This is a genomic window from Vibrio lamellibrachiae (assembly GCF_050337265.1).
GTDB classification, from domain to species: domain Bacteria; phylum Pseudomonadota; class Gammaproteobacteria; order Enterobacterales; family Vibrionaceae; genus Vibrio; species Vibrio kyushuensis.
Genome location: NZ_JAKJSU010000004.1, coordinates 922,741 through 980,411, shown reverse-complemented (window position 1 = coordinate 980,411; position 57,671 = coordinate 922,741). Strand labels below are relative to the sequence as shown.

The 57,671-nt window shown below is 42.6% G+C and carries 48 protein-coding genes, 1 tRNA gene and 1 riboswitch (2 of these 50 only partly in view); of the genes, 28 read left to right on the top strand and 21 right to left on the bottom strand.

The features are described from left to right. Both luxO and luxU read left to right on the top strand, forming a co-directional pair. Window positions 1-650, top strand: the 3' end of a protein-coding gene (gene luxO, locus L4C54_RS04615; protein ID WP_428801293.1) for a quorum-sensing sigma-54 dependent transcriptional regulator LuxO. 739 nt of this gene lie to the left of the window's left edge; only the last 650 of its 1,389 coding nucleotides appear in the window; its start codon lies beyond the left edge, outside the window; the stop codon is at window positions 648-650. A gap of 2 nt (window positions 651-652) precedes the next feature. Further along, window positions 653-994 carry a quorum-sensing phosphorelay protein LuxU gene (luxU, locus tag L4C54_RS04610; RefSeq protein ID WP_428801294.1) on the top strand — a complete coding sequence of 114 codons (342 nt, stop codon included), beginning with the start codon at window positions 653-655 and terminating at the stop codon, window positions 992-994. Between the two features lie 66 nt (window positions 995-1,060). Here luxU and L4C54_RS04605 read toward each other — a convergent pair whose 3' ends face one another. Beyond that, a complete protein-coding gene (locus tag L4C54_RS04605) occupies window positions 1,061-1,951 on the bottom strand; it encodes a YvcK family protein (RefSeq protein WP_428807254.1) in 891 nt (296 codons plus the stop codon). Between the two features lie 228 nt (window positions 1,952-2,179). Beyond that, window positions 2,180-2,324, top strand: a riboswitch (molybdenum cofactor riboswitch). On the opposite strand from L4C54_RS04605, the gene moaA reads away from it, so the two are divergent. The 12 genes from moaA to L4C54_RS04545 all read left to right on the top strand — a co-directional run bounded on the left by moaA (window position 2,313) and on the right by L4C54_RS04545 (window position 15,583). Then, window positions 2,313-3,302 (top strand): GTP 3',8-cyclase MoaA, encoded by a 990-nt coding sequence (gene moaA / locus L4C54_RS04600; RefSeq protein ID WP_428807253.1) that lies wholly within the window; start codon window positions 2,313-2,315, stop codon window positions 3,300-3,302. (Overlaps the previous riboswitch by 12 nt.) Window positions 3,303-3,399: 97 nt before the next feature. Continuing rightward, window positions 3,400-3,912: a molybdenum cofactor biosynthesis protein B gene (moaB, locus tag L4C54_RS04595; RefSeq protein WP_428801297.1), complete on the top strand. Its 513-nt coding sequence runs from the start codon at window positions 3,400-3,402 to the stop codon at window positions 3,910-3,912. An 11-nt stretch (window positions 3,913-3,923) separates the two neighbouring features. Next, entirely contained in the window at window positions 3,924-4,403 is a 480-nt protein-coding gene (gene moaC / locus L4C54_RS04590) for a cyclic pyranopterin monophosphate synthase MoaC (RefSeq protein ID WP_428801298.1), read from the top strand. Further along, complete coding sequence (moaD, locus tag L4C54_RS04585; RefSeq protein WP_428807252.1) at window positions 4,400-4,645, top strand: molybdopterin synthase sulfur carrier subunit; 246 nt, start codon at window positions 4,400-4,402, stop codon at window positions 4,643-4,645. The genes moaC and moaD overlap by 4 nt, the downstream gene beginning before the upstream one ends. A gap of 2 nt (window positions 4,646-4,647) precedes the next feature. Next, window positions 4,648-5,106 (top strand): molybdopterin synthase catalytic subunit MoaE, encoded by a 459-nt coding sequence (gene moaE, locus L4C54_RS04580; RefSeq protein ID WP_428807251.1) that lies wholly within the window; start codon window positions 4,648-4,650, stop codon window positions 5,104-5,106. 121 nt (window positions 5,107-5,227) lie between these two features. Beyond that, the gene (gene nrtS / locus L4C54_RS04575; RefSeq protein ID WP_428807250.1) at window positions 5,228-5,443 is read left to right on the top strand and encodes a nitrate/nitrite transporter NrtS; all 216 of its coding nucleotides are present in this window, start codon (window positions 5,228-5,230) and stop codon (window positions 5,441-5,443) included. 150 nt (window positions 5,444-5,593) lie between these two features. Continuing rightward, window positions 5,594-6,010, top strand: a complete 417-nt coding sequence (locus L4C54_RS04570; RefSeq protein WP_428801302.1) for a CBS domain-containing protein — start codon at window positions 5,594-5,596, stop codon at window positions 6,008-6,010. A gap of 95 nt (window positions 6,011-6,105) precedes the next feature. After that, the gene (locus tag L4C54_RS04565; RefSeq protein WP_428807249.1) at window positions 6,106-7,590 is read left to right on the top strand and encodes an MATE family efflux transporter; all 1,485 of its coding nucleotides are present in this window, start codon (window positions 6,106-6,108) and stop codon (window positions 7,588-7,590) included. 86 nt (window positions 7,591-7,676) lie between these two features. Then, window positions 7,677-10,016: a zinc/cadmium/mercury/lead-transporting ATPase gene (locus L4C54_RS04560; RefSeq protein WP_428807248.1), complete on the top strand. Its 2,340-nt coding sequence runs from the start codon at window positions 7,677-7,679 to the stop codon at window positions 10,014-10,016. Window positions 10,017-10,316: 300 nt separating this feature from the next. Next, on the top strand, window positions 10,317-11,075 hold the full coding sequence (gene udp / locus L4C54_RS04555) for a uridine phosphorylase (RefSeq protein WP_428801304.1): 759 nt from the start codon (window positions 10,317-10,319) through the stop codon (window positions 11,073-11,075). Between the two features lie 231 nt (window positions 11,076-11,306). Then, on the top strand, window positions 11,307-12,467 hold the full coding sequence (locus tag L4C54_RS04550) for an efflux RND transporter periplasmic adaptor subunit (RefSeq protein WP_428807247.1): 1,161 nt from the start codon (window positions 11,307-11,309) through the stop codon (window positions 12,465-12,467). Beyond that, window positions 12,464-15,583, top strand: a complete 3,120-nt coding sequence (locus L4C54_RS04545; protein ID WP_428807246.1) for an efflux RND transporter permease subunit — start codon at window positions 12,464-12,466, stop codon at window positions 15,581-15,583. Before L4C54_RS04550 ends, L4C54_RS04545 begins: the two co-directional genes overlap by 4 nt. 66 nt (window positions 15,584-15,649) lie before the next feature. Here the strand turns inward: L4C54_RS04545 and L4C54_RS04540 are convergent, their stop codons facing one another. Then, window positions 15,650-16,192, bottom strand: coding sequence for a hypothetical protein (locus L4C54_RS04540; protein WP_428801307.1), 543 nt, complete (start codon window positions 16,190-16,192; stop codon window positions 15,650-15,652). Window positions 16,193-16,400: 208 nt separating this feature from the next. Then, the gene (gene metG, locus L4C54_RS04535; protein WP_428801308.1) at window positions 16,401-18,476 is read right to left on the bottom strand and encodes a methionine--tRNA ligase; all 2,076 of its coding nucleotides are present in this window, start codon (window positions 18,474-18,476) and stop codon (window positions 16,401-16,403) included. A 157-nt stretch (window positions 18,477-18,633) separates the two neighbouring features. On the opposite strand from metG, the gene apbC reads away from it, so the two are divergent. From apbC to L4C54_RS04520, 3 genes are all read left to right on the top strand, one after another. Beyond that, a complete protein-coding gene (gene apbC / locus L4C54_RS04530; protein WP_428807245.1) occupies window positions 18,634-19,725 on the top strand; it encodes an iron-sulfur cluster carrier protein ApbC in 1,092 nt (363 codons plus the stop codon). Window positions 19,726-19,884: 159 nt separating this feature from the next. Continuing rightward, window positions 19,885-20,526: a uridine kinase gene (udk, locus tag L4C54_RS04525; protein WP_428801310.1), complete on the top strand. Its 642-nt coding sequence runs from the start codon at window positions 19,885-19,887 to the stop codon at window positions 20,524-20,526. A gap of 154 nt (window positions 20,527-20,680) precedes the next feature. Next, a complete protein-coding gene (locus tag L4C54_RS04520) occupies window positions 20,681-22,885 on the top strand; it encodes an AsmA family protein (RefSeq protein ID WP_428807244.1) in 2,205 nt (734 codons plus the stop codon). 82 nt (window positions 22,886-22,967) lie between these two features. Here the strand turns inward: L4C54_RS04520 and cobO are convergent, their stop codons facing one another. Further along, window positions 22,968-23,573, bottom strand: coding sequence for a cob(I)yrinic acid a,c-diamide adenosyltransferase (gene cobO / locus L4C54_RS04515; RefSeq protein ID WP_428807243.1), 606 nt, complete (start codon window positions 23,571-23,573; stop codon window positions 22,968-22,970). 94 nt (window positions 23,574-23,667) lie between these two features. Here cobO and L4C54_RS04510 point away from each other — a divergent pair, with 94 nt between their 5' ends. Then, window positions 23,668-24,123 carry a low molecular weight protein-tyrosine-phosphatase gene (locus L4C54_RS04510; protein WP_428807242.1) on the top strand — a complete coding sequence of 152 codons (456 nt, stop codon included), beginning with the start codon at window positions 23,668-23,670 and terminating at the stop codon, window positions 24,121-24,123. Window positions 24,124-24,152: 29 nt separating this feature from the next. On the opposite strand, the gene L4C54_RS04505 is transcribed toward L4C54_RS04510, so the two are convergent. From L4C54_RS04505 to sodB, 3 genes are all read right to left on the bottom strand, one after another. Further along, entirely contained in the window at window positions 24,153-24,836 is a 684-nt protein-coding gene (locus tag L4C54_RS04505) for an SDR family oxidoreductase (protein WP_428807241.1), read from the bottom strand. A gap of 191 nt (window positions 24,837-25,027) precedes the next feature. Next, complete coding sequence (locus L4C54_RS04500) at window positions 25,028-25,531, bottom strand: VC2046/SO_2500 family protein (RefSeq protein WP_428801315.1); 504 nt, start codon at window positions 25,529-25,531, stop codon at window positions 25,028-25,030. Between the two features lie 233 nt (window positions 25,532-25,764). Then, entirely contained in the window at window positions 25,765-26,349 is a 585-nt protein-coding gene (gene sodB, locus L4C54_RS04495; protein WP_428807240.1) for a superoxide dismutase [Fe], read from the bottom strand. A 255-nt stretch (window positions 26,350-26,604) separates the two neighbouring features. Between sodB and grxD the strand changes: the two genes are divergently transcribed. Next, window positions 26,605-26,940 carry a Grx4 family monothiol glutaredoxin gene (grxD, locus tag L4C54_RS04490; protein ID WP_428801317.1) on the top strand — a complete coding sequence of 112 codons (336 nt, stop codon included), beginning with the start codon at window positions 26,605-26,607 and terminating at the stop codon, window positions 26,938-26,940. Between the two features lie 84 nt (window positions 26,941-27,024). Continuing rightward, window positions 27,025-28,965: a DNA topoisomerase III gene (locus tag L4C54_RS04485; RefSeq protein ID WP_428807239.1), complete on the top strand. Its 1,941-nt coding sequence runs from the start codon at window positions 27,025-27,027 to the stop codon at window positions 28,963-28,965. Window positions 28,966-28,987: 22 nt separating this feature from the next. On the opposite strand, the gene L4C54_RS04480 is transcribed toward L4C54_RS04485, so the two are convergent. Both L4C54_RS04480 and L4C54_RS04475 read right to left on the bottom strand, forming a co-directional pair. Continuing rightward, the gene (locus tag L4C54_RS04480; protein WP_428807401.1) at window positions 28,988-29,674 is read right to left on the bottom strand and encodes an SDR family oxidoreductase; all 687 of its coding nucleotides are present in this window, start codon (window positions 29,672-29,674) and stop codon (window positions 28,988-28,990) included. A gap of 231 nt (window positions 29,675-29,905) precedes the next feature. Further along, window positions 29,906-30,949 (bottom strand): MBL fold metallo-hydrolase, encoded by a 1,044-nt coding sequence (locus tag L4C54_RS04475; RefSeq protein WP_428807238.1) that lies wholly within the window; start codon window positions 30,947-30,949, stop codon window positions 29,906-29,908. A 141-nt stretch (window positions 30,950-31,090) separates the two neighbouring features. Here L4C54_RS04475 and L4C54_RS04470 point away from each other — a divergent pair, with 141 nt between their 5' ends. Then, on the top strand, window positions 31,091-31,708 hold the full coding sequence (locus L4C54_RS04470; protein WP_428807237.1) for a TetR/AcrR family transcriptional regulator: 618 nt from the start codon (window positions 31,091-31,093) through the stop codon (window positions 31,706-31,708). Between the two features lie 88 nt (window positions 31,709-31,796). On the opposite strand, the gene L4C54_RS04465 is transcribed toward L4C54_RS04470, so the two are convergent. The 6 genes from L4C54_RS04465 to L4C54_RS04440 all read right to left on the bottom strand — a co-directional run bounded on the left by L4C54_RS04465 (window position 31,797) and on the right by L4C54_RS04440 (window position 39,875). Next, entirely contained in the window at window positions 31,797-34,157 is a 2,361-nt protein-coding gene (locus L4C54_RS04465) for a phosphotransferase (protein ID WP_428807236.1), read from the bottom strand. Then, complete coding sequence (locus L4C54_RS04460; RefSeq protein WP_428807235.1) at window positions 34,102-35,931, bottom strand: ABC transporter ATP-binding protein; 1,830 nt, start codon at window positions 35,929-35,931, stop codon at window positions 34,102-34,104. The genes L4C54_RS04465 and L4C54_RS04460 overlap by 56 nt, the downstream gene beginning before the upstream one ends. A gap of 4 nt (window positions 35,932-35,935) precedes the next feature. Beyond that, window positions 35,936-37,093 (bottom strand): glycosyltransferase family 4 protein, encoded by a 1,158-nt coding sequence (locus L4C54_RS04455; protein ID WP_428807234.1) that lies wholly within the window; start codon window positions 37,091-37,093, stop codon window positions 35,936-35,938. After that, window positions 37,090-38,310 carry a glycosyltransferase gene (locus L4C54_RS04450; RefSeq protein WP_428807233.1) on the bottom strand — a complete coding sequence of 407 codons (1,221 nt, stop codon included), beginning with the start codon at window positions 38,308-38,310 and terminating at the stop codon, window positions 37,090-37,092. Before L4C54_RS04450 ends, L4C54_RS04455 begins: the two co-directional genes overlap by 4 nt. 62 nt (window positions 38,311-38,372) lie before the next feature. Continuing rightward, window positions 38,373-39,548, bottom strand: coding sequence for a glycosyltransferase family protein (locus L4C54_RS04445; protein WP_428807232.1), 1,176 nt, complete (start codon window positions 39,546-39,548; stop codon window positions 38,373-38,375). 236 nt (window positions 39,549-39,784) lie between these two features. Next, window positions 39,785-39,875: transfer RNA gene (locus L4C54_RS04440), tRNA-Ser, on the bottom strand. A 445-nt stretch (window positions 39,876-40,320) separates the two neighbouring features. Here L4C54_RS04440 and L4C54_RS04435 point away from each other — a divergent pair. Then, on the top strand, window positions 40,321-41,097 hold the full coding sequence (locus L4C54_RS04435) for a ParA family protein (protein ID WP_428801322.1): 777 nt from the start codon (window positions 40,321-40,323) through the stop codon (window positions 41,095-41,097). Window positions 41,098-41,241: 144 nt separating this feature from the next. Here the strand turns inward: L4C54_RS04435 and L4C54_RS04430 are convergent, their stop codons facing one another. Then, window positions 41,242-43,035: a DUF3413 domain-containing protein gene (locus tag L4C54_RS04430; RefSeq protein ID WP_428807231.1), complete on the bottom strand. Its 1,794-nt coding sequence runs from the start codon at window positions 43,033-43,035 to the stop codon at window positions 41,242-41,244. A 24-nt stretch (window positions 43,036-43,059) separates the two neighbouring features. Continuing rightward, the gene (locus L4C54_RS04425; protein ID WP_248007220.1) at window positions 43,060-43,284 is read right to left on the bottom strand and encodes a YejL family protein; all 225 of its coding nucleotides are present in this window, start codon (window positions 43,282-43,284) and stop codon (window positions 43,060-43,062) included. An 85-nt stretch (window positions 43,285-43,369) separates the two neighbouring features. Between L4C54_RS04425 and yejK the strand changes: the two genes are divergently transcribed. The 4 genes from yejK to asd all read left to right on the top strand — a co-directional run bounded on the left by yejK (window position 43,370) and on the right by asd (window position 48,598). Continuing rightward, entirely contained in the window at window positions 43,370-44,368 is a 999-nt protein-coding gene (gene yejK, locus L4C54_RS04420) for a nucleoid-associated protein YejK (protein WP_428807230.1), read from the top strand. Window positions 44,369-44,471: 103 nt separating this feature from the next. After that, entirely contained in the window at window positions 44,472-45,947 is a 1,476-nt protein-coding gene (locus L4C54_RS04415; RefSeq protein WP_428807229.1) for an Hpt domain-containing protein, read from the top strand. Between the two features lie 100 nt (window positions 45,948-46,047). Next, window positions 46,048-47,232, top strand: a complete 1,185-nt coding sequence (locus tag L4C54_RS04410; RefSeq protein WP_428807228.1) for a chemotaxis protein — start codon at window positions 46,048-46,050, stop codon at window positions 47,230-47,232. Between the two features lie 247 nt (window positions 47,233-47,479). After that, complete coding sequence (asd, locus tag L4C54_RS04405; protein ID WP_428807400.1) at window positions 47,480-48,598, top strand: aspartate-semialdehyde dehydrogenase; 1,119 nt, start codon at window positions 47,480-47,482, stop codon at window positions 48,596-48,598. 76 nt (window positions 48,599-48,674) lie between these two features. On the opposite strand, the gene L4C54_RS04400 is transcribed toward asd, so the two are convergent. Further along, window positions 48,675-49,517 (bottom strand): ion transporter, encoded by an 843-nt coding sequence (locus L4C54_RS04400; RefSeq protein WP_428807227.1) that lies wholly within the window; start codon window positions 49,515-49,517, stop codon window positions 48,675-48,677. A gap of 85 nt (window positions 49,518-49,602) precedes the next feature. Then, entirely contained in the window at window positions 49,603-50,241 is a 639-nt protein-coding gene (locus tag L4C54_RS04395) for a YchE family NAAT transporter (protein WP_428807226.1), read from the bottom strand. A 638-nt stretch (window positions 50,242-50,879) separates the two neighbouring features. On the opposite strand from L4C54_RS04395, the gene adhE reads away from it, so the two are divergent. Both adhE and L4C54_RS04385 read left to right on the top strand, forming a co-directional pair. Next, the gene (adhE, locus tag L4C54_RS04390) at window positions 50,880-53,552 is read left to right on the top strand and encodes a bifunctional acetaldehyde-CoA/alcohol dehydrogenase (protein ID WP_428801329.1); all 2,673 of its coding nucleotides are present in this window, start codon (window positions 50,880-50,882) and stop codon (window positions 53,550-53,552) included. A gap of 204 nt (window positions 53,553-53,756) precedes the next feature. Continuing rightward, window positions 53,757-54,146 (top strand): glycine zipper family protein, encoded by a 390-nt coding sequence (locus L4C54_RS04385; RefSeq protein ID WP_428807225.1) that lies wholly within the window; start codon window positions 53,757-53,759, stop codon window positions 54,144-54,146. Window positions 54,147-54,301: 155 nt separating this feature from the next. Here L4C54_RS04385 and L4C54_RS04380 read toward each other — a convergent pair whose 3' ends face one another. Then, on the bottom strand, window positions 54,302-55,861 hold the full coding sequence (locus L4C54_RS04380) for a SulP family inorganic anion transporter (RefSeq protein WP_428801331.1): 1,560 nt from the start codon (window positions 55,859-55,861) through the stop codon (window positions 54,302-54,304). Window positions 55,862-56,131: 270 nt separating this feature from the next. Beyond that, window positions 56,132-57,671: the 3' portion of a ribonuclease E gene (rne, locus tag L4C54_RS04375; protein WP_428807224.1), read on the bottom strand. 1,466 nt of this gene lie beyond the right edge of the window; only the last 1,540 of its 3,006 coding nucleotides appear in the window; its start codon lies off the right edge, out of view; the stop codon is at window positions 56,132-56,134.

Below are 57,671 nucleotides of genomic sequence, written 5' to 3'. Positions count from 1 at the left end.
AACTGTGTGAAATGGATCTCGACTTACAAACAAAATTGTTACGCTTTATACAAACAGGCACGTTTCAGAAAGTCGGTTCATCGAAAATGAAAAGTGTCGATGTTCGTTTTGTATGTGCGACCAATCGAGACCCGTGGAAGGAAGTCCAAGAAGGTCGCTTTAGAGAGGATCTCTACTACCGTTTGTACGTTATTCCTTTGAATTTACCGCCACTTAGAGAGCGTGGTGAAGATGTGATTGAAATAGCCTATTCTTTATTGGGGTTCATGTCTAACGAAGAAGGTAAAGGGTTTGTACGTTTATCGCCAGAGGTCGTGGAGTGTTTCAATCGCTTTGAATGGCCCGGTAACGTAAGGCAATTACAGAATGTATTGCGAAATGTTGTGGTACTCAATAATGGTAAAGAGATCACTCTAAACATGTTACCACCACCGCTGAATTTACCGATCGATAACCAGATTCGCGTTCAGCCAAGCGTTAAAGAGCAAGTATCAGTGCATGAAATTTTCCCGCTATGGCTCACGGAAAAAACAGCGATTGAACAAGCTATTGAAGCGTGTGAAGGGAATATACCGCGGGCAGCCGGATATTTGGATGTCAGTCCATCAACGATTTATAGAAAATTGCAAGTATGGAACAGTGACAAGTAACGATGGATATATTAAACAGCCAAAAAATCGAGCGACTCTCGAATGAGATTGGACAAGAAAATGTGCCCGTATTATTGGATATATTTCTTGGTGAATTGAATCTGTATATGAAAACGCTTCTCGACGAAGAAGGGTTAGATAAGGCAGATTACCTAAGGGAAATAAGTCATGCGCTAAAAAGCAGTGCCGCAAGTTTCGGAGCCGATAAGCTATGCCAGTTTTCTATCGATTTAGATAGCAAAATAAAAGCAGGCATAGAACTCAACCCCGTTGTTGATGCTGCTCAGATGATTAAAATTCTCGATACCACCAGAGAGGCTTATCAGTCACTCGTAGCCAAATAGCGAGCATTAGTGCTAAATAACCACAAAAGGTGCGTTATTTAGCACTCGTTAGTTATGGTGAACGAACTAACGGTTAATCAGATCTTCCACCGCAGATTGAAGTTTGCTTCTATCATGTCGCCAATCTCGATTTGGCGAAGCAAGCTCGGTGGTCAAACAGTACCAATCCTTATCAATCTCCGGATGAGGCGTATCACCAAGTACAACGTCTATCTTCCTACCTTGGCAAGCTCTCTCACACCACTCTAACTTCTGTTTTAAACTCATTCGTCCTGCAGGGCCGAACTCTGGCGACAAGTTTTCGACGAAAACCAATTTAGCCTTGTTGTTTGCTGCAATGGCTTTTCCAATTTCAGGCAAGAGTAGTGGCGGCATAATGCTGGTCAAAAAGCTTCCTGGTCCTAAAACGATGCAGTCCGCGTCTTCAATAGCGAGAACACCTTCTTTAGTTGCGGGCACTTCAGGTGATAAATCTAATCGCATCAGGTTATCGGTCATCTCATCAACGTTTGTTTCGCCTGTGACCCATTTACCTTCCGTAGAGAGAGCCGCTAAATCGGAAGGGTGCTCAGACATCGGTACGATATTTACATCGACTTTGAGCATATTTCGAATTAGCTGAATCGCTTCAAATGGACGAACTGATAGATTATCAAGAGCCGTTAACATTAGATTACCAAGGTTGTGCCCATCTAACTCGCCAGCGCCTTTGAATCGATACTCAAACATCATTGAACTAATGGAAGGATCGGTAATGAGCTGATTGATACAATTTCGAGTATCTCCCCATGCTATTCCGCCTTGGCAATGGCGAATTCGACCTGTTGAACCACCATTATCTGTCGTGGTAACAATCCCCGTAGCATTAGAGCCAAAATCTTTAAGCGCAGCAAGCATTCGACCTAATCCGTGACCGCCACCAATGGCAACCACTTTTTTAGATGAGTATAAAGTCATGTCATTCTTCTTTCTGTAGGGGCGTTATTTCGCATATTTCGCCTTATTTGGGTCGATACTAAGTCAACTCCGCTATATCTCTATAAATTTAGTGTAATTATGAGGCTTTAAATACTCAAAAGTGGTTATTTTTGTTCGGGACGATAATTTTTTGACCGCGAGGGTAGAATCGTATTGAAATATTAAGTATTTTATAAAATAGCTACCAGTAGTGTGCTTTAGCTGCACTGGTTGCCATAACTCCGAGCTCATTTAGCTAAGTTCACCACGTCGGTAAGGATAAGCGGAATGAGCCAGTGACTAACAGTCACCAGGGTTGAATTAGAAATGATTCCGCCTCCCGTATTTGGAAAGGTGTTCCGTGGCGCAACAATTCGAAGATCAATTTAACCGCAAGTTTTATTACTTGCGGTTATCTGTTACAGATGTCTGTAACTTCAAATGTAATTACTGTTTACCTGATGGCTATAAGCCTTCGGGGCAGAAAAACTCATCTTTTTTAACCGTTCCCGAAGTGAAACGTGTCGTTTCTGCTTTCGCTGACTGCGGTACCTCAAAAGTGCGTATTACCGGCGGTGAGCCAAGCCTACGTAAAGACTTTATTGATATCATTGATGCCGTTTCTTCAACTTCTGGTATTGAAAAAGTGGCAACGACGACCAATGGCTACCGTATGGAAAAGCAGGTCGCAGACTGGCAGCAAGCTGGTCTTACCCATATCAATGTGAGCCTCGATAGTTTAGACCCTCGCATGTTTCATCAAATCACGGGCGAAAATAAATTTGCTCAAGTGATGGGTGGAATCGATCGGGCTTTTGAAGTGGGTTACTCACAGGTGAAAGTCAATGTCGTATTGATGAAAGACCTTAATGCTCACGAGCTGCCAAGTTTTCTTAATTGGATTAAAGACCGCCCGATTCAGCTCCGCTTTATCGAGCTGATGCAAACCGGTGAGATGGACGACCTTTTCAATAAGCACCATGTCTCTGGTGTCGCAATACGTAATCAGCTGATTGCCAACGGTTGGATTTTAAAAGTCCGCGCCGTTAATGATGGCCCTGCTCAGGTTTTTGTTCATCCTGATTATCAAGGTGAAATAGGGCTCATTATGCCTTACGAGAAAAGCTTCTGTGAGAGCTGTAACCGATTACGCGTCTCTGCGCGAGGCAAGCTACATATGTGCTTGTTCGGCGATCACGGCGTAGAGTTACGCGACTTACTAGAGAGCGATTTTCAACAAAATGCGCTCATGGCTCGCATCTCACAGCAGTTGCAAAATAAATCCCAGAGCCATTTCTTACATGATGGCAATTCAGGAATTACTCCTCATTTAGCATCGATTGGTGGCTAGTTGACTTTTAGTGGTCAACTAGAAGACGAGCGCCCTAGTGCGCTCGATATACACGCCTCACAGATGAATTATTAAAAACTTAAAAATAGGTGAACAAATGGGTCACGCAGAAAGCAAATTTCAAGCAGCAAATATCGCAGTTCTTACCGTTTCAGATACTCGTACCGAAGAGAACGACACGTCAGGCGGTTACTTAGCTGAACAGGCAAAAGAAGCTGGCCACAATGTTGTAGACAAACAAATCGTGATTGATGACATGTACAAAATCCGTGCGATTGTTTCACAGTGGATTGCTGATGAATCGGTTCAAGCAGTTGTCATTACTGGAGGTACTGGCTTTACCTCTCGTGATAGCACCCCTGAAGCATTAGTTCCATTGTTTGATAAGCAAGTTGAAGGTTTTGGTGAGCTGTTCCGCACAGTCTCTTATGAAGAGATTGGCACTTCGACGATTCAATCTCGTGCAATTGCAGGGTTTGCAAATCATACGGTGATTTTCGCTATGCCAGGTTCGACAGGTGCTTGCCGTACCGCGTGGACTAAGATCATCAAACAGCAATTGGATGCAAGCCATCGCCCATGTAACTTTATGCCGCATCTTTCGGTATAGAGGAGTCAACTATGAGCGAATTAACACATATTAATGCGTCGGGCGAAGCCAACATGGTTGATGTATCGGCTAAAGCAGAAACCGTTCGTGAAGCAAGAGCGGAGGCTTTTGTTTCTATGTCGGCAGAGACACTTAACTTGATCGTTTCAGGTCAGCACCATAAAGGTGACGTGTTTGCTACCGCGCGTATCGCTGGCATACAGGCGGCTAAAAAGACTTGGGATCTAATCCCACTATGTCACCCTCTGTTACTGACGAAAGTAGAAGTTCAGTTGGAAGCCTTAGAAGCTGAGAATAAAGTACGTATTGAATCTGTTTGTAAATTGGCCGGTAAGACTGGCGTTGAAATGGAAGCATTAACCGCTGCGTCGGTTGCTGCTCTGACTATTTACGACATGTGTAAAGCCGTACAAAAAGACATTGTTATAGAGCAAGTACGTCTGCTTGAGAAAAGTGGCGGTAAATCTGGTCACTTTAAGGTGGAGTCATGATTAAGGTTCTCTTTTTTGCTCAGACTCGCGAGTTGGTGGGTGTTGATAGTGTCGAATTGGACGCGACGTTTGATACAGTAGAACAAGTACGTGCTCACTTAGTACAGCAAGAAGGTAAGTGGGACATAGCACTCGAACAAGGCAAGCTATTGGCGGCAGTAAATCAAAGTATTGTTCCGCTTGATTCATCAATTGTTGATGGCGATGAAATTGCCTTCTTTCCTCCCGTTACTGGAGGTTAAAGATGGATAACCGAGTTAGCGTCCAATATGGAGATTTTTCTGTAGCGGATGAATATGACTATTTAGCTAAGGGCACCCAGTCCGGCGCTGTTGTTACGTTTATTGGTAAGGTTCGCGATATGAACTTGGGCGATAACGTAACCGGACTGTCGCTAGAGCATTACCCTGGCATGACTGAAAAAGCGCTGTCAGAGATCTGCGATCAGGCAGAGAGCCGATGGTCGTTATTAAACTTACGTGTGATTCATCGTGTGGGTGATCTCGATATTGGTGATCAGATTGTCTTTGTCGGTGTTTCTAGTGCACATAGAGGTGCAGCGTTTGAAGCGTGTGAGTTCATTATGGATTATCTGAAAACCAAAGCTCCGTTTTGGAAAAAAGAACGAACCACGGAAGAAACTCGCTGGGTGGAATCGAGAGACTCAGATGCTAAAGCTGCAGAGCGGTGGAATAACAAATAGCAGGCATGGAAAATGCTTAGATAAAGGTTAACTTCGGTTAACCTTTTTTGATCATGCAGCACAAGATGAGATCAATAGTTTTGCCATACTAGAGAAAGGTGAGCGAAGGGGAGTTTAAGGCGTGGTAAGCAGAAAAGTGATTAAACGTGCTGTGTTGATTGCGCTGATCGTAGGAACATTGCTAAATATCATTAACCAATACGACGCAATTTTTGGTGGCGTGGCCATTCAATGGCTAAAAGCGGTTCTAACTTACTGTGTTCCCTTCGGCGTTTCACTGGTAAGCAGTGTGATTACAATGAGAGATATCGCACAAGAACAGAAAAATAGTGGCTAAGTCATTTAGTTAGAAGTCAGGCCACATGGGGCTTAACCGATTAATAGGAAAAATCTATTGATAAAATTGGCCAAAACCATTTAGTAAAATCAAGAAATTAGACAACAATTACCTTATACGCAGTAAAAATTGTAGCTTAAGGAGTAAGTTATGGAATCACAAAGAGTAAAAGACTATATGACGCTTCAGGCGGTAACATTTAAGCCTGACATGTCATTAAGTGTGGCTTTACAGAAAGTAATGAAATGTACGCATCTTGGTGGTCCAGTTATAGATGATCAGGAGAAAGTGATCGGTTTTCTATCTGAGCAAGACTTACTCGATAAGCTGGTAAAAGTTAGCTATTTCTGCCAAGACACGCACCTAGTGAGTGATTGTATGCACCAAGAAGTGCTCTCGGTATCACCAGAAACAACCATTATAGAGATGGCCGACAAAATGAAAGTTGGTAAACCTAAGGTGTATCCGGTGATTGATAATGAAAAATTGGTCGGAATAATCAGTCGTCGTGATGTTCTGCGTGCAATCGGAAAGAGTATTGATGATTGCTTTAAGCATCCTGTGTGATAGTTTGTAGCTAATATATAAAAGTAACAAAATGTAAGGCGCATAATTTAATGCGCCTTTCTTTTTTACTAAAAGCAATGCTCTAGGAGAACACGATGTCAAACCAGACCGCTAAATTTGTCGAAGGCTCAACGATGAGGCATATCCTTGTCATGTCTGGTGCGGGGTCTGTTGGTTTGATGGCACTTTTTGTAGTCGATCTGCTTGATATGCTGTTTATCAGTATGCTCGGTCAAGTTGAATTGGCTGCAGCTGTTGGGTTTGCTGGTAGTTTAGTGTTCTTCTCAACATCAATATCGATTGGTACGTCCATTGCGATGGGGGCATTGGTCTCGAAGGCCATTGGTTCTAAGAAACGTGATTATGCGCGGCAGCTCAGTGCTAGCATTATGACGACAGCTTTCGTTATTAGCTCGATTGTCTGTGCGCTGATGTATGTTTATATCCCAGAGTTACTTGCGCTGATTGGCGCTCAGGGATTCGCAGCGGAAAGGGCTCAAGCTTATCTAGAGATATTGTTACCTAGTGGACCTGTAATTGCTCTAGCAATGGCTGCGGGCGCAGGGTTACGTTCGGCGGGTGATGCAAAGCGGTCTATGTGGGCAACCTTATCGGGCGGGTTAGTGAATGCGGTGTTAGATCCGTTATTTATCTTTGGCTTTGGTTGGAATGTCGAAGGTGCTGCCTTAGCATCGGTTATCGCTCGTTTCACCGTACTGTTCTTCTCTCTGTATCCACTGATCAAGGTTCATAAGTTGGTCGCAAGACCTTCGTTTGTCGTTTGGCAACGCAATTTGAAAGTCATTTTGGCCATTGCTGCACCTGCGATTATTACTAATATCGCAACACCAGTGGGTAACGCAATAGTGACTTCTTCAATCGCTCAGTTTGGTGAGAATTTTGTCGCAGGCTATGCGGTGATAGGACGCCTTATTCCCGTCTGTTTTGCGGTTATTTTTGCTCTTTCTGGCGCTGTGGGCCCTATTATCGGGCAGAACTTCGGTGCAGAGCGTTTTGATAGGGTAAAAGAGACACTGAACAACTCGCTAATTGTGACTACAACGTACACCTTAATTGTTTGTGCTGTTCTCTATTTTGCTCAAGATCTGATTGTTGCTATGTTTAGCCTTGAAGGTGATGCGGCGATCATTGTTGCTGCTTTTTGTACTTACGTGGCGATAAGCTTTGTGTTTAATGGGACCCTGTTCGTCGCCAATACCTCATTTAACAATTTAGGTAAGCCATTGTATTCAACTGCGCTTAACCTAGGTAAAGCAACCATTGGAACACTTCCTTTTGTCTACTTTGGTGCGCAGTGGTTTGGTGCGCTAGGTGTTCTGTATGGGCAAGCGGTAGGTACGATTGTATTTGGTGTCATCGCGATGTTTATGCTCAGGAAACACATTGCTGGAATGATGCAGGGGCAAGAGCCAGAAATAGATGATGATCCTTCATTTACCTGTGTTAACTCTCAACCTTTTTGTACACATGATGCTGTTTTAATTGATGACGCAATTATCGATGAAGAGTTAATGGCCGTCATTCACCCTGATATTAAAAAAACCAATAAAACGAAATAAACCGTTTGACCTTGGAGTAGGCTCAAAGGTTTATACTTTCTGTAAACATAGCTCATTCTTTGAACATGGATTACGGAGAGAACAATATGTGCACAAAACATGCGGGTTGCCGCTCAAATAAGGTAGCGCCAGTTGCAACAGCAAGCAGCTCTTGCGCTGCCCCTAAAATAAACTCAATTCAAATGGCAGGTGTTGCGACGTCAGAATCTGGTTGCTGTGCTTCAGACTCTTGTGACAGTGGCGCGAGCCCTAATGATGAGGAAGGTGAGTCCGGTGGGTCCACAGCTACTGCTTCACCTGTTAAAGAAACAGCACAAACGTTATTGAGCCAAAGCTGGAAAATCGAAGGAATGGATTGTCCAGCATGTGCAAGAAAAGTAGAAACAGCCGTTAATAAAATCGATGGCATTGTAGAATCTAAAGTTCTATTCGCGACGGAAAAATTGGTCACAAAGTTTAACGACCCATCTATCGTCAATAGCATTGAACAAGCCGTGATCAATGCAGGCTTTACCTTTACCTCTCCAAACAATACTGCAAAGCCTGAGGTCCAAATGGGTTGGCAGTCAGTCATTAAGCAAAACATCAAAATTATCGCCATTGCTTTAGCGATGGTGTTCGCCGCACTAATTAAGCCGACACTTCCTCAAGTAAGTGAATGGTTATTTGTTTTTACTTGTTTAGCTGGTTTGTACCCGATTGGGAAGAAAGCACTGTTGCTGGCTAAATCCGGAACCCCTTTTTCGATTGAAACACTGATGAGCGTTGCTGCTTTAGGCGCTTTGTATCTTGGCGAAACTGTTGAAGCGGCGATGGTATTACTCTTGTTTCTTATCGGGGAACGTTTAGAAGCTTTTGCTGCATCAAGAGCAAGAAGTGGTGTTCAAGCTTTGATGGCTTTGGTTCCAGAAACCGCAACGAAAATTGTTGATGGTAAACGTGTTGATGTCTCAGTAAGCGAGCTTAACCCTGGTGATGTCATTGAGGTTTCACCCGGTGCTAGGCTTCCTGCAGATGGTACGCTTCACGATGAAGCCGCTAGTTTTGATGAAAGTGCGCTAACGGGCGAATCTATCCCTGTCGAACGTTATAAAGGCGAAGCTATCATGGCGGGTGCCGTTGTTGCGGATCGAGTCGTTCGTTTCACTATTACCTCAAAACAAGGTGAAAATGCGATTGATCGAATTCTGCATTTGATTGAAGAAGCGGAATCACGCAAAGCTCCGTTAGAGCGTTTTTTAGATAAATTCAGCCGTTGGTACACACCGTTAATGATGGTTGTCGCGTTAGCCGTTATTACCATGCCTCCTTTGTTATTTTCACAGCCATGGGAAACATGGATCTATCGTGGTTTAGCCTTGCTGCTTATCGCGTGTCCATGTGCTTTAGTGATTTCAACACCTGCAGCTATAACCTCAGGTCTTGCTGCGGCAGCGCGTAGAGGTGCACTGATTAAAGGCGGAGCGGCATTAGAGCAACTTGGTAAAATACAAACCGTGGCATTCGATAAAACGGGCACCCTAACTAAGGGTAAGCCTGAAGTGACGAATGTTATTGCGTTTGATCAGTGGCAAGAGTCGTCACTACTCGAAGTTGTCGGTGCGATTGAAGTGGGTTCAAGCCACCCTCTGGCTGTATCCCTAGTGAAACGAGCTGAGAGTATGGGAATTTCACTGCCTGAGGCAACTGAGAAACAAGCCTTGATTGGCAGTGGTGTTCGCGGCGTTGTGAATGGTGAGCACTATCAAGTGAGTGCCCCAAGTAAGATTGACTTTGAATTAGATAATCAAACCGTAGCAACGATAGAGAAGCTAGAAGACGAAGGTAAAACGGTTGTCGTCGCCATTAAAGGCAATATGGAATGCATTGGCATCATTGCTTGGCAAGATACGCTTAGAGAAGACGCAAAACAGGCGGTGAAAGCACTTCAATCTCTTGGTATTAACTCAATTATGTTAACCGGTGATAACCCTCGCAGTGCGCAGGCGATCAGTGGGTTAATCGATATCGATTTCAAAGCTAGCTTACTTCCCCAAGATAAAGTGAGTTATGTTGAACAACTCTCTCAAAACGACAATGTCGCGATGGTTGGCGACGGCATCAATGATGCGCCTGCGATGAAAGCGGCCAGTATCGGTATAGCGATGGGTGGTGGTACAGACGTTGCGCTAGAAACCGCCGATGCCGCTATTACTCATAACCGATTGGTTGAATTGTCGGGCATGATTGAGCTTTCAAGAGCGACGCTCGCTAACATCAGACAAAACGTGTTTTTAGCACTTGGTTTAAAATCCGTATTTTTGGTCACTAGCTTATTGGGTATTACAGGGCTTTGGGTTGCGGTATTGGCGGATAGTGGAGCAACAGCATTAGTGACATTAAACGCGCTACGATTATTGAAGTTTAAATCGAAGTTTAGTGATTAGGTCATGATGGCACTTTCACAACTCTATCGATGAAAAATATAAACGATGTAATTTGATAGCCACTTCAAATCGAAGTGGCTATCAATTTTATGAAACCAATTGTTCAATCCTGAACTTAAAGTGTGATGCCAATCGTTTTTCTGTGAAATGAAATGTCACTTGTGGTTTTTGGTTGTGATTGTGATCACTCTTTGTTGTGGTGAGGTTAGATACAGTAACCCTGTGAACAATAAACCTACAGTTCGTCCAATTAACGTAACGAATAAACCATAGCTGAATAAGCTGCAAAAGGAGTGACTTATGTCTCAAGCTGTTTTCCACTTAGGTATTACTGAAGCTGATCTACAAGGCGCAACACTTGCGATTATCCCAGGTGATCCTGCACGTGTACAAAAAATTGCTGAAGAGATGGAGAATCCAGTTTTTCTAGCAAGCCATCGTGAATATACGCTTTATCGTGCTGAACTAGATGGAAAACCAGTTGTAGTTTGTTCAACCGGTATTGGTGGCCCATCAACGTCTATCGCTGTTGAAGAGCTTGCGCAGCTAGGTGTTCGTACTTTCCTACGTGTTGGTACCACTGGCGCAATTCAGCCGCATGTGAATGTGGGTGATATGATTGTTTCAACAGGCTCAGTTCGTTTAGACGGCGCAAGCTTACACTTTGCTCCAATGGAGTTCCCTGCGGTAGCTGATTTCGAAGTCGCAACAGCAATGAAAGCAGCCGTTGAAGAGTCAGGTGCAAATGTACACATGGGCGTAACTGCTTCAAGCGATACGTTCTACCCAGGTCAAGAGCGTTACGATACATTCTCTGGTCGCGTAGTTAAGCGCTTCCAAGGTTCGATGCAAGAGTGGCAAGACATGGGCGTGCTGAACTTTGAAATGGAATCAGCAACGCTACTAACCATGTGTGCAAGCTCTGGCTTGAAAGCTGGCTGTGTTGCGGGTGTAATTATCAACCGTACTCAAAAAGAGACACCAGATCACGCAACGTTGAAGACGACAGAAGCGCGTTCAATCAAAGTTGTAGTAGAAGCTGCACGTAAGATGCTGTAACGATTCTTATCATATAGAAATACAGTTAGCTTGCCTTTGGCAAGTTATTGATTCAAAAGCCACTGATTCTTATCAGTGGCTTTTTTTTATCTATGTATTCAAGACGAGACAATAGCAAAAGCGTATTATTGAGGAAGAGCAGGGTATCAGTCGTTATATACTGGAATAATACTGCGTGATTTTTTCATCACAATTCAAAACTAATTATTGCTTTCCCATTTAAGGATTTTCATGAATTTAGCACTCATAGCTAGAAGAGCTGCGCCGCTTATCATTCTAGGTCTGTTTTTCATTGCTTCTAAGATACTTATCGCGACTAAAGAAGAACCCGAGCAGATAGCTATTGAGCCAACAGTACTTCGTATCGAAGTATTAGAAGCCAATCCTGAAACCGTTACTTTTCACGTCGATTCTTATGGTTTTGTTGAACCGAAATACCAGTCCAAAATTGTGAGTGAAATTTCAGGCCGAATCGTCATGTTAGCGCCTGATTTGCTGGTGGGTGGTTTGGTTAAAAAAGGTCAAGTACTGGCTAATATCGATCCCTCTGATTATGAAGCCGATCTAGAGCAGGCTAAGGCATCACTTGCTCAGGCGAAAGCATTGCTAGAAGAAGAACTGGCTAGAGCAGAAGTTGCTAAGCGAGATTGGGCTCACGTTGGCGAGGGGAAAGCGCCAAAATTGGGTTTACGGGTTCCACAGGTCAAACGAGAAAAAGCGAATGTGAAGTTTGCTCAGGCCGCAGTTAAACGTGCGATACGGAATGTTCAAAGAACCGTTATTCGGGCCCCTTTTGACGGTTTAGTGAGTGAGCGTCATGCCAGTTTAGGTGAGTACTTAACTGTCGGTGCACCAATCGCCGACATTTATGATACTAAGCAAGCAGAGGTCTCACTGCCTATTTCCAATAACGACCTTGCTTACCTGCCAATCAATGATGACGTCTCTTTATCAGGCATGCTGCAAGTTAGATATGCAGGACAGAAGTTTGATTACCCAGCCGTGATAGCGAGAAGTGAGCGTGTTATTGACCGAAATTCTCGTATGTTCAATTTAATTGCCGAAATTGAAGACCCGTATTGTCTTGCTCAGCCTACATGTAATCAGCCGTCTTTGAAGTTTGGCAGCTATGTTACTGCGCAAGTAGTAGCAAATACGGTTGAAGATGTTGTCGTACTGCCGCGAAACCTTGTACGAAATGGTGAGGCCTATGTGGTTAATAGCGAAGAACAACTCGAACCTAGGAACGTTAATATCATTCGCCAAGATGAAGAGTTTGCCTACATTCAATCAAGCTTCACCGATGGTGAGAGAATATCAGTGACGCCGATTAGTCAGTACAAAGCCGATCAAACAGTCACTATTATTAATGCTCAGGAGAGTGAGCAATGAGTCAGCAACGTGGCATCATAGCGTGGTTTGCTCATAACCCAGTAGCAGCAAACCTCATCATGTGGTTATTGATTATTGGTGGCTTGTTTAGCGTATTTACTCTCAATAAAGAAGTGTTCCCAACGATTGAGACTAACTTTGTTCAAGTAACCGTTGCCTACCCCGGAGCTGCGCCTCAGGAGATTGAAGAGGGCATTAATATCAAAATCGAAGAGGCGATCAAAGATATTCGTGGTATCAAGCAGCTCTCTTCGGTGGCGGCAGACAGTGTAGGTACAGTGACCGTTGAGGTGGACTCAGGTTACAAGCCAAAAGATATTTTGGATGAAATTAAGCTAGAAGTTGACTCTATTTCGACCTTTCCCGATAGCATTGAAAATCCAAATATTTTCCAAATAAAGCCGAAGAACTTGGTGATGTTTGTCTCTATTTATGGTGATTTAACTGATCATGAGATGAAAGAGCTGGCTAAGCAGACTCGTGATGAGTTTACGTCGTTACCCGCAGTATCGAGCGCGGATCTCATTGGTGCGTTAGATTACGAAATTGCGATTGAAGTTCGCGAACAAAAGTTACGTGAATTCGGACTAACGTTCAATGAAGTTGCTCAAGCTGTTCAGCGTTCTTCATTTGATCTTCCTGGTGGTTCAATTCGCGCTGATGACGGTAATATTTTGCTTCGCACTAAGGCGCAAGCCTACCGAGAAAGCGATTTTACCAATATTGTTGTTGCTGCCAATGCAGACGGAAGTCGAATTTTGCTTTCACAAGTAGCCGATGTTCGAGATGGGTTTATTGATTGGGATAACTACGTTCGTTTTAATGGTTATCCTGCTGCCATTATTCAAGTGAATAGTGTGGACAGCCAAGATGCCGTTGAGATTTCTACACAGGTCAATGCATGGTTAGATGAGCATAAGAAAGCGCTACCCGATGGCGTGTTTATGGACAGTTGGTTAGATCTTACACACTACCTTGATGGCCGACTCGACATGATGATTTCGAACATCGTGTTTGGTGCGATCCTAGTGTTTGCAATATTAGCTCTATTTTTGAACGTAAAATTGGCCTTTTGGGTCATGATGGGCCTTCCCGTCTGTTTCCTAGGCGCATTCTTCTTAATGCCTCACCCGCCATTTGGCGTCACACTCAACATGGTCAGTTTGTTCGCCTTTATTTTGGTGTTGGGTATTGTGGTTGATGATGCGATCGTGACCGGTGAAAGTGCGGCGCAAGAAATTGAAAAAAATGGTCATAGCGTTGATAGCGTCGTAACAGGTGTACGAAAAGTAGCAACACCCGCCACGTTCGGTGTATTGACGACCATGGTGGCGTTTATTCCAATGTTGATGATCTCTGGGCCAATGAAAAGCCTGAGTGAGGCCGTTGCTTGGGTCGTGATTCTCTGCCTTGTTTTCTCACTGATTGAATCAAAGCTGATATTGCCAGCGCACTTGGCACACATGAAGCTAAATCCGAATAAGAAACCGAATCGATTTGTGAAAGCGAAACAAGCTTTTAATGGAGAAGTAAATCGCTTTGTTGTGGAGCGGTATAAACCATTCCTAGAGCTGTGTATTCAATATCGGTATCGAGTATTAGCGGTATTTTTCGGTGTGTTAATGCTCTCAGTCGCGCTAGTGATGAGCGGCAAGGTTCGCTGGGTGTTTTTCCCTGATATGCCGTCTGACTATATCCATGTCACATTAGAGATGGAGCCCGCTTTTTCGGAAGCACGCACTATAGAAACGGCGCAGCTGATTGAGAAATCGCTTCATCAAATGGATGAAAAAGTGACGGAAGAGTTTGGGCATTCTGTTGTCGACCACTATCTTGTAGTGAAAGCCTCACTCACCAACATTGAGTTTTTTGTTGAGCTATCTAAAGCGGAAGATCGCCAGATCGATGGCGTTCAGATTGCGGATAAATGGCGAGCAGAACTACCAACGTTAGTCGGAGTCAACAAGCTCTCGTTTGACGCGGGAGGGGGCGCTCAAACCAATACTGTGACATTTGAGCTAGCATCGGATGATTTAGACGCGCTAACGTCTGCTTCTGAAGAGTTAAAAGAAAAGCTCGCGTTATATAATGGTCTTTATGATGTATCTGACAACTTCTCGTCAGGTTCTAGTGAGATTCGCCTACAGATCAAACCTGAAGCGGAAGCCTTAGGGTTAAGCTTACTCGATCTCGCTTCTCAGGTTCGTCATGGCTTCTTTGGTTATGAAGCACAACGATTGCTGAGAGACAAAGAAGAAGTGAAGGTGATGGTGCGCTACCCACGTGAAGAGCGGCGCAGTATTGGTCACTTAGAAAACATGTTAATCCGCACGCCTTCCGGTGAGAGTGTACCGTTTTCAACGGTTGCCGAGGTGGAGCTGGACGATTCATATTCGTCGATTAACCGTAAAGATAATCGCCGTGCATTGACGATCGTTGCTAATGTGAATACTAATGTCGCAGAGCCTAAGAAAGTTGTCGATGATGTGCTATCAAACTTTGTTCCAGAGCTTACTGAAAAATATGATGGTTTGTCAGTCAAGCTGGGCGGTGCAAGCTTGGATGAGCAAGAGTCGATGGTCGCTTTAGCTCAAGGAGCGTTGTTTGTTTTACTGGCCGTTTATACTCTGCTCGCTATTCCGTTGAAATCCTATACTCAACCGATGATCATTATGTCGGTCATACCGTTTGGCATGATTGGTGCGCTATTTGGGCATCTATTCTTAGGGCTGTCGATGAGTATGTTGAGTATGACGGGGATTATCGCTTTAGGCGGTGTCGTCGTGAACGATTCATTGGTTTTAGTCGACTATGTTAACCGAGCCCGTTCAGAGGGTAGGAGTATCGCACAGGCTGCGATTGACTCGGGCTGCTTCCGCTTTAGAGCGGTTATTTTAACCTCTTTAACCACGTTCTTTGGTTTGGTACCGATGATGCTTGAAACCAGCCTTCAAGCTCAGGTTATGGTTCCTATGGCGGTGTCACTGGCGTTCGGTATTCTGTTCTCTACCTTCGTAACCTTATTGTTAGTACCAATTCTGTATTTAGTATTGAACGATATTAAGAGTGGAAGCCGTAAGTTTTACCAATGGTGGTGGCAGCCAGAGAGTCAGTAATCATAACTTTATCGAGACCGATTACGGATAAATAAAAAGCAGGCTAATTAGCCTGCTTTTTACGTTTTAGAATGTATATCGAAGTCCGATGTTTCCAGAAAGGCCACCGCTATCAAAGGTTTCATAGTCGTATGAATCAATTCCAACTAAGCCATATAGGCTCAGGTTATCGACACTTTCGAATGTACGTGATAATCCGAAATGTAGCCCGTAGTAAGTCGCAGTATGTTTACTGTCTGTTTTCGTCTCTGTTGACGGAGAAAACTCAGTCTCGATGAAAGTATTGTCGCTATTACCAACACCAATCGCAGCATTTAAGAACATATCAAAACCATCAAAACTACCGAGGATGTACGAATAGTCAATCGTTGCAAATTCAGCTTCTGTTTCATGTCGCTCTGTAGCATTTCCTGAATTGTCTAAATAGGTTTTGTCGCTCTTTCCTTCGCTTGCCATATAGCCCAGAGAGATTGAATGCTTATCGACTGAGTATCCGATTGAAACCTTGTTGGCTTTATCTGAACCTACGCCAATTTGTGCGTTTACAAAGGGCTTAGCCGTTACTGCTGTGCTTAATAAAGCGGTTGTTGCCAATACTAGGAATCTCATTACACACTCAATTTATCATCATGATTGCCGTAGCCTATAGAACGTATAGCGTTATTACAATATACCAATACGTAACTTTACGAACCCTTTACAGTTCGCTTTTTTAGAGACAAAAAAATCCCCGTTATTTGATGCCAAATTTAGATAGCAATAACGGGGAGTTCTATTTCCTGCTTTTAGCTTCATCATTAGAAGCTAGAAGTGGATATTACATAACGCGCATACCAGGCTGTGCACCTTCGTGTGGCTCAAGGATCCACAGGTCACTGCCACCAGGGCCAGCGGCTAGGATCATGCCTTCAGACATACCAAACTTCATCTTACGAGGCTTAAGGTTCGCGACCATAACGGTAAGCTTACCTTCTAGTTCTTCAGGCTTGTACGCAGATTTAATACCTGAGAATACCTGACGTGTTTCACCACCGATATCCAATTGGAATTTCAGCAGTTTGTTGGCTTTTGGCACTTCTTCACAAGAGATAATACGAGCAATACGCATGTCCACTTTCGCAAAGGCATCAAACTCAATTTCTTCTGCAATTGGGTCTTTGTCTAGCTCAGTCTGACTTGCTTTATTCTTGTCAGCTTCTGCTTTCTCTTTTGCTGCCATTTCAACAGCGGCATCTTCTTTCGAAGCTTCGACCATAGCTTCTACTTTCTTAGGGTCGATGCGGTTAAACAGCGCCTTGAACTTAGTGATTTCATGGTCAACAAGTGGAGATGCAACACCTTCCCACGTTAGCTCTTCGTTAAGGAAAGCTTCAGTACGGGCAGCAAGCTCAGGCATAACTGGCTTAAGGTAAGTCATTAGTACACGGAACAGGTTAATGCCCACAGAACAGATGTCTTGCAGCTCTTGATCTTGGCCTTCTTGTTTCGCCACAACCCACGGTGCTTTTTCATCAACGTATTGGTTAGCTTTGTCAGCCAGTGCTGTGATTTCACGAATTGCACGGCTAAATTCACGCGCTTCAAACATCTCAGCGATACGGTCAGCGGCTTGTGCAAATTCGTTGTACAGTTCAGGTTCAGCGAAGTTAGCCGACAGCTTGCCTTCAAAACGTTTAGAAATGAAACCTGCGTTACGAGAAGCAAGGTTAACAATCTTGTTTACTACGTCAGCGTTTACACGCTGTGTGAAGTCTTCAAGGTTCAGATCAAGATCGTCAATGCGGTTGTTCAGTTTCGCTGCGTAGTAGTAACGCAAGCATTCTGGGTCTAGGTGGTTTAGGTAAGTACCCGCTTTAATGAATGTCCCTTTAGACTTAGACATTTTCGCGCCGTTCACCGTTACGTAGCCGTGTACGAATACATTGTTTGGTTTACGGAAACCTGAACCTTCTAGCATTGCAGGCCAGAATAGGCTGTGGAAATAAACGATGTCTTTACCAATGAAGTGGTAAAGCTCAGTAGAGCTGTCTTTTTTCCAGTACTCGTCGAAATCAAGATCGTCACGTTTGTCACACAGGTTTTTGAATGAACCCATGTAACCGATTGGTGCGTCTAGCCAAACGTAGAAGAACTTGTCTTTCTCGCCTGGGATTTCAAAACCGAAGTAAGGCGCATCACGTGAGATATCCCACTGTTGAAGACCTGATTCAAACCACTCCTGCATTTTGTTTGCAGTTTCGTTTTGTAGCGATCCAGAGCGAGTCCACTCTTTTAACATGCTTTCAAACTGAGGAAGATCAAAGAAGAAGTGCTCAGAATCTTTCATTACTGGCGTTGCGCCTGATACTGCTGACTTAGGGTCAATCAGTTCAGTTGGGCTGTATGTTTCGCCACAGTTATCGCAGTTGTCACCGTATTGATCGTCAGACTTACACTTAGGGCAAGTACCTTTTACGAAACGGTCTGGTAAGAACATCTCTTTTTCTGGGTCAAACAGCTGAGAGATAGTACGGCTAGAAATGAAGCCGTTCTTTTTAAGCTCTAGGTAGATGTGAGAAGCCAGTTCACGGTTCTCTTCAGAGTGCGTGCTGTGGTAGTTATCAAAGCTGATATCAAAACCGGCGAAGTCTTTTTGGTGCTCTTCGCTAACTGCCGCAATCATCTCTTCAGGAGTAATACCCATCTGTTGTGCTTTAAGCATAATTGGCGTGCCATGAGCATCGTCTGCACAGATGAAGTTTACAGTGTTGCCACGTAGACGCTGATAACGAACCCAAATGTCCGCTTGGATATGCTCAAGCATATGACCAAGGTGAATTGAACCGTTAGCGTACGGAAGGGCACAAGTTACCAGCATTTTTCTTGAAGGAAGGTTTCTTGAGTCAGTCGCCATAGTTAATTATTCGCTTTAATTGATAGGTATAAAAATGATGGCTAATACTACCGCATGACGCGATTAACTCCAAGGCATGGCAGAGTCTATTCCCTCAGTTTTTTTGGGGTTCAGTCAAGACTCTGCGAGTGTTAGGATTGCTAAAAAAGGAGAAGTTATGCGTCAGTTTCATTCTAAACAAGAGTTTTGCCAGTGGCTCAATGAATTTGAACACCAGAATCTAATCGAAGGTTGGGCTAATCAAACTGGCCTAGTGACTGTATTGCCGAGTGGCATTTTTCAGATCTCTATTCCATTTGCAGCCAATGAACTGATTGATTTACTTAGGCATTGGATTGAATCAGCACAGAAGAAACAGCTCGTCGCGCCCTTTGAGTTTTCAGTTTCAGCGGTGATCAAAACACTTAAAACCCAAGTATCACAGCCCATTAAAGGGGTGAAAAACGTCATCGCGGTGACATCGGCAAAAGGTGGGGTTGGTAAATCCACCACATCGGTGAACTTGGCTCTGGCGATTGCTAAGTCGGGCGCGAAAGTCGGACTGCTTGATGCCGACGTTTATGGCCCTTCAGTACCTATGATGATGGGAAAAGAGGATGCGCAGCCGCAAGTTCGTGATAATAAGTGGATGCAACCCATAGAGGCGCACGGCATTCATACCCATTCAATCGGCTATCTTGTTGATAAAAATGAAGCGGCTATTTGGCGTGGTCCAATGGCGTCGAAAGCATTAGCGCAATTAGTGAATGAGACGGAGTGGCCAGATCTCGATTATTTGGTCATAGATATGCCACCGGGAACGGGCGATATTCAATTAACGCTTTCACAACAAATTCCGGTCACTGGCGCAGTCATCGTGACCACCCCACAAGATCTTGCCTTAGCCGATGCACGTAAAGGTGCCGCGATGTTTAAAAAAGTGGATGTTCCCGTTGTCGGCTTAGTTGAAAACATGAGTTATCACATCTGCAGCCATTGCGGTGAGAAAGAACATATCTTCGGAGCTGGTGGTGCACAAAGTTTGTCTGCGGAATATGGATTGTCGTTATTGGCACAAATCCCATTGCATATAAAAGTACGTGAAGATATCGACCGTGGCCTACCAACGGTGGCATCCAGTGATATTCCAGATGCTGAATGTGAACATACCCAGCGTTACTTAGCATTGGCTGAACGTGTGTGTAGTTGCTTATTTTGGCAAGGAGAACCTAAACCTGACGCGATCAGTTTTCAGCTAATTGGTGAATAACAGCAAGCGGTATATACCAGGTAATCGATTGCATGGCGGTTTGTTATTCTATTTATTTAAAAGCTGACATTAAACTCAGTAGACGACTAGAATCTAATGAATGAACTGCCTATAATCGGGCCGTTTATCTGTTCCTCCAAATCATCACTGGGTATAATAATGTCTGAGAATAATCAATGTGTCATCATCGGAATTGCTGGCGCATCTGCTTCTGGTAAAAGTTTAATCGCAAGTACGGTCTATAAAGAACTGTGTGCCAAAGTAGGATATGACCAAATTGGTGTCATCACGGAAGACTGTTATTACAACGATCAAACCCACCTCAGCATGGAAGAACGTGTAAAAACCAATTATGACCACCCTAAAGCTCTCGATCACGATCTATTGTGTCAACACCTAGAGCAGCTGATAAAAGGCGAAGCGGTAGAAGTACCTGAATATAGTTATTCAGAGCATACTCGCATGGAAAACTCCACCACACTAACGCCAAAGAAAGTCATCATTTTAGAAGGTATCTTGTTGCTGACTGATCCTCGTTTACGCGATTTAATGCATGCAACTGTCTTTATGGATACACCATTGGATATCTGTTTACTTCGTCGTGTTAAACGTGATGTTGAGGAACGTGGACGTACAATGGAGTCGGTATTGACTCAATACCAAGAGACGGTTCGCCCTATGTTCATGCAGTTTATTGAACCTTCAAAACAGTACGCGGACATTATTGTTCCACGCGGTGGTAAAAACCGTATTGCGATTGATGTGTTAAAAGCGCATATTGCTAAATTACTAAAATCTTAAGGTTACTAGAGCCTAAGATTGACCAAATTCTCACGTTTAGATAGCGAATGAGTCTTTATTTTTATTAAGAGAAGTGGCACTTTAAGTGCCACTTTCTTTTTTCCAATTCCTAGACAATGATTGAAAGGAATTACTTCCAGCAAGGAAAAAGCTAATGAAAAAACTGTTTTTGTTCATTGCCATCCCACTATTCGCAATTATCGTTGCGATTGCAGCCCTCGTATTTTTCGTTAATCCTAATCAATTTAAACCGCTGATTGTTGAACAAGCAAAACAGAATACAGGGTTAGATTTAGTTATTGAGGGTGATATTAGCTGGCAGTTCTTTCCTTCTATTGGTTTTGAATTAGGAAAAACAGCACTAAAGAATCCACAAGGTTTTAGCCAACCAAATCTGTTTAAAGTGGAGTCAATCGGCATTGATGTGTCTGTTATGCCACTATTTAGTCAGCAGCTAGAAATTGGTAATGTCACGTTAGACGGTGCTGAATTTTATCTAGAAACGCTAAAATCTGGCGTTCGTAATATTGACGCGCTAACCCAAGCTCAAAATGAAGCGACCAAGCCAGAACAAACGAGTACCACGTCATCTCAGGATACTCAATCTAGTGCTTCTGCCTCATCGGAGACTACGGCTAGTCAAGCTGAAATTTCTCAAGACGCAACACAGTCGCAATGGACAATTAACCTAGCGGGTGTGACGGTTTCAAATGCAGTGCTTGATATCCAAGATCATCAAGCGGGATCATTTACTAAGTTGTACGATGTATCGCTTGGCTTAACTCAGTTTGAATTTGATAACTGGACGACAGCAACCTTTGCCGCTAAAGGTCAAAGTAACCAACAGAAATTTGCAGCAAAAGGTCAAGCCGAGTTTAAATTGGCGTCTGACTTTGCCCATTACGCGTTGAAGAATATAGACCTAGACGCAAGCTTTAGTGACCCTGCGAATACTATAGATTCTGCCAAAATTGGTTTAGATACCTTTGAGTTCGACAAGGTAAATAACCTGACCTATATCATTGCTGGTAATGCGGCAGGATTGGATCTTGATATGAAAGGGGCAGGTCAGTTAAGTGTCGATAGTGCAATCTCTAAGGTATTGCTGAATAAGCTAACACTTGATGCAACATTCAAAGGGGACTCTCTTCCTCAAAGCCCAATGAAAGTGGATATGGCATCCGACTTAAGCTTTGACCTAACCACAAACCATCTTCAGTTTATTCTTGAAAAGCTGACGGCGAATGCAATTGAATTAGATGGCGAAGCGAATGTGACATTGTTGGATATTCCTAAAGTTCGCTTTAATCTCCATAGCCCAAATATCGATTTAGATGAATTCTTAGGTTTAGGCCAAGAGAAAACACAAGCTAAAGGTGCTACAAGCCCAGAGTCACCAGAAGCTGGCGAGTCAAAATCAGCCAAGACATCATCAGCTAAGCCTACTTCCAATGAAAGTAGCGCTGAAGTTGAACCCGATCTTTCAGCATTAAAAACGTTAGATGTAAAAGGCTCGATAGTGATCGATAAGTTCAAAGCAAACAACGCTAAGATGCAGGACGTTACTACTCAATTTTCAGTAAATCGTGGCATAGCAGAACTGACATCATTTAGTTCGAAGCTTTACGACGGTTCTATTACGGCGACGGCAAAATTAGATGCACGTAAGAGCCCGGCAAGTTATACCGCTAAGAAGCGAATTAAGGGCGTACAAGTTTTACCACTGCTAAAAGATGTTGCTCAAAATGAAATGCTAGAAGGCACGGGTAACATCAATGTTGATGTGAAAGGCAAGAGCTTAACGCCAGCAGGCATTAAGAAAAACTTGGTCGGTACAGTTGATATCAACTTTGAAGATGGGGCGGTGAATGGTATTAACATTGCTCAGGTGATTCGTGATAATTACGCTCGCTTTACTGGTGGACAAATTGATGATCATGATGAGCCGCAGAAAACTGATTTTAGTGCAATGAAAGCGACGCTGAAACTGAATAAAGGTGTGGTAACAACAAATAACCTTACCGCTCAATCTCCTTTACTCAGAGTGAGAGGAGAGGGGCAGGCTAATTATATAAATGAAACTGTTGATATGACGATCAGTACATCGGTTGTTGGTTCTTTAAAAGGTCAAGGTGGAAAGAACATTGATGAGCTAAAAGATGTGACTATTCCTATCCGTATTCATGGTACTTGGGCTCAGCCTCAATTCTCACTTATCTTTGATGATGTATTGAAACAGAAAGCAGAAAAAGAGATTGATCGCGGCTTGAACAAGCTGGAAGAGAAATACGGCGACAAGCTTGGTGATGAGAAGACCAAAGACGCGATAAGAGGTGCGTTGAAAGGGTTATTTAATTAAACCGCTTTTAAAAATATAAAGGGTCGCTTAGTGCGGCCCTTTTGTTTTATTACTTTCAATTCTTCATTAAGAAGGTGCTAGGTTACCAGTCGACGCCCTTAAGCGCTTTGACGCCCGATTCAAAAGCGTGCTTCACGTTCTTAACTTCGGAAACGGTATCCGCCATTTCAATTAAGCTACGATGAGCCCCACGGCCAGTGATGATCACCGATTGCATTTTTGGACGGTTATTCAGCGCTTCGACGACTTCATCTAGCTCAATATACCCGTAGCTCACCATGTAGGTCAGTTCGTCAAAAAGAATAACGTCGATAGCATCGTCTTGAAGCATGCGTTTGCACTCTTGCCACACTTTTTGAGCTGCGATGATATCTGACGTTTTATTTTGGGTTTCCCAAGTAAACCCTGTCGCCATGACTTGAAACTCAACGCCCAGCTTTTCGAGAAGATTTTTTTCCCCGTTATCCCAAGTACCTTTGATAAATTGTGCGACTGAGCAGTTTAACCCATGACCCACAGCGCGAGCGACAGTACCAAAACCAGACGTTGATTTGCCCTTGCCATTTCCTGTGATGATAAGCAGTAAACCTTTCTCTTCCTGAGCTGCGGCGATTCTTTCATCGACTTTTTCTTTTACTTTTTGCTGGCGGGCTTTGTGACGTGATTCTTTATTGTCGTCAAGTGACATGGTAAATCCTTTTTATTGAAGCAATTTTAGATATCATAACTGAAGTTAGCAGTCGTAATAAACTCTAATCAGGTAAATAACTTAAGGATAAGTAATGAAAAAAATCCTCATAATTTGCATGGGAAACATTTGTCGCTCGCCAACAGGTGAAGCAGTATTAAGAACCAAAGCAGAAGAGAAGGGAGTGGCTGTAGAAATAGACTCTGCTGGAACAATTGGCTATCACCAGGGAAATGCGCCTGACTCACGTGCTATGGAAGCAGGGGAGCGAAGAGGTTACAGCTTTAAAGGTATTCAATCTAGAAAAGTCATTAGCAGTGATTTTGAAAAATTTGATCTGATTTTAGCGGCTGATAAGGCGAATCTGGCTGATCTTTATGATGTTTGCCCTGATAGGTATCAGCATAAATTAGCGCTGTTTTTAAGTTATTCAGAATCTGATTACAATGAGATCCCAGATCCCTATTACGGTGGGGATAAAGGTTTTGAACTGGTGTTGGATTTGATTGAAGAGGCAGCTGAACAAATTTTGAAGCAGCTGCATAGTTAGTTAGCTTTAGAACGATTGTTATGTAGCAATTAAGACGCCTCTGCCGACATTATACGGCCACTAAAGTAATCGTTGGCAACAATATACTCTGTATTTCTAATCAGCTCGTCTCGTACTTGTGGCCAATGATAATCATGCGTTTTAGAAGAATGGCTAAGAGCAGGTACAACACCACCGACACGAATATTAAAAGGCGTTAGCTCTTTAGCCCAACTTTGGGTAAAACCAGTCACGATAGATGATGCATTTTCAAAGCCTTCTAGGTCGTGTCCATCATCCACAGAAATCACGTTTACGATCACGCCCTTCTTCTTCTCAAGGCACATTCGCTCTGCACTGGCTTGACCAAAGCCAAACAGTGTTGATGCCAGAGTGCTTATTTTATGAGAAAACTGTTCTGCCGACTGGTTGCCGATTAATCCCGGTAAAGGGGCGTTCGGCCAGTTATTGACAAGAACATCTGGTGATCGTTGAAATTTATCATCAACGAAATCAAATAGCTGATGAATAGAGTCTAATGAATAGTCTTCAACCTTATAAAAGTACACATCATCTGAGATTGCTTTGCAGCGATTATAGGTATCATTGAGTAGTTGAATGTTTTGATCGCACAAAACAAGCTTCGCGCCCAGTGACGCAAAGTGGGTTGCCAGTGTTCCCCCTAACAACGAACCGGCAGATGTAATTAATATGACAGCACTTTTAATATCCATTGATGACAATACCCCTTGTCTATTTTTATTGGTGGGATTTTTTTGTCCACATAGCATGGTTCATTAACTGTGGTTTAGGTGTGAATAACATCAAATAAGCTGTGGATGAAGCACATTAATTACGAAAGTTAGTCTGATGTCACATAAACCCATTCATTTGTCGAATGGGTCTTAATAGTGAGATTGATAGATTAAGCTTGCGCGCGTATTTCAAAGCTGCGCTGGGCAACAACAAGCTGATTATAGAGATCCACAGGTAATAGATTTTTGGGTTTATTTTCAGAGAGTTGCCGTCGAAGATGACCAGAAAGGTTGTGATATACCTCTTCTGGTAGATCATGAGTATCTTCCGGTAGGTAAGTCAACGTTTCAGGTATTAGGTAGTGATTTAACTTAGCACTTGCCATCCCACCTTTATGGAACGCATTCGCTTGGCTCGCCGAAATGTCATAGGAACTCTGATCGGAACGAAGTTGCTGTGGAGGTTGTAACTCAAACCGTTTACGCAGAGTTTGATCGGTGATTTCTGGCTCTTCTATCTTTTCAACGGGCGTATTATCACGAACATCGTCCGAGAACATCGAAAGAATGAGCGAAAAATCAGCGCGTCTACCAGCATGGACGGCATGATTGATCCCCGTGCCAAATTGTAGCTCGTTGATAATACCGGCTTTGTCTAACGTATGTACTTGCATAACACTCCCCGTTGAATTCACTTTTAACGGCAAGTACTTGGATAACTTTAGGTTTATCTGCTAAGTAGCGAGGATTATTTTAGATGGTAAAGACATTGTGAAAGTGTGAGTGGAGCTTGAACAAAAAAAGCCTGCATTTCTTTATATAAAGTAAGTGCAGGCTTTCAATATGACTAAATTGAGCGGGGGACTTATATACTTAAGAATTAACCGTAGCTAAGAACCCGTTCGAATTACTTCGCTAGGTTTTGTGCTACAAAATCCCAGTTTACTAGATTCCAGAACGCACCCATGTAATCAGGACGAACGTTACGGAAATCAATGTAGTAAGCGTGTTCCCAAAGGTCAACAGTTAGAAGTGGTGTTACGCCTTCTTCTGTTAGAGGAGTCTCTGCGTTAGACGTGTTTACGATAGCTAGTGAACCGTCTGCATTTTTAACAAGCCAAGTCCAAGAAGAACCGAAGTTGTTGATTGCAGAATCAGTGAATTTAGCTTTGAATTCTTCGAAAGAACCGAATGCAGCGTTGATCGCGTCAGCTACAGCACCTGTTGGTTCGCCGCCTGCTTTAGGAGCAAGACAGTGCCAGTAGAATGTGTGGTTCCAGATTTGTGCAGCGTTGTTGAATACGCCACCAGTAGAAGTCTTAACGATCTCTTCTAGTGTTTTACCTTCGAACTCAGTACCAGGGATAAGACCGTTTAGCTTAACAACGTAAGTGTTGTGGTGCTTACCGTGGTGAAAATCTAAAGTCTCAGCTGAGATATGTGGTTCTAGTGCGTCTTTTGCGTAAGGTAGTGCTGGTAGTTCAAATGACATTGCTTAATTCTCCAGTTAGTTGAGAGTGCTCACTCTCTTTATTGCTTCCAATATTATTTTATTTTTGTCTGCCAAGGCGACTTGCGATCTAGTTTAGCAAGTTTTTACTTTATTAAAAGGTTTGCGATTGGTTTTCTTACAAATTTAGTGCGAATTGAGAACAATTTAATAACCTTACAATATCAAAGCTTTTTATTCTTTGGCAATGGTCTTAGAATGACGGACTAAACGCAGGACATCGATACAGAGGAAGCAATGGAAACTATCGACAAAATCAAACAGCAAATCGCAGAAAACACAATCCTTCTATATATGAAAGGATCTCCAAAGCTACCTAGCTGTGGCTTCTCTTCTCAAGCATCACAAGCGCTAATGTCTTGTGGCGAGAAGTTTGCTTACGTAGATATTCTACAAAACCCAGATATCCGTGCCGAGCTTCCAGCTTACGCACAGTGGCCAACTTTCCCACAATTGTGGATTGAAGGTGAGCTAATTGGCGGTTGTGACATCATTCTAGAGATGTTCCAAAAAGGCGAACTACAGCCTTTAGTTAAAGAAGCGATGGCGAACGTACAAGACGACGCTGAGTAATACTGTATAAATACACAATATTGCTTGTAATATGAGGGCCACATTTTAAAATGTGGCCCTCATTGTTTTTAAAGTGATTATTTTATGTCTCGTCTATTTATTGCAGAAAAACCCAGTTTAGGTCGAGCAATTGCCGCGGCCTTATCAAGTCCTCAAAAAAAGGATCAAGGTTTTGTTCGTTGCGGTAACGGCGACATAGTCACGTGGTGTATTGGTCACCTTTTAGAACAAGTTGAACCGGATGCTTATGATGATCGTTATAAAAAATGGAACCTTGCTGACTTACCAATAGTGCCAGACCAATGGCAACTTCGACCGAGAAAAACATCCAGTAAGCAACTCACTGTCATTCGAAAGCTATTAAAAGAGGCGACCTCAATTGTTCATGCTGGTGACCCAGATAGAGAAGGGCAATTGCTAGTAGATGAGGTTCTTGATTATTGCAAAGTAGGAAAGCGGAAGAAAGAAGCTGCGCAGCGATTGCTTATTAGTGACTTGAACCTTCCCGCGGTGAAAAGAGCCATCTCTAGTATGCGCAGTAACCGAGACTTTATTCCTTTATCCATTTCTGCTTTAGCACGCTCTCGAGCTGATTGGCTTTATGGCATGAATATGACGCGGGCGTATACTTTACTTGGGCAAAAAGCAGGCTATCAAGGCGTGTTATCGGTAGGGCGTGTACAAACGCCTGTATTGGGCCTGGTTGTTCGTCGTGATGAAGAGATCGAAAACTTCGTATCAAAAGATTATTTCACCCTAGATGCATTGATCCCCTATCAGGATGCAACGAAACCCTTTGATATTGTGGCGAAATGGAAACCAAGTGAAGCGTGTGAACCTTGGCAGGATGAAGAAGGTCGAATTCTAAATCGAAAACTGGTTGAGAATGTCGCGCAGCGTATTGCTAATCAGCCTGCGACAGTCACTAAGTCAGAGCAGAAGAAAACTAAGCAATTCTCACCACTACCTTACTCTTTATCTTCGCTTCAAATTGATGCGGCTAAACGCTTTGGTATGAGCGCGCAACAAGTGCTTGATACCTGTCAGTCTCTTTATGAGAAACATAAGCTAATTACCTATCCGCGATCAGATAGTCGTTACTTACCTGTTGAACATTACGGACAAGCAGCGGTAGTTACCCAAGCGATAGCCAGCAATGCAAAAGAGCTAAGTGATGCAGTAAATAACGCTAATTTGTCGATTAAATCCAAAGCGTGGAATGATAAAAAAGTGGACGCGCACCATGCGATTATCCCGACGCCTAAAAAAGCATCTATTAATTCATTGTCTGCGTATGAAATGAAAATTTACCTGCAGATTGCTCGCCAGTATTTGATGCAATTTTATCCTGAAGCCGTTTACGCAGAGTCCAAGCTAGAGTTTGATATTGCGGGCGGTGTGTTCATCGCGAAAGGCAAGCAACTGATTGAGGCCGGATGGAAAGTCTTGATGGGAAAAAGTGACAATGATGATTCTTCGATTGATACCGTTCCTGCGATTCCTAAAGGCACTGAATTAATTTGCCGAGAAGGCGTGATTCACGATAGAAAAACAGAGCCACCGAAACACTTCACCGAAGCAACTTTACTGCAGGCGATGACAGGAATTGCACGCTTTGTTGAAGATAAAAGCCTAAAGGGAATACTCAAGGAAACAGATGGGCTTGGAACGGAAGCAACACGAGCAGGCATTCTTGATACCTTATTTAAAAGGCAGCTATTGGTAAGACAAGGAAAAAGCATCATGGGAAGTGGAGCGGGGCGAGGGCTCATTCATGCTCTGCCAAAAGAGTCTACATTCCCTGATATGACGGCGCATTGGGAGCATCAGCTGCAAGGTATGGCTGAGAAGAACCAAGCATATTCACCATTTATGCAGGCTTTGGAACAGCGCGTCACGTCTATTATGTCTGAGGTAAAAGTGAATGCTGTTCCCGAGTCGTTGCGTTCTCTACCTAAAGTTGAGCGCCCAGCCTTTAAACGTAAAAAGCGCAGTTATTCTAAGAAGCCAAAGACGAGTTCGTAATGACACTTGCGTATAAGTAGCGCTACCAAGGAATACTACTGCCATCGAAGTTAATGAAATGCCCACTTTGTGCATCTGTAAGTGACTCGATGACCTGAGTTAAGCCAGACACTGAAGTTTCAGTATCGATGAGAGCATTTGGTCCGCCCATTTCAGTTTTTACCCATCCAGGGTGAAGGGCGGCAACTTTGAACCCTTGGGAGCTTAGGTCATTACTTAAGCTTTTTACTACTGAATTTAGTGCGGCTTTGGAAGATCGATATATATACCCTCCACCAGACATGTTTTCTGTCATGCTCCCGACTTTTGAAGATATGCAGGCGATCTTCTTTAATTCTCCTTCGAGTAAATTGGTGTAGAAAGACTCAACAAGCTTTAATGGAGCAATGGTGTTGATTTCCAACACTTTACGCCATTCATCTTCATCGACCTGACCAAACGTACTCCCCTTAGGACCATAGTAGCCCGCATTGTTAATTAAGAGGTCGAGTGGAGGAAGTGATCCCGCTAGCTGACTAATTTTAGGGTAATCAGTGATATCGAATTGATGGCATTTCAAAAGAGGCTGATGAGCTTCAAGTTCGAGAAGATCTTGAGACTGTTCAGTCGAGCGGTAGCTAGTATGTACATACCACCCTTCAGTGAGATAATACTTCACTAAACTAAGGCCTATTCCTCGATTTCCGCCGGTAATAAATACAGATTTCACAGTCATGTTTAAGCCTTATTATCTTAAGTTATCATTACATCTATAACGAACCAGTAACTGGTAATTATCATGAGAGAGAATAAAGTGACGGCGGTAATAGCGCCAGAGATAACACCCAAAAAGAGAAATAATTGTTTAGACATAAAAGTAAGCAACAAGCATATAAATGATAATCATTATCATTTATATGCTTAATTAAATCAACTGAATGCTTGGGAATCCGTGGGCGGATTAATTCGAGACAATAAACGGCTTCCACCATGGTGTTGTCTCATTCGCTAGTTTACTAGTCTTGCTCTCACTAGTGACATCGACAAGCCTCACCTCTTGGCCGAATATAGGGGTTAAGATCGGAACATTGTTTGTCTCCCCTAGCGCGACGATTCGCTCAAATGGTTCGTACCAATCATGTAAAGAGAGATCGAATGTACCATTGTGAACTGGAAGTAAATATCGCCCTTGAAGGTCTATATGTGCTTGCATAGTCTCTTCTGGCATCATATGAATCTCTTTCCATAACTTGTTGTAAGCACCAGTCTCCATCATGGTGACATCGAAAGGACCATACTTGTCACCAATCTCTTTAAAGCCACTGAAATAGCCACTATCACCGCTGAAGAAAAGATTCTTGTCGCTGCTCTGTATCACCCAACTTGCCCACAATGTCTCATTTTTATCGAACAGCCCACGACCAGAAAAGTGCTGTGAAGGTGTAGCTACGATATTGATGCCTTCCACTTTGGTTTCTTGCCACCAATCTAACTCGATGACTTGTTCACTTGGTACCCCCCAATTAATAAGGCGCTGACCGACTTTAAGTGGTGTGATAAAAACTTTCACCTTCTCTTTAAGGTCTTTGATGGCGGATTTATCAAGATGATCATAATGGTCGTGACTAATGATCACTACATCAATAGGTGGTAGGTCAGCAATAGATATAGGGCTTTCATGGAATCGTTTAGGCCCGGCCCATTGAACAGGAGATGCTCGGTCACTGAAGACCGGATCAGTCATAATGAGCGTCTCATTCAGCCTTATAAGCAGTGTTGAGTGACCAAGTCGATAGATGGCATCATGACTTAGGGTAAGTTGTTTTGCTGTCACTGGCATTAATGGAACATCCTGTAACGGTGTTGCGGCTTGTCTTTCTGACTTGAAATATGCTTTCATTATATCCCAAAGATTACTGGCATCGGTTTGATAACGAACCTCAGAATTCACAAACTTATCGTTGTGTTGTTCAGACGTCATTGTCGCTGCTACTGCTACCGTCATAATTATTCCCCCGATCACCATTAACTTATTCATTATTACAGACTCAAAAGTAAACTACACGGTGTAGTTTATGTGAAAATTTTGAAAAGTAAACTACTCAGTGTAAAATAACCGAATATGAAAAATGGATTGATGTGAACCATGACCGAATTGAAAAAAACACGAAGTGAGTTAAAACGCGACGCTATATTACAGGCTGCAACAGAAGCGTTTAAATCTGAAGGCGTTCAAGCAACCAGCATGGATAAGCTTGCTCAGCTTGCGCAAGTATCCAAAAGAACGGTGTATAACCACTTTAAAACCAAAGAAATTTTAGTCATGGAGCTTATTTCCCAGCTATGGAAAGCAGCGCTGGTGGATATTGTATTTGAGTATCGTTCAGACCGTCCTTTGCATGAGCAGTTATCAACGTTGTTGACGAAGGAACTTAGCCTGCTTTCATCGCCAGAATACATCGATTTATCACGCGTAGCCTTTGGTCATTTCTTTTATGATTCAGAAACGCTTCAACAAGAAGTCGCCAAGTTTTCGGCTCAAGAAACGGCCATTCATCGCTGGCTAAAGGAAGCTGTGGATGATGGGCGCTTGAAAGAAATGGATATTGATTTTGCTAACTCACAACTACACAGCTTAATTAAGGGCAGTGGATTTTGGCCTCAACTGATGCAGATGAAACCGATGCTAAATTCCGAAGATATGACCTTTATTGCCGAGCAATCAGCGGGCATGTTTCTTAGTCATTATACGCTTAAAAAGTAGTGACTCATCAATCGTATCACTGCGGATTTATCGGACATTCTTGATAAAGTTTATAGCCGAGATTTGTTTGGCAATGATTAGGGCGTGATTACACTTTACTGTCGAGTGAGTATTTAACTAATAGTTCTGATGAGAGAGTAAAGCATTGTGAAATAATCGCAGGTGTAAATGGATTACGATCGGTAATTCTTTGGCTGATAAAAATATGTCGCGCCCACGAGAGCAGCGAATAAATCTCAATCTCCATATTTAGATTCCTATTGGACAATTGCTGATAGTGAGCTGAGAGGGCGTCGAGTTTGATATTGGCGTAATTTAAGTCATCAAAGTCGCGTAAACACTGCTCTTGAATATGCGCAATAAAATTACCAATATCTAGGGCAGGGTCGCCTAAGCAGCATAAGTCCAAATCGAGTAAATACAGTGAATCACCATTGATAATGAGTTGATCTTGATAGAAATCTCGGTGGATGATGCATTGCTGGTTCTGTGGCAGTAATGTTGATAGAGAGCGACAACGAAGCAAAATGATATCGATATCTGTTCGCCACTTTGAGTTATTATTCCCTACATTATTTAAGTAATCTTCAAGGGCTAACATCTCATCATCGATGGTATGAGTACGAGTCACTTTAACTCTACTCGTATGTAGCTTATGTAAGCACTCCGCAATTTTATGGGCCAAACCCTCACCCGTGTCATCACATAGGGTAGAAAATATGGTTTCCCCGTCGACTTTACGTTGAAACCAGATATTAGATGAACGCAATTGGCCCATGGGTCGAGGTACTTGTATTCGGTCATGGCTCAATTCATTAAAGTTATCGTTGTACAGTTCAGCATTGATCTTCCAAGCATGTTTATCGAAGCTTTTAGTTCTGACCTTACCTAATATGGTTAGGTGGTGGCTTTTGTCTCCATCGTCTACATAAAAATTGTATTCTAGTAAGCTACGTTTTTCTGGTTTGTGACGAAGCAAGCGTATTGACTCAAGCCGTGTAATTTTCCCTCTGTTTTGCTTTGTTTGAAATAATTCAATTAGGGGCGTTTGCATATACTGCGTATCTTTCAATTTTTCGAGACACACTGGTCTATTGTTTTGCGTTTGATGTGCCGATAGTAATGTTAGATAGCGTTGAAAGTGTTCTTCGCACAAAGTAATTATGGCCTCTATGATTTGAGGCCATTGTTTATGTGCGTTACGAAATGGGTGATGTGCTAATTGTAATAGTCCTATCGCAGTAAATAACTCCACTTCTGTTTGTGAGTAGTTACTCACTTGCTGATAGCCTTTCAATAGTTCATCACTGTATGTGGTAGCCAGGTGGTCTGGAAGTAAACCTGACAAATTGTCTCGTTCTAAATGAGCAATGAACAAGCCTAGGTCGTAAGCTGGAAACCATAAACACATGTCATCAAAATCAATTAGCTGGATGCCTTGGTCTGTTATCAATACTTGCTTAGAGTAAAAGTCGCCATGAATACGCCTTTGTTTAGAATTCAAGGACTGAACCGCTTCAATAAGCGCTGGTACTAATGACGTGATGCGAGTATTTAATGCAGGCAGTAGCTGATTAATGCCCACTCCGAGTTGAAAAAGAGTATCGGTAAACGCGTGCTGATTATGAGCTACTAAATCCTTTTTTTTCGATAGGTGAAATCGAGCCAAATAACGTCCCGTCGCTGAAATATATTCTGGATCAAAATCGGATAATTGATATTTCTCAGTGAGGCTCGAGCCTTCTATCCATCGATAACCCATCATGTGATGTTTACTACTGCGCCCTGTAATAGTAAGTAAGCGTTTTGAATCCATCTTTAATTGACACATCTTATTTGCATGGTGATAGCGAGTGGCGGTGTAGGCTTTGATTAGTGAATGCTCACCTGATGGCAGAGTTAATTTGGCAACAAAACGTCTTTCTGGTTTGTATTGTAGGGTCGTTATCTGAGTATTATTACAATCTAATGATTCCTTAAGCACACGTGGAAGTAACTCCTCTCTAGAGGTATCGTTGATGAGTCGAGGCAGTATTTTCAGTTTTTCGTCGTATGGGAAACCATAAAAAACCAACTTATATTCCAGTACGACATAGCGGTTAATATTTGTGCCTTGAGTATGACTTGCTTGGTCTTCCTGAAGTTTACTGAGGTTTAATAATTTAATGTCGTCTTTATGGGTGAAGGCTTTTACGTATAGTTCATGGGTTTCATCCGTGCCTATCACTTGATACTTTACTAAGCAGTTCGTTGAGGTCTTATAGCGAATATATTGCTTACTTGCTGAAACGGCTTTCAACCTAGGAAAATGCTGCTTGATGAGCGGTAGCATTAATTGCTCATTTAGAATTATCTCAAGAGCGACAATGTCAGGGTCTCTGGCGATTAAGGATTTATCTTCTGTCAGCATGGACACTATCAACATTGCTTGAAGAGAATTGGCGTGCATAGTGTGTGTCTTGGGCCATTAACTCGTTATTACTCCCTTGTTCGATGATTACACCTTGCATAAGAACTATGGCTTGGTCACATTTCGCAGCCAGTTCTTTATGGTGGGTAATGAGTATGGTTGTACTTGTCTGTGCTAATTTTAGTAGAGCCTGACTTACGGACCTCTCGGTCTCAGGGTCAAGCCCAGTCGTTGGTTCATCTAAGATTAATATTGGTGCGTTTTTCAAAGCCGCTCTAGCAATCGCAATGCGTTGTCTCTGTCCTGCTGATAATGTGACACCTCGCTCGCCCACATCTGTTTCGTATCCATCTGGTAATGAAATGATAAAGTCATGTATGTTCGCCAGTTGAGCGGCACGTATTACACGTTCTTTTTCGATATCATCTTGTCCTATGGTTATGTTATTGAAAATAGTTGTTGCGAATAGCGCTGTGTCTTGCATTACGACCGAGATCTGGCTGCGGACACTTTCAAAGGTGTAGTGACGAATATCATTACCATCTATCAATACTCTTCCTTTTTGTGGGTCATACAGCCGCATAAGAAGGGCAATCAATGTTGATTTACCACTTCCAGAAGGACCAACGATCGCGATTTTCTGACCTGCCGGGATTTGAAGATCAATCTCTCTTAAGTTGGTGGTTTCATTGTTTAAGTAAGAGAAGCTTAGCTGTTCAAACTCTATATCACCTGAGAATGCTGGAGAGGGTTTTGCGTTCGGTGCATTTTTTATATCAAGTGGGTGCTCAAGAACCTTAATGACTCTTTCTGCAGCAGCGGATGCTTTTGCGAGTCGGGCAGTATATTTTGTAAAGTCTCGGATGGGCCGAAACACCCGTCTCAAGTAATAAATGAACACGAGCAGTTCACCGGGGCTGAGTACATCGTTAATCACCTGAAGTGACCCAAACCAAAGTACTAAGGCGGTTGATATTGCCAGAAGAATTTCAACACTTCTCTGTAAACCCGCAGCGAGTCTTTTCCCCTGAACACCTTCTTTAAGGCTTTTCTTATTCGCATCACTAAAAATAGACGAGAATCGCCCCTCCAAGGCGAGCGCTTGTACCGATTTGATAGCATTGATGGATTCAGAAGCGGCAGCGGCCATGACGCCTTCTCTTTGACGGTTCTTTCTAGCAACGTTATGGATTCGCTTACTCTTTTTTAAAGTAACGAGCCACAAAATAGGAAGAGTACTCAATGAAATAAGAGCCAATTGCCAGTTCAGCCATAGCATGACGCCAATGATAGCGATAAAAATAAAGCTGTTCCCAATCAGTGGAACTACCGCTGTGATTGCAACCTCTTTCATAATCCCCATATCACTGATGATTCTAACCACGAGATCGCCACTTCGTTGCTTCTGATGGTATACCGTAGAGAGTCCTTGAAGGTGATTGAACAGCTGTTCTCTCAGGCTAATGATGACGTGGTTTCCAGCTAGGGCCATTAGCACGGTGGTAAAATAGGTCATTAACGCGCGCAGTATTGTAATGATGACTAACGCACATGCTAGTGCCGCGAAGTAGGTTGATAGTTCAAAAGATGCCAATATGTGTAGACCCGTTTTAGGATCAAACTCGGGTGAAACTATTCGGTCGATGATGTATTTCATCGGCCAAGGTTCAAGTAACCTCAGCAAAGTTTGGGCAAATAGCCCAGCAAAGGCACCTATGATTAGCCACTTTTTCTGTCTGATGTATGGGCGAACATATTTTAGAAAGTGGATAAGGTTCGGCATGGACTTTATGAGTCCTTTTGGTCGAGCCATCACATTACCCTTTGACTAAGCCTGACCAGTCAAGAACACGTTCAACTCGGCTTTGCCAACTATGATGTTTCATTGCGCTTAGACGACCTGACTGGCCATAGACGTGCGCAATGGACGGGTTCTCGACTAGATAAGTTAAGGCTTCAGTTAACTGACTTAATTCTTGGGCGGAATAGAGCAGCCCATGGTGGTGGTCATCGACTAAATCTGATATTTGTCCTACGTTACTTGCCACTACAGGTAATCCAGCAGCCATGTATTCATAAATTTTAAGTGGAGAAAAATAGAAATGAATATCTCCAGGGTAAGGGGCAACGCCGACATCCATTTTTTGGTAGTAATGGGCAATATTGCTAGGCTCGACAGCTCCAGTTAGCTTAACTACATCTACCAAATTGAGAGCTCTAATTTGCGATTCAAGCTCCTTTCTCATAGGACCATCCCCGACGATTAATAGCCGGGTCTCGGGGTGACTTTGATGGAGTAGAGCAAAGGACTCCAGTAGTTTTTCTACGCCATGCCAAGGCTTTAACGTACCCACGAAACCGATAGTGAAGTGAGAATGCTCATCTTCTGAGCCGCAATGAACATTTGAAAATCGTTGAAGGTTAACCCCATTGGGCAGCACATGTACTTTTCCATCGGCTTCAGGAAATGAATTGACGTACTCAGCTACTTCAATCGATACAGTGATGATTAAACTCGCAGCAGCAAAGCATTTTCGTGTGATGGTTATTGCGCTCTCTTCATCAATGAGTCCGCGATATTTTTTTTGCTCTTCAATTAATGGTGCATTTACTTCAAGTATAGAAGGGATATTATTTTCGTAGCCAAAGGTCATCCCCGCATGACTCCATAACGAGTAGCGTTCGTAAATAAAATCCAGTCCCCCTAAGCTTTTCAGCTCTTGCATCACTTTATTATTATCTTGAATGTCAGATTGTTCGCGTCGCTGCCTATCGCTCACCTTTGCGTGTTTTAGATGATGAGTATCAACGAGCTTAAGGTCTTTTGGGCACTCGCCACCTAAAGCGGCGGCAATTAAATCGATGTGGATACTTTTATCTTCAAAGGCTTTAGTTATCTCTTGAACGTGTAAAGAGCAACCTTTGGTACCAAAGACAGGGACGCCTCTGTCGGAACACACGTATGCGGCTCTCATAGCGTGTCCTCCGTAATTCTTGATGCGTCTAGTGCATGATTTTTAAAACAGTGGCGTATTTTTTCTGTATTCCTATCTATATCAAATTCCTGCTCAATGAGTTCACGTGCGTTGTTAGCAAGAGACACTCTAAGCTCTGGTTTGCGAAGTAATGTTTCTAAAGCATTGGCTAACGACACTGCATCATTTTGTTTAGCCATTAACCCTGTTTTACCATCAACGATGACTTCTGGGATGCCAGTGACATTTGTCGAAACACAGGGAGTCCCAAGAGCCATTGATTCCAACAATACGGTAGGTAGCCCATCGCGGTTACCATCGGCGCCGACAACGCAGGGCGCGGCAAATACAGCGGAGTTATACAGGCGTTGTTTAACTTCAACTTGCGGAAGTGAACCGTGCATTGTTATCCGGTCACTAATATTGAGCGCCTCTATCTGGCTGGCCAAGCTCGATTTCAACTCACCTTCACCGATGATTTCACATTGAAATTGAACGTCTCTGTTTTTTAATATCAAACAAGCATCAATTAGATTGTTAAAGCCCTTTTTTTCAACGAGGCGACCGATAGCACAAATGGTCGTTGGGCGCTGTGTGGGAGACTCGAATGGGAATTCATCTAAATCGATACCGTTGTATATTTTTTTAATTTTAGACGCTGATATTTGTAAATCATCCGTCAAATATTGAACGTTAAATTTACTAACAGTGATAGCAAACTCAGCTTGTTGGAACTTTTCTTTCAGTACTTCAAAGTCATTGTCTTGATGGAAGATATCTTTAGCGTGTGCAGTGAAGGTAAAGGGTACGGAAGTGATCACCGATGCGATTTGAGCAACCGTTGTTGAAGTTGTAGCAAAGTGAGCGTGCAAGTGGGTGATGCGTTTCTTGTTTATGTATATTGCTAGCTCAAGTGCTTGTGAGACTTCTCGGGCACTCGCTTTAGGAAAAAGACCCAATGCTGACCACATAGAAGGAAATTGACGAGCCACTTTTTTTTGTAGCTTCCAGAAGTTGCTTGCTCGCTCCGCTTTGGCATGAAGGTAGGTCACCGGAGCTTTGACTTTCGAGATGATATCCTGAAAATGTGTATCTTGCGGAGGCAGTAGCGCATAGATATGAATGTTAAGTCCTGCTTTTTCATGAGCAAGGATTTCATTAACAATGAAGGTTTCTGAATAACGTGGATAGCGCTTAACTATATAGGCGACGCGCATGGCTTCTACTCCTTGGTATCAATCAATACAATTCTCTAAGCCAGTTAACGTTTTGTTTTTATTTAGTGTGTCATTAATTTTTGTTCTAACTTTGCCATTCCGTTTACTTCGATATTGGTCGTATGCAAAGTAGGAGTGTCTGAAAACAGTTTAGTTGAGACCTTTGCCATTAGCGTTTTCGCTTCTAATTCAGCTGGGTGGATATAGTCGAATGCTTCTAATTGACTTAAACATTCAGCGCGTATTAACTGTTCTTTAACCGGTTTTACTCGAGGAATAATTATCGCTGGCTTTTTAAGCGATAATATTTCGCAAATTGTGTTGTAACCACCCATGGCAATAACCAGATCTGCTGCTGATAAGTGACTAATAAAGTTGTGGGTAAATTCAGTGAGTGTCACCGATTCAAATCCACGAGCTAGGTGTCGTAACTCAGTAGAGTCTTGCTCACTCATTTCTGGCCCATAAAAAACAATGCTATGAATGAGGTGATTGAAAGAGGAATATGTTTTCAAACCTTCTAGATAGGTGGCGAGTATTTGTTTGCCATCATTTCCTCCGCCAGCTGCCACAACGATAATTTGTTTATTCTCTGGGATATTTAGTTGAGCGCGAATGGTCTGATGGTGAGTATCATCGTTGGATTTTTCTAAGTAGCCACAAAAGGAGGTTTTTTTTGTTACCGATTCAGGGAAATGATACTGCTTTGTCAGGTCAAAGATAGCTCTTTCACCGACCACGACGACTTCGTTGTAATCTTTTTCAATGCGCTGGAAGTATTGATTTTTGCTCCAGATTTGATGTGTTTGATCTGGGGAATCTAGAATGTCTCTTAATAGCAATACTAAACGTGGTTTGCGCTCTAGTGCGCGAGTTAGAGTTAATGTTTCTTTTAGTTCACCATTTAAACCTTCCGGCTTTTTATCAACCAAAATTAGTTCTGGGCGAAACCCGTCAACCGTATGTTTAATAAGCTTGCTTCGTAGTTGCAATATGGCATCGTTTTTCATGCAAGTGAGTTTCGCGTTATAGGCTCCACTTTGAGAGCGTTGAAGACATGGCAATTTGATGTAATCAATCTGTGGATGGGTTCGAAAAGCATGAAGCATTGGTGAGCCTGTCACGAGCAAAATAAAAAGATCGCGGTGTTTATTGACTAAGTAGTTGGCGATAGCAACCATGCGACGGATATTGCCTAACCCATAGCTATCATGAGAATAAAACAAGAATCTTTTCATAATCCTCTCAATGTCATCATGGCAAACGAAAACACAGAGCAGCGCTCTGACGATTAAACATTTATTTGGAGTTATGGTGACGAGTCAACGTTAAGCTTCAAACTTTATGAAGTATAGTCGTGGTTCAAGGCAATGAAGTGTTTATTGATTAAATTATAAATAAACAAAGGTGCTGAGGATGGAGAGCATCAGAAACGAAAAAGCCCACTAATTTCTTAGCGGGCTTTTTCTTAATTTGGCGGAGAGATAGGGATTTGAACCCTAGAAGGGCTACAAACCCTTGCCGGTTTTCAAGACCGGTGCTTTCGACCACTCAGCCATCTCTCCGTTGTTGGAATGCATACTATAGCGAGAGATTGATGTTGTAAAGGGCTAACTAATTCGTTTGCCTTAAATTTATACAGAATAAAGGAATTATTTTTTGGTAGGGTGTTTAGTGAGCAAAATTCGGAAGTATAATAATAGGAATTGATAACTAAACTATTTGGATAATAAGCATAAATTGAATATCTTTAATCGCAAACTAAATAAAATTGGCTTTTGTGCATATTTGGCACAGAGATCTGCTTATCTAGATAGTTAAATATGATTACGAGTAATGCGATATTAGTATACAGAAAGTAAAACTATTGGTTATTTAGATGGTGAATTAAGTTGCTTATCTATATGTGTTAATTATGCAGAACTGATAGTTTGGGCAGATAATCAGCTTGAATATATAGCGATATGGGCTTCTGTTTTTGGTTGTGTATGAATGTAAGGTTAACTCTCAATGAATAGTTTGAACGAAGCTAGAGGTCAAATTAAGCCGTATAATAACCGGCTAGGTTCCTCATTAACAAATAAGAATAAAGTGAGTATAGCTCATACAAAAGCCAAGCGAATCATTACCCTGAACTTAAAGGGAGGAGTTGGAAAATCAACGTTTACGGCTGGGCTGTTAAGTCAACTCGTCGCTGAAGGGCATAACGTAGAGTTAATTGATTTTGATCGCCAAGAGTCTTCTTATAGCTGGGCAAACTCAATACCAGAAGTCGTATGCCAAACGTATAACCCAGCATTAAAAAGCTTTTCGGAAATGGCGTCTACATTAAAGGTTAATACTAGTTCTGAATACGTTGTTATAGACTCACCTGCAAACTTCAGTGATCGAGAATTGTTCCGTTATCTAAAATATGCGGATTATATCGTCATCCCAATGCAGCCATCTCCAATTGATCTTCATTCGTCATTACCGCTTATTAATAACCTGATCGACCAACATCTTTATAAAGGTCGCGAGATCAAAGTAGGCTTTGTACTTAATCGTGTTTATCCTGGTGATGAACGTTTATTAAGCGTACAGAAGTTACTGAGTAATTTTCGCCAGTTTAAATCACTCGGTATTATGAGTGAATCGGCACATTATCAAGAAGCTTTTTATTATAAGAAACTGGTTGGTCACTCTACAAAAGATAGCGAGCTCTGGCAGGATACGTTGACCTGGTTAGATGCGTGTGATGAAAATAGGAATGATCGAGCACGAAGTGATGACGTTGTTTTCGCATAAACATGCCCAACACACTTCTTTAGGGGATAGCTGGAAAGTGTCAACCTTATTTAGGCTGGGTCAGTGAAAATAAAAAAAGAGCCAAGGCTCTTTTTTTATTTTGATAACAGTAGGTTAATGACTTCGCAATAGACCCATCAATTTTTAGTCTTCACGAATATAAAAGCGTTGTAGCTCAGTTAAACCTTGCATCAGAATTGGTAGAGTAGGGCTTTGATCTTTAAGCCTTTTATACTCGCTATCATAGAGTTTGAAGTTACCAAACTTATCAATGACGGTCGTTTGGGTATCAGTGATCAAGGCCAACTCTCTAGAATCTCCTGCCAAAATCCACTTTCGCTTGCGTTCATTAAAAATGTTTCGGCCACTGCTGTAATCAGTGGGGTTAGATGAGACGCCTAACAAGTCTTGCAGCAAAGTAACAGACACATCTAAATGGCTAGATCGATGAGTATAAGTAGCGGGCAGTTTACCCGGCCAGTTAATGATCATCGGCACTTGAAGTTGATAGCGACTGAAGTTGGTACTCGCTCCCCAAGTATTACTATTCGTTTCGTTAAATTCAGTGCCGTGATTTGAGGTGATGATCACCACGGTATTTTTATCGAGCTGTAGTTCTTCAATTTGTTTGAATAGGACACCTAGCTCTTCGTCAGCCTGTTGTACTGAAGCTTGGTAGTTACTCTTGAATAGATCTTTTGCACTGCCGCTGGCTTTAGAAGAGGTGTAATTATCAAGCGTTGATAATTCGATAAAGCCAAACCAAGGGCCTTTTGTCGTAGTTGCCCAATCGCTCCAAGCTTGAATTGCTTGGCTGTCTTCCGACTTTGACTCATCAAATGCAACACCGGTAAAGGTCATGCCTCTAAACACGGTTTCAGCGTAAAGATTATCATCGAAGTTATCGCCGCTGAACAATCCGAAACTGTATTTCTTTTCTTCTAGCGTGCTCATTAGTACAGGTAGGCTAGCCTGCGCTTTTATACTCGCAGCATAACTGCTCGGTAGCCCGTAAAGCAGGCCAAATATGCCGTGCATATTATTACTAGAGCTGTAGTGGTTGGTGAAGTTCAAAGCATTCTGAGCATATTCAGATGTTAGGGGCATCGAGCCGGTCGTTAACGCATCTGCTCTTAAGCTGTTTACGTTAACCATTAGAATATTAAGGTTGTTGCCACGGCGATCAAAACGGATCGGCTCGTATGGGTAACGAACGATATCGCTACTGTGCTCACTTTCAGCTAAGCGTTTCAGGTAGTCGTCTTTATCAAGTAACCCATGCTTTTCCATAAATGACTTGGCTGTCATTGGGTAAGACAGTGGGAAGTTAGCTTTCTGAGTAGTAACCGGATTGTAGAAGTACGCATCCGACCATACATAAATAAGGTGGCTGGCAATAAAGCTAACAAAAAAGATGGCAGTAATTGGTCGACCAACGTGTTTATGGGAAAGTTTACGTTGCTTACGCCATACCCATTCCGACAAACCTAACTGAAGTAAAAATATTAGCGGTAAAACGATAAACAGTTGCTGTAACCCTGCGCCGGCTTCTTTATTGTCATCACTGAACAGAAGTTCCCACACCACAGGAGTTAGATGTAGATTTATGGTTTGATAGGCTTGTGTATCAATCAGTAATATCGTTAACCCAGCTGTCGCAAAGCAGACTGCAACTAAACGGAATAACTTACGTGATGGGACCACAAATGTTAACGGGAACAAAACCAGTAAATAAAGCGCAAAGACCAAAAATCCAAAGTGCCCTACCCAAGAAACAGCGAGGTAGAACTGCCCAAGTAAGGTTTCTGGCCAAGGAGATTGTGTAATATAGCGGGTACCAATCAGCATTGCTGCGATGATATTAAAGAAGGCAAACCAGTGCCCCCAACCCACTAAACGAGAAACTCGTTCACTATATGTATTTCCGCTATCTACCATTAGTCGTTTTGCAGCCCGTTAAGATTAATGTGTTTGTTCTTCTAATGAAGAAATCAACGCTTGTGCAAATTTTTCAGCAATTGCTTTGCGTTGTGAAGCAGCAACGTTTTGATTTAAGACATTGGTTGCGATATTTCCTGCGATCATTAAAGAAAGCTCAGGAGTCGCGCCATGTTTTTCCAAGATTGCAGCCACCTCAGCAAGGATGATTTCAACTTGGTCGTCACTGTATTTAGATGTAATAGGCATAAAGACTCTATAGATGATAGTAAAAGCGGCTTATGATAACCTACAATGCCTAACAACTGAAACCTAGAACGACGATATTTTCACTATGAGCCTTCAATTATCCAACGTCATTTTACACCAACTTTCGAAAAACGATCAGGACGAACTGATTGTTAATTTTCGCTCTCATTCTCTAGAAAACGATGGTTCTACAGAGCACCTCGTTGCTGAACTACATCGTGTCTTTAATGCAAAAGCAGGCAAAGGCTTCGGATCTTTTAAGTCTGACAGCGAATTTCAATCGTGGTTGCAAGAACTTCGCCAAGGTGACAAGAATTTTTACGATTTCTCACAACTTAGTGCAAATAGGCTGAAACAAGAATTAGCAAAGTACCCTTTTGCGGATGAAGGTATCTTAGTTATTGCTGAATATCAGTCGTTAGCAACAGATTATCTTTTTGTCGCTTTACTTCCATCAATTCAAAGTCTTAAAGTGACAGAAGGTCTAGAAATTAGTGCTACAGATTATCTAGACATTAATAAGATGGATATCGTTGCGCGTATTGATTTATCGAGTTATGAAACAGACAAAGAATCAAACCGCTATTTGGCCTACATAAAAGGTCGAGTCGGAAGAAAAGTGGCAGACTTTTTCCTCGATTTCCTTCAGGCGGAAGTAGGGCTTGATACTAAGCAGCAAAACCAAGTGCTAATGCAAGCAGTTCAAGATTTTTGTAGTGACTCTAAATTGGAAAAAGAAGAGGCAACCAACTACAAGAAGCAAGTTTACGATTACTGTAATGAAACAATTAAATCTGGTGACGAAGTTCAGGTTCGTGAGCTATCTGGTGAGCTGCCTCAGAGCCAAGAAGGTACAAGCTTTTTAGATTACACCAAAGAGCAAGGCTACGAGTTGGAAGATAGCTTCCCAGCCGATCGCTCTACCATGCGCAAATTGACTAAGTATGTTGGTGCGGGTGGAGGATTAAACGTTAGTTTTGATAGCTTATTACTTGGCGAACGTATTTTTTACGATCCGGAGACAGATACGCTAACCATTAAGGGCACGCCACCTAATTTACGTGACCAATTAACACGAAATTAGTGACGAGAGAGAGCTTTTGCTCTCTCTTTTTTTATTTATTTACAAAGGTGTCTTAATCTATATAGGTACAACGCTATGCCATGGAAAATAATAGGTTATCTCTATGTCGAAGGAATCGATCAATACTATGCCGTCAGTGAAAGCAGTGCAGTCAATGAAAACTAATCAAAAACAACTCTCCGCCATTGTTGGCATTTGGCTTACCGTGATTCTTTCCATAGTCATGCTCACAAGAACGAATTTAGAGAACTTGTCGAGTGTAGAGGAGCTAGGCAATAGCTTAGAAGAGCTTAGAAGTACGCTCTACCTTGATACTCAATACAGAATGAAGCATGCGGATGATATATCGTTAAAAATCCAGTTAATTTATTCTCTTAGGTTGCAATTAGAGAGCAGTTACGAAGGAAGCTACTTTCAACCGGATATCAATCAACTCATTTTTACCACCGATCGTTTTATAGAACTTGTGAAACAATTCAACGATTCTGAAGTGGAAGTGATTGAACTGGTTGATCGTTTAAAAACGATTCGAGATAGCTATCAACAGCAGCCTGAGATTCAAGCGCTATATTACCAATTGAGTACCCGGGTTTTTGAGGCAATGTTTAGCCACTCATCTGCAAGCCCTGAAATCTATCGATCTTTAGACTATCTTTTTGTTCAGTCTCAATTAATGTCTCCAGAAGATGGAGAAAAACTTCAGCTAGCTTTAGCTCAAACTTCCTCTGTCCTTGGCGGCTATGCCAAAGGAAGCTATCTAGTCGAGAAGCTTATTAACCACCCAGTCAACATGCTTCAATCTGAAATCCGGGATCAATATGATGAATTGGCACAGCGCTATTTCATGATTGTTACTTTAATAAGCGCGTTGGCGATGTTTTTATTGTCTATGATATTGATGAAAAAAACGAATATTGCATGGGTAGATGAAGGGTTAACCACTAATACAATCGAGACAAATGTCCCATCAGGTGCTGTCGTTGATACGAATGAAACAGCCAATCGAAATGATAGTGGTGCTGCTGGCTCGACTGCCAGAGCGAACTCAACTTCGATGCCTTTAACGACTGATATACAAACCGAGAAAATTGCTTATGAGGATGGCTCAGTTCAGGCACCTATGAACTCTAGTAATTCTATAGCGTCGAGCGATACAGTGCCTATAGATAAATTAGATAAAAGAGATTCCAAGGAGTACGAGCTTAATGAAATAGCTGTGGATGATGCTCAAACAATGTCTTCACCAGAAGTGAACATTGACTATATGCTTCAATGTTTAAACGATGATAAAGAGTCGGTGCTGTTACTTTTGGATGTGTTTATTCAGGATCATGAGGACGATGCAAAAGAACTACCTTCTTTGCTTAAGTCTGATATGGAACATGCAATGCGAAAAGCACACAGCTTAAAAGGGGTAGCAGCTAACTTAGGAGCTGAGCTATTAAAAGAAGTAGCGACGTTAATTGAGTCTGATATAAAAGATGAAATTGAGGTCAGTGAACAAAAACTAGAACAGTTAGTTACAGCATTGTCTTCTACAATAGAAAGCGCAAAAGAGTATATAGAGAACAATCGGTAGAGTTGGAAGAAAGATCACGCTTATTTTGAAATCCTGATAGTACTCTGACTTTGCAACCTCATAATTTCGGCCGAAATTTTTGGTGGTGTTTGGGGTGATTATGTTTGTTAAGTATTGGTATAAAACAATTATTTTGTTTTGTGTGTTCAGCGTTAGTGGTTGTTCACTTCTTGAAGTAAAAATAGACAGTCAAACAACACCATTAACCAAGCAAGAGCTCAATATGCGCTTGTTAACTCGAGAGTACGCACAGCAATTTTTCTCTCAGGTTGAACAAACAGCCGACACTATGGCCTTGCAGTACCCTTCTGATGATACAGTTAATCAATCTCACCTATTACTTTGGAAAATTAACGCTTCTGAAGGCCTTCAGGGAGCCGCATATCAAGTTGCACCTATGGCGGCTCTTATCGATAGTTGGGTATTTAGCTATCAAATGACATTCTTTTTTGAAAGTGGGGCAGGTGAAAACCTCTTCGATGTCGAAGACGCGATTTTAGTCTCGAAACAGCTTTCCACAGAGATGGATCAATTGGCCAAATCTCTACTGAAGGGCAACACTTACCAGTCGACTAAAGAATTTGTTACTCAATTTTCCATTAATAATCCATTTAATGATGTCTCATTTACTCGCGCGCCAGCGTACCGAAAATGGTTAGAAAGTAATAATATTGAAGGTGAAGAAGCCGTAGCCACACTCGGTACCATGCCGGAAGCACTAGGCGATGTATCAGACAAACTCAGCTTGGTTTCAGAGCAAACGCCTAAAGTGATGACTTGGAAAGCTCAGCTAATCGCATTAAACAGCAGTATTAGTGGGCAAGACTTATCTGAAACCCTTCAAAGCTTGCAATCGAGCTCGCGGTCATTTCAAGACTTTGTCGAAAACAACCCTGAGTATATGCGAAACCTTGCCGAGCAGATGGCCATAGAACTGCAACCGCTAGTGGATGATATTGACGATAAAACGGATGCTAAGCTCAACCAGCTCAGTATTGAACGTCAAGCGCTTGAAAAAATGGTGGAAAAAGAGCGTATCGAACTGATTAATATGATTGAGAGAGAGAGAAATGCCATTGCTGCAATCGTCACTAGCGAACGCGAAAAGTTTGCTCAGGATCTGGATAAAGTTTCTCAAGACGTGCTGACTTTGGCCATTGATAAACTGATCGAACTCATCAAGAGTGTCTTGCTCTATTTCGTTCTGTTCATTGTGGTTATCTTCTTTGCTCCATTAGGGATTGGGTACTTTTTAGGGAAGCGTTCTGCAAGTAAATCTGATTAAGTAAAAGCGCCAAAATGTGGCGCTTTTTTAATTTTAGTCAACGTCACTTGAGTAACTTTGACTCTCGAGCACTGGTATGAGTTCATTGGAACATTCAAACCATAAACATCGACTTTTAGCTACTTTAGAGACTTTTTCATAGGTTGAGGGAGAAAATTGTAACTTTTAGCAATTATTTCTTGAGTTCTTTTGCTGAAAATCTTATAGATGGTGTATCCCCTTTTTAAAATACACGGAGAGTTTTGTGATGAGAGTCGGTTTAGTCGGTTGGCGTGGTATGGTTGGTTCAGTACTAATGCAGCGTATGGTAGAAGAGAAGGATTTTGATTTAATCGAACCTGTTTTTTACAGTACTTCACAGATAGGCATTCCAGCACCTAAGCTAGGTAAAAATGACGCTGGTATGTTGCAAGATGCATTTGACATTGAAAGCTTGAAGCAACTTGATGCGGTTATTACTTGTCAAGGTGGCGGCTACACTGAGAAAGTTTACCCAGCGCTACGCCAAGAGGGTTGGAAAGGCTACTGGATCGATGCGGCTTCTACTTTACGTATGGATGCCGACTCAATTATCACATTAGATCCTGTTAACCTTGCTCAAATTCAACAGGGGATTCACGGCGGCACTAATACGTTTGTTGGTGGTAACTGTACCGTGAGCTTGATGCTAATGGCTCTTGGCGGCCTTTATGAAAAAGGCATGATTGAGTGGATGAGCGCAATGACTTACCAAGCTGCCTCCGGCGCTGGTGCTAAAAACATGCGTGAACTTATCTCTCAAATGGGCGTGATCAACGACTCTGTTAGCTCTGAACTGGCAAACCCAGCAAGCTCAATTTTGGATATCGATAAGAAAGTTGCGGAAACTATCCGTTCAGATTCGTTTCCTACGGATCAATTCGGTGCACCACTGGCCGGTTCATTAATTCCTTGGATTGATGTTAAGCGTGAAAATGGTCAAAGCAAAGAAGAGTGGAAAGCGGGTGTTGAAGCGAACAAGATTCTAGGCCTAGATGGTCAACCAATCCCTATTGATGGTACTTGTGTACGAATCGGTGCCATGCGCTGCCACGCTCAAGCATTGACGATTAAGCTTAAGCAAGATGTGCCAATGGATGAGATTGAAGAGATCATCGCCACTCACAACGATTGGGTTAAGGTGATTCCAAATGATCGTGATATCACGGCTCAAGAACTCACACCAGCAAAAGTAACCGGCACAATGTCAGTTCCTGTCGGCCGTTTACGTAAGATGTCTATGGGTAACGATTTCCTAAACGCATTTACGGTGGGTGACCAATTACTTTGGGGTGCAGCAGAACCACTACGCCGTACACTGCGTATTATTCTTGCTGAAAAACAGTAATTGTAAATATAAGTTCCATTTAAAAAAAGCGCCTCTACGGCGCTTTTTTTGTAACTAGAGTAGCGAGGAATTTGCTCTAATCGTCTATGGGGATGATGCGTTTATCTGGGTCTGCTAATTCCCCGCCACAATACTTACAAAAGTGCGCATCGGATTCATGTCCGGATTTGGAGCAATTTGGGCAGCGTACCAAGTTACGATGTGCATTCATTTCTTGATTGAGCTCAGCGGTGATGATCCCCGTTGGCACGGCGAGTATAGAGTAGCCGAGCAGCATAGTTAACGAGGCAATGGCTTGGCCAAAAGGTGTCTGAGGAACGATATCTCCGTAACCAACGGTGGTTATGGTCACTATTGCCCAATAGATGCTTTGTGGAATAGAGGTAAAACCATTTTCTGGCCCTTCGATTACGTATATCACTGAGCCAAGAATAATCACCAGAATTCCTACTGTGCTAAAGAAAATGAGGATCTTTCTTTTTGCCATAAGCAGTGATCGCAGCAATATATTAGAGTCTTGCAGGTATCTCACCAGCTTTAGTATTCGGAAAATACGCATTACACGCAGCATTCGAATTGCACTGATATACGATGCCGCTGGGAAGAAAATGGCGATATAAGTCGGCAGGATAGCAAGTAAGTCAATGACACCATAGAAACTGCGCACATAGGCTGTTGGCTTTGGTGAGCAATATAGCCGTAGTAAATACTCAACGGTAAATAACGCGGTAAAGCCATATTCTAGATACATGAAAGTACTAGCCCATTGAGCGTTTAGTGCAGGAATAGAATCCAGAACCAATACGATCAGCGACGCAATAATGGCAACAATAAGGCTGATATCAAAGATTCGTCCGGCTGGTGTATGTGTACCGAAGATAATGACGTAAAGATGATGTTTTAAAGAATGGCGTGGCATGAATGGTCGCGTGATTTCTAATCAATACGCTTATAATACAATTTTCGCAATAAAGAGGCGAGTATGATCCCTCGCCTCAATTTAATTAAGCTAGCCCGGGAAATAGATTACGTAATCCATTGGCAATAAATTCTATGCCTAGTGCACCAAGAATCAAGCCCATGATACGAGTAATCACGTTAATCCCTGTTTGACCAAGGAAGCGAACGATCAACGGTGCCGAGCGAAATAGCAGCCAAGAGCAAAAACAGAAAAGCGCTATAGTAAAGATGATGCCTACCGTATCTAAAGCACTTGGGTAGCGAGAGCCATAAACAATTGTTGAGCTAATTGCACCTGGGCCGGCCATTAAGGGCATGGCTAGAGGAACAACGCCGATTTGTTCTTTCGTTACGTACTCTGATTTTTCTTGTTTGTTCTGCTTATCTTCACCGAGCTTACCACTCATCATTGAAAAGGCGATGCTTAGTAACAGCAGGCCGCCTGCCACGCGAAATGAATCGAGAGAGATACTAAACATGTCTAATAGCACCTGACCTGCTAATAAAGAGATGATGAGTATCATCGCAACGGCGATGTTGGCAGTCCGGGCTGTTTTGTTTTTCTCTTCAGCAGTCATGTGTCCAGTCAAAGAGACAAATATCGGCATAATTCCAATTGGATTAACAGCCGCGACAAGTCCGAGAAAAAACTGCAAAAATATAGCGATCTCAAATGAAGTCATAGCAATAACTCTGTAAAAAAGTAAGTGTGGATGATTTGCGGCGATTCTAGGATAAATCCTTACGTTGTACGAGGGTTATTGGCCGTGAATATAATGATTTTTTCTTGGTCTACTGATGTAATTTAACTAATCCGATTTATTAGCGTTTGGTCATCGTGTTGCATTGCGCGAAAAGTTAAATCGCTCCGCAAAAAAATGCGTTCATTCCCACATTTATGACATTTATAACGGTCATAAATGTCACATCCATCTCAAAAAAGTATAAGCTCGTAGCACGGAAAAAGTTCCGGTATGTGTGCTTTTTTGTAGGAAAATGAAATTTTTTTACAGTTTTTTGAAAGTTATATATTTTTATTTGTCTGTTTGTGTAATTTTTCAACATTTAAGGTTTGTTTGGTTTCCCTTTATATTCAATGGGTTATGTTAGGATCTAGGTTTGGAGCACTACTTTGTAGGTAATTGCCATTTGAGAACTGATCTGAGTCAATTTCTTTCGCGGTATGAAATATTATACTCAGTCCTGAAAGCAATTTACTAAGTCTGTGTCGTAAGTGTCGGCCTTGACAGAGGTTTTAATCAGCCTCCCAACGCAATCTTAATAAAAAGTTTTTAATATTATTTATTTTAGGAGATCCACTATGCCTGTAACTAACTTAGCTGAACTAGATGCTCTAGTAGCTCGCGTAAAAGCGGCTCAAGAAGAGTTCTCAACTTTTTCTCAAGAAAAAGTAGATGCAATTTTCCGCGCAGCATCATTAGCAGCTAACCATGCTCGTATCCCTCTAGCGCAACAAGCGGTAGAAGAGTCTGGAATGGGTATTGTTGAAGATAAGGTAATCAAAAACCACTTTGCTTCAGAATTCATTTACAACAAATACAAAGACGAAAAGACGTGTGGCATCTTAGAAGAAGATGACAGCTTAGGCACAATGACTATCGCTGAGCCAATCGGTATTATCTGTGGTATCGTTCCAACGACGAACCCAACGTCTACTGCAATCTTCAAATCTCTCATCTCTTTGAAGACTCGTAACGGCATCATCTTCTCTCCACACCCACGTGCTAAGAACTCTACAAACGACGCAGCTAAGCTTGTTTTAGACGCAGCAGTAGCAGCGGGTGCTCCAAAAGACATCATCGGTTGGATTGACCAACCTTCAGTTGAGCTTTCTAACGCGCTTATGAAGCACGACGGTATTGCACTTATCCTTGCGACTGGTGGTCCAGGCATGGTTAAAGCAGCATACTCTTCGGGCAAGCCTGCTATCGGTGTTGGTGCGGGTAACGTGCCAATCGTTATCGACGAAACAGCTGACATCAAACGTGCAGTTGCTTCTATTCTAATGTCTAAAACATTCGATAACGGCGTAGTATGTGCTTCTGAGCAAGCAGCTATCGTAGTTGACGAAGTGTACGACGAAGTGAAAGAGCGTTTCGCTTCTCACAAAGCGTATGTATTAAGCAAAGCTGAAGCAGATAAAGTACGTAAAGTTCTTCTAATCGACGGCAACCTAAACGCGAAAATCGTTGGTCAACCTGCTCCTGCAATCGCAGAAATGGCCGGTGTTAAAGTTCCTGCTGATACAAAAGTACTTGTAGGTGAAGGTCTTGGTAAAGTAAGCATCGAAGACGAGTTTGCTCACGAGAAACTGTCTCCAACACTTGGTCTATTCCGCGCTGACGATTTCGAAGACGCTGTTGCTCAAGCGGTAACTATGGTTGAAATCGGCGGTATCGGCCACACTTCTGGTCTTTACACTAACCAAGATACTAATACTGACCGTATTCGTTACTTTGGTGACAAGCTAAAAACAGCACGTATTCTTGTAAACATCCCATCTACTCACGGTGGTATTGGTGACCTTTACAACTTTAACGTTGCACCGTCTCTAACTCTTGGTTGTGGTTCATGGGGTGGTAACTCTATCTCTGAGAACGTAGGTCCTAAGCACCTTATCAACAAGAAAACTGTAGCGAAGCGAGCTGAAAACATGTTGTGGCACAAACTACCTAAGTCTATCTATTTCCGTCGTGGTAGCCTTCCAATCGCTCTTGGCGACCTAGAAGGTAAGAAACGCGCATTCCTAGTAACTGACCGTTTCCTATTCAACAACGGTTACGCTGATGACGTAGTTCGCCTTCTTAAAGCTCAAGGCATCGAAGTTCAAGTATTCTTCGACGTAGAAGCGGATCCAACTCTATCTGTAGTAGAGAAAGGTGCTGAAGCAATGAACAGCTTCCAACCTGACGTTATCCTAGCTCTAGGTGGCGGCTCTCCAATGGATGCAGCTAAGATCATGTGGGTTATGTACGAGCACCCAGAAACGCACTTTGAAGAACTAGCAATGCGCTTTATGGACATCCGTAAACGTATCTACAAGTTCCCTAAAATGGGTAAAAAAGCTGAGCTAGTATGTATTACTACTACTTCAGGTACAGGTTCTGAAGTTACTCCGTTTGCTGTTGTAACTGACGACAAGACTGGTGCTAAGTACCCACTAGCTGATTACGAAATTACGCCAAACATGGCTATCGTTGATGCTAACCTAGTAATGAACATGCCTAAGTCTCTAACAGCGTTTGGTGGTTACGATGCAGTAACTCACGCTCTAGAAGCTTACGTTTCAGTTCTAGCGAACGAGTACTCAGACGGTCAAGCTCTTCAAGCACTTAAGATGCTTAAAGAGTACCTACCTTCTAGCTACAAAAACGGTGCAGCTGACCCAATCGCTCGTGAGAAAGTACACAATGCGGCAACAATCGCTGGTATTGCGTTTGCGAATGCTTTCCTAGGTGTGTGTCACTCAATGGCTCACAAGATTGGTGCTGAGTTCCACCTTCCACACGGTCTTGCTAACGCACTACTTATCTCTAACGTTGTACGTTACAACGCGAACGATAACCCAACTAAGCAGACTGCTTTCTCTCAGTACGATCGTCCGCAAGCACGTCGTCGTTATGCAGAAGTTGCTGACCACCTAGGCCTAAGCCAAGCTGGTGACCGCACTGCACAGAAGATTGAGCGTCTACTAACTTGGTTAGAAGAGCTTAAGAAAGACCTAGACATTCCACTATCTATTAAAGAAGCGGGTGTTAACGAAGCAGACTTCATCGCTAAACTAGATGAACTAGCGGTAGAAGCGTTTGATGACCAGTGTACTGGTGCAAACCCTCGTTACCCTCTAATTACAGAGCTAAAAGAAGTTCTTACAACTGCATACTTCGGTACTGCGTATGTTGAAGGCGAAACTTTTGAAGGTACGACTGTAATTAAGAAAAAAGCTGACCAAAAAGCAGCAAAAAAGAAGTAAGACTTCTTAAGTTATAAGATGTTTCGCTAGCACGAAATATTGACTACAAAACCCCAGCCTTTGGTTGGGGTTTTTTTATGACTAAATATTTAACGCTTGGAAATTAGTCCCCTTTATTACATGAGGAATAATCGTTATTCCATTAATTGTACATTGTTTCTTTATACTCTATGGATAACTCTGGCTCAATAGGACTACCTAGGTATGAAACGTGTAACTCTACTATCATTGGCAATGGCTTTTTCATTAAGTGCCAATGCTAACTTAATTATTGATAAATCTGGTGTTGACGAGAAAGACTATGTCTACGACATGCACCAATGTGAAGAGATGTCTAATCAAGTACAAAAAGATACACGTTCTCGTGGTGCGGTAGGCGGTGCATTAAAAGGTGCTGCAATTGGATCTGCTGGTGTTGCCATTGCAGGTGGATCAGGGTCTGAAGGTGCTAAGAAAGGTGCGGCTGTTGGTCTAGGTGCGGGCGTAATTGGCGGAAGCCGTGATCGACGTGAGAATCAAGAGAACTATGAACAAGATCAGCAAACCGTAATGCGTAACTGCATGACAAACCGTGGTTATGTTGTACTGAATTAATAGTGAAAATATAAGATAACCTTGAGAGGAAGCGATGTGCTTCCTTTTTTATTACCTACAGTTTGGACGTCGAGGTTAGTGGGTATGAAAAAGGCTTACCCTTAGGTAAGCCTTATAATGATTTCATGCAGTGTCAGTTGGCTGTGATGCTAGAGTTAGCCAGCTAATACGTCAGTGGCGACCTTGTAGCTTGGGTCTTCTTTTACGTTTATCTCAACTAGACTACCTGCTTTGTGTAGCAATGCACGACAATCAGGGCTTAAGTGACGTAAATGCAGAGTCTTCCCTAGAGTAGAGTACCGTACCGCCAAGGTTTCGATAGCTTCAATCGCTGAGTGGTCGGCAACGCGAGATCCTGCGAAATCAACGATGACGTCTTGAGGGTCATTTTTAAAATCAAACAGTTCTAAAAAGTTAGCTGCTGAACCAAAGAAGATAGGGCCATTGATGTGGTAAACCTTTGAGCCTTCGTCATTTAATGTGCTGCTTGCGTAGATGTGTTTTGCGTGTTCCCATGCAAACATCAGAGCAGAAACAATAACACCCACTGCGACAGCTATAGCAAGGTCTGTAAGTACCGTTACTATAGTCACCAGTACAATAACGAAGAAGTCTTGCTTAGGAACGCGACGTGCTAGCTTAAAGGTCGCCCATTCAAACGTGCCAATCACAACCATAAACATCACACCAACTAATGCTGCTAGTGGGATGATCTCAATAAGGGCCGATGCAAAAAGAATAAATGCGAGCAGGGCAAGAGCGGCAACAATACCAGATAGACGACCACGACCACCTGAGTTTACATTGATCATTGATTGACCAATCATTGCACAGCCACCCATTGCACCAAAGACAGAACAAGTTACGTTTGCAAGACCTTGGCCTACACATTCTCGGTTTGATTTACCACGAGTGTTGGTCATTTCATCAAGTACAGTAAGCGTTAGCAAAGACTCGATAAGACCGATTGCAGCAAGGATAATCGCGTAAGGCAGAATGATTTGCAGTGTTTCAAAGTTGAACGGTACCATCGGGATAGAGAACGTTGGTAGAGAACCTGCAAGAGTCGCGTTGTCGTCACCCGACATAGTACGTAGGAAATCGACAACGGTATTTGTGTCTAAACCCAAGCCCATGACGAGCAAGGTGACAGTTACAATCGCGACTAGTGAAGAAGGGACTGCTGTTGTCAACTTAGGCAGAAAGTGGATGATTGCCATAGTAAGTGCAACTAGCCCAAGCATAACCATCATTTCACCTTGCGGTAACCAAGCTAGTACACCAGAGGCATCGGGTGTTTTAAATTGTCCAAGTTGCGCAAGGAAGATAACAATCGCGAGGCCATTAACAAACCCGATCATGACCGGATGTGGAACCATACGAATAAATTTACCGAGCTTAAAGATACCGGCAGAAATTTGTAACAAGCCCGCTAACATAATGGCTGCAAACAAGTATTGAACGCCATGAGTAGCAACAAGGCTAACCATAACAACGGCCATCGCACCTGTAGCACCAGATATCATGCCCGGGCGGCCACCAAAGATAGAGGTAATAAGGCCAACGATAAAGGCGGCATACAAGCCAACCATCGGGTCAACGCCTGCAACAAAAGCAAACGCAACGGCTTCAGGCACGAGTGCTAGCGCAACAGTTAGCCCCGATAGGACATCATTTTTTACAGAATGTTTAGAAAACTGTGGAAATTCGAACATGGTTACTCAGTATCGTCGGTTGTGGGTTTGTCCTTAAACAACACTTCCTATAAATAGAGCAAAAATCAGAGATAGAAGAACAATCTATTTTGAAGTGTGACTAAGTGTGAATAAGTATGAATCGGCGCATGCTACCGAAAAGTGTGATTAAGTTCAATGATTAACCTAGTATAGATTAATTTCGTCTATGGCTAGTTTGATATGGTAAAAAAAAGGCTGCTAAATTAGCAGCCTTTTCGATACTTATTGAGCTATTAACAACTCAAGCTATTAGTAACCTTGAGGTTTCGTCATTCCCGCACCAGCTTGGCTGCGAGCAACTTGACTGCCAGCGCCTTTCGCTTGGTAGCGTTCTGCTTTCAATGGCATAGCAACAACTTCAATCTCTTTAATCTCTTGAGGTCCAGGAGCCTTTGTCATCACTGAAGTAGCATGTGCTTTTACACGACTCGCTTTCACTGATTGAGCTGGCTGAGGTTTAGCCTTTGTTTCCGCGACAGGCGCTTCAACAACAGGAGTAACTTCTGGTTGAACTTCTAGAGTCGATTCAGTTTGCGCTGGAGCTTCAACTTCAACTGCGTTCACTGGTGCTTGCTCAGCTTTAGCTTGTTGTTGAACTTCCACAACAGGTTTTTCAATAACCGTCTCATTCACTTCAGTATTAGCGTCAACAGTCACTTCGGTTGTAACTACTGCTGCTTCTATGATCGGTTTTGATTCAGCAACCTTCGTTGAACGAACAATAATCTTACCCATCGCCATCTCAGGCATAGCGAAACCGGCTGAAGCGACAACATTTGTCTCTTCAACTAGAGCTGGCTGAATTTCTGCTTGCTGCTTGTAGTTAGGTTTAGCTAAGTCATAGCGAGGCATCACTTTACCCATAGCCATCTCAGGAGAAGCTACACCACCTTTACGTAGGCGGAATGGGTTAGGGCGACGATCACGACCGCGACGACGGCGCTGTCCGCTTGCACGTAAGTGACGAGGAGAGCGGCGGTTACGACGTTGCTTCGGCTGCTCTTCTTGAGCGGCGTCTGTAGACTCAACGTTTACTTCAACTTGTTCCGCGGCAACGACTGCTATAGCAACTTCTTCAGCTTTAATTTCAACTTCAGCTTGCTGTTGTTGAGCATTAGAGCGAACCTTCTTGCTTAGCTGGCGACGCTGACGGCGTTCTTTAAGTTTTACCGGCTTTGGCTCAGGGCGTGCTTCTTGTTGGTCAACTTGTGCATCTGCGGCAATTTGTTGGCCTTGCTCTGCAACCTTAGATACTTTTGTTTCATCACGGTTGTTACGACGATCTTGCTTAGGTTTACGATTATTAGGCTTACGTTCTTGTTTCGCCTTCTCTTCAACTGTAGGAGCTTGTTCGTCACGAGCCGGTTTACGCTTGTTACGATCACGATTGTCGCGATTATCTCTGTTGTCACGGTTATTGCGACGACGTTGATCATTACGGTTTCTGCGTGGACGTGTATTACGTTGCTCAGCGGGCTTCTCTTCCTTAACTTCTTCTTTAGCTTCTTCAGGAGAACCAGAGAAGAAGTCGCTCAATGCTTTAAGCATGCGAGAAATAAGACCTGGTTCTGCTTTTTCAGCAGGAACAGATGCTTTAGGTATTTCAGCAGGTTTTGGTGCCGGAGCCGGTGTCGCTGCGGTTTGCGCTGGAGATGCAAAGCCTTTTAGAGCCGGTTCTTCAATCTTGCGCAGTTTAACTTCTTGCTCAGCAGGTTCTTTGCTTTCTGCTTCTTTTAGAGCGTCAATCTTTTGAGGAAGTAGGTAAGAAAGAAGATCGAATTCTTCACCT

Excerpts from the sequence above, each read along its gene's own strand:
- L4C54_RS04470 (WP_428807237.1), top strand. The coding sequence starts at position 31,091 with ATGACCGAATTGAAAAAAACACGAAGTGAGTTAAAACGCGACGCTATA.
- L4C54_RS04560 (WP_428807248.1), top strand. The coding sequence starts at position 7,677 with ATGTGCACAAAACATGCGGGTTGCCGCTCAAATAAGGTAGCGCCAGTT.
- udk (WP_428801310.1), top strand. The coding sequence starts at position 19,885 with ATGTCTGAGAATAATCAATGTGTCATCATCGGAATTGCTGGCGCATCT.
- L4C54_RS04565 (WP_428807249.1), top strand. The coding sequence starts at position 6,106 with ATGTCAAACCAGACCGCTAAATTTGTCGAAGGCTCAACGATGAGGCAT.
- adhE (WP_428801329.1), top strand. The coding sequence starts at position 50,880 with ATGCCTGTAACTAACTTAGCTGAACTAGATGCTCTAGTAGCTCGCGTA.
- sodB (WP_428807240.1), bottom strand. The coding sequence starts at position 26,349 with ATGTCATTTGAACTACCAGCACTACCTTACGCAAAAGACGCACTAGAA.
- L4C54_RS04465 (WP_428807236.1), bottom strand. The coding sequence starts at position 34,157 with ATGCACGCCAATTCTCTTCAAGCAATGTTGATAGTGTCCATGCTGACA.
- L4C54_RS04605 (WP_428807254.1), bottom strand. The coding sequence starts at position 1,951 with ATGACTTTATACTCATCTAAAAAAGTGGTTGCCATTGGTGGCGGTCAC.
- L4C54_RS04545 (WP_428807246.1), top strand. The coding sequence starts at position 12,464 with ATGAGTCAGCAACGTGGCATCATAGCGTGGTTTGCTCATAACCCAGTA.
- L4C54_RS04380 (WP_428801331.1), bottom strand. The coding sequence starts at position 55,861 with ATGTTCGAATTTCCACAGTTTTCTAAACATTCTGTAAAAAATGATGTC.
- L4C54_RS04460 (WP_428807235.1), bottom strand. The coding sequence starts at position 35,931 with ATGGCTCGACCAAAAGGACTCATAAAGTCCATGCCGAACCTTATCCAC.
- L4C54_RS04425 (WP_248007220.1), bottom strand. The coding sequence starts at position 43,284 with ATGCCTATTACATCTAAATACAGTGACGACCAAGTTGAAATCATCCTT.
- L4C54_RS04385 (WP_428807225.1), top strand. The coding sequence starts at position 53,757 with ATGAAACGTGTAACTCTACTATCATTGGCAATGGCTTTTTCATTAAGT.
- L4C54_RS04410 (WP_428807228.1), top strand. The coding sequence starts at position 46,048 with ATGTTTGTTAAGTATTGGTATAAAACAATTATTTTGTTTTGTGTGTTC.
- asd (WP_428807400.1), top strand. The coding sequence starts at position 47,480 with ATGAGAGTCGGTTTAGTCGGTTGGCGTGGTATGGTTGGTTCAGTACTA.
- L4C54_RS04550 (WP_428807247.1), top strand. The coding sequence starts at position 11,307 with ATGAATTTAGCACTCATAGCTAGAAGAGCTGCGCCGCTTATCATTCTA.
- L4C54_RS04400 (WP_428807227.1), bottom strand. The coding sequence starts at position 49,517 with ATGCCACGCCATTCTTTAAAACATCATCTTTACGTCATTATCTTCGGT.
- udp (WP_428801304.1), top strand. The coding sequence starts at position 10,317 with ATGTCTCAAGCTGTTTTCCACTTAGGTATTACTGAAGCTGATCTACAA.
- L4C54_RS04395 (WP_428807226.1), bottom strand. The coding sequence starts at position 50,241 with ATGACTTCATTTGAGATCGCTATATTTTTGCAGTTTTTTCTCGGACTT.
- L4C54_RS04455 (WP_428807234.1), bottom strand. The coding sequence starts at position 37,093 with ATGAGAGCCGCATACGTGTGTTCCGACAGAGGCGTCCCTGTCTTTGGT.
- L4C54_RS04475 (WP_428807238.1), bottom strand. The coding sequence starts at position 30,949 with ATGACGGTAGCAGTAGCAGCGACAATGACGTCTGAACAACACAACGAT.
- L4C54_RS04570 (WP_428801302.1), top strand. The coding sequence starts at position 5,594 with ATGGAATCACAAAGAGTAAAAGACTATATGACGCTTCAGGCGGTAACA.
- L4C54_RS04500 (WP_428801315.1), bottom strand. The coding sequence starts at position 25,531 with ATGCAAGTACATACGTTAGACAAAGCCGGTATTATCAACGAGCTACAA.
- moaB (WP_428801297.1), top strand. The coding sequence starts at position 3,400 with ATGGGTCACGCAGAAAGCAAATTTCAAGCAGCAAATATCGCAGTTCTT.
- luxU (WP_428801294.1), top strand. The coding sequence starts at position 653 with ATGGATATATTAAACAGCCAAAAAATCGAGCGACTCTCGAATGAGATT.
- L4C54_RS04415 (WP_428807229.1), top strand. The coding sequence starts at position 44,472 with ATGTCGAAGGAATCGATCAATACTATGCCGTCAGTGAAAGCAGTGCAG.
- L4C54_RS04430 (WP_428807231.1), bottom strand. The coding sequence starts at position 43,035 with ATGGTAGATAGCGGAAATACATATAGTGAACGAGTTTCTCGTTTAGTG.
- yejK (WP_428807230.1), top strand. The coding sequence starts at position 43,370 with ATGAGCCTTCAATTATCCAACGTCATTTTACACCAACTTTCGAAAAAC.
- L4C54_RS04520 (WP_428807244.1), top strand. The coding sequence starts at position 20,681 with ATGAAAAAACTGTTTTTGTTCATTGCCATCCCACTATTCGCAATTATC.
- cobO (WP_428807243.1), bottom strand. The coding sequence starts at position 23,573 with ATGTCACTTGACGACAATAAAGAATCACGTCACAAAGCCCGCCAGCAA.
- L4C54_RS04505 (WP_428807241.1), bottom strand. The coding sequence starts at position 24,836 with ATGGATATTAAAAGTGCTGTCATATTAATTACATCTGCCGGTTCGTTG.
- metG (WP_428801308.1), bottom strand. The coding sequence starts at position 18,476 with ATGGCGACTGACTCAAGAAACCTTCCTTCAAGAAAAATGCTGGTAACT.
- L4C54_RS04450 (WP_428807233.1), bottom strand. The coding sequence starts at position 38,310 with ATGCGCGTCGCCTATATAGTTAAGCGCTATCCACGTTATTCAGAAACC.
- moaE (WP_428807251.1), top strand. The coding sequence starts at position 4,648 with ATGGATAACCGAGTTAGCGTCCAATATGGAGATTTTTCTGTAGCGGAT.
- apbC (WP_428807245.1), top strand. The coding sequence starts at position 18,634 with ATGCGTCAGTTTCATTCTAAACAAGAGTTTTGCCAGTGGCTCAATGAA.
- L4C54_RS04510 (WP_428807242.1), top strand. The coding sequence starts at position 23,668 with ATGAAAAAAATCCTCATAATTTGCATGGGAAACATTTGTCGCTCGCCA.
- moaC (WP_428801298.1), top strand. The coding sequence starts at position 3,924 with ATGAGCGAATTAACACATATTAATGCGTCGGGCGAAGCCAACATGGTT.
- L4C54_RS04435 (WP_428801322.1), top strand. The coding sequence starts at position 40,321 with ATGAATAGTTTGAACGAAGCTAGAGGTCAAATTAAGCCGTATAATAAC.
- moaD (WP_428807252.1), top strand. The coding sequence starts at position 4,400 with ATGATTAAGGTTCTCTTTTTTGCTCAGACTCGCGAGTTGGTGGGTGTT.
- grxD (WP_428801317.1), top strand. The coding sequence starts at position 26,605 with ATGGAAACTATCGACAAAATCAAACAGCAAATCGCAGAAAACACAATC.
- L4C54_RS04445 (WP_428807232.1), bottom strand. The coding sequence starts at position 39,548 with ATGAAAAGATTCTTGTTTTATTCTCATGATAGCTATGGGTTAGGCAAT.
- L4C54_RS04485 (WP_428807239.1), top strand. The coding sequence starts at position 27,025 with ATGTCTCGTCTATTTATTGCAGAAAAACCCAGTTTAGGTCGAGCAATT.
- L4C54_RS04540 (WP_428801307.1), bottom strand. The coding sequence starts at position 16,192 with ATGAGATTCCTAGTATTGGCAACAACCGCTTTATTAAGCACAGCAGTA.